The sequence below is a fragment of the Bradyrhizobium sp. PUT101 genome, from assembly GCF_052043945.1.
GTDB lineage: Bacteria > Pseudomonadota > Alphaproteobacteria > Rhizobiales > Xanthobacteraceae > Bradyrhizobium.
In genome coordinates this window covers 1284968-1341261 of sequence record NZ_CP197207.1, presented here as the reverse complement: position 1 = coordinate 1341261, position 56294 = coordinate 1284968, and the positions used below count along the sequence as shown (strand labels likewise).

Genomic DNA, 56294 nt, shown 5'->3' with positions numbered 1-56294 from the left:
GCTTCGAGCGCTTGCAGACGTCGATCTCGACGTGCATGACCAAGGCGTCCTGCATGGGATCATCGGCCCGAACGGAGCGGGCAAGTCCACCTTGCTCGACGCGGCCTGCGGCCGGCGGCGTCCCACCGCCGGCTTGGTTCGCTATCGGGGAGAGGACATCACAAAGCGGTCGGTGGCCTGGCGGCGACGCAATGGCATGTCGCGCTCGTTCCAGCGCACGAGCATCTTTCCCGACCTGACCGTCCGAGAGCAGCTCGAGCTGGTCGCCGCGCATCTCGGTGACGACCGCCTGGACGACATCATCCGCCTCATGGATCTAGGGTCCTATCTCGATCAGCAGGCCGGCCGGATCGCATACGGCGTGCAGCGCAGGGTCGACGTCGCCTTGGCGCTTCTCGGTCGACCCAACATCCTTCTCATGGACGAGCCGGGCGCGGGCTTGTCGGCGGTCGAAACCTTACGGCTGTTCGAGCATCTTCGCGAGCTCGTCAGCGAACAGAAGATTGTCGCCGTGGTCGTCGAGCATGATGTCGAAGCCGTGTTCGCCTGCTGTGGGATGGTCACGGTGCTCGACCTTGGACGGCATTTGGCCACCGGGACGCCAGCCGAGATCCGCAAGGATAGCCGAGTGATCGCTGCATATCTTGGGAGCGCGGCATGAGCCTGCTCCGGATCGAAGCGTTGTTCGCCGGCTACGGTGCATCGACGGTGCTGCACGGTGCCGACCTGACGATCGAAGCCGGGGAGTCGGTGGCGGTTGTGGGCCGCAACGGCGCCGGAAAATCCACTCTGTTGCTCTCCCTGTTTCGGGAAACGAACATCACCGGTGGTGCGATCTGGGTCGGCGACACCCGCATCGAGCGGATGTCAGGGTATGCGGCCGCCAAGCTGGGCATCTCGATCGCGCCCCAGGGACGCCGGCTCCTGCCGAATCTGACCGTCAGGGAAAATCTGCTTCTCGGCAAGGCGACCGGACGGGCCGGGCCATGGGATCTGCGCAGCATTTTCAAGCTGTTTCCGGTTCTGGAGGAACGGGCCGGCCAGATGGGAACGATGCTCAGCGGCGGTCAGCAGCAGATGCTGGCGATCGGCCGCGCACTGATGGCCAACCCGAACTTGCTTCTGCTCGACGAGCCCTCGGAGGGACTTTCACCGGTGCTGGTCGACGGCTTGGTCGATACCTTGATCGACATCCGCAGGGCCGGCACGGGCGTTCTAGTGGTCGAACAGCATTTGAGTCTCGTGAAACGGGCAGCCGAGCGCTTCGTGATCCTCTCCAAGGGAGAGGTTGTCGGGGCGGGGCCGATCGAACTGATCGGCGCCGCCGAAAACCAGGCGCTCATGGCCTTGTAAGGCGAGCAATCAATCATCAGAGGAGGAGGGAAACATATGAGAAGTTTCGGTCAATCTGTCCTGCGGTCGATCCAATTGGCGACGCTCGGTGCCACCTTGGGTCTGGTCGCCGGGGCGGCATCGGCGCAAGAGTCCGTGAAGGTCGGCGTCCTCTTGATCGACAGCGGTCCACTGGCTGGCCTTAAGGAAAGCCAGACCAACGCCGTCAACCTCGCGATCGAGCATGTCAACGCGGCGGGCGGCGTCATGGGAAAGAAGCTCGAGGCTGATTTCATCACCTATCCCGGCACGCCCGATACAGCGGTCGACGGCGCGACGAGAGCGATCCAGAAGAACGGAGCCGTCTTCATCACCGGCATGGACACCTCGGCCGTTTCGCCGGCGCTCGCTGCCAAGCTGCCGGCGCTGAGAGCATTGATGCTGGAGGTGTTCGCCCAGGCGGATGGCCTCACGGGGAAGGGCTGCTCGACGAACCTGTTCCGCGTCAATGTGAGCGACTCCATCATCATGGGAGCGGTCAAGGACTTCCTGAAGACGCAGGGCGTCAAGAAATGGGACATTCTTGCGCTTGACTACGCAGCCGGACGCGACGCCGCGGACAAGTTCAAGACGCTAGTCGCCGGCCTCGGCGGTTCGGTCGGAAAAGTCCTGTTCACGCCGTCCGGAACGGCCGACTTCGGCGCGAAGATCTCGGAGTTGGGCAACGATCCAGCGGAAGGGCTCTTCGTCACGATCTTCGGAAGCGATGCGATCAACCTTGCGAAGCAGCAGCAACAGTTCGGCCTGTTCAAGAAGTACAAGATGGTGCTCGGCAACTCGTTCGTGATTCCGCAGGTGCTTCCTGCGATGGGTGAAACCGTGCTGGGCGTCTATCAGCCGCTCGGCTTCGTGCCGGGTTTTCCGGGCGCGAAGGCAGAAGCGTTCGTCAAGGCGTGGAAGGAGAAGTACAACGGCCAATTGCCTCCCTATACCGCTGCCGACCAATACGCGGCGATCGAGCTGATGGCTGCTGCTCTCAACAAGGCGAAGTCAACCGATGTTAATGCCTTGCGATCCGCGCTCGAAGGCCTGAAGGCCACGACAGTTCTGGGTGATGTCGAAATCCGGGCAGGGGACCATCAAACCATACGTCCGATGGCCATCAATCAGATCGTCACCGGTTCTGACAGCAAGCCCACCTATGAGATCAAGAAGATCGAGGCCGGCTCCGATATCATCCCGGCGGTCGATCCCGCCTGCAAGATGTGACCGACGACAGAAAGCCCGCGGTGTGCAGCCGCGGGCTTTCACCAATGGTTTCAAGTCTGGAGCGAGATCTTTCCAAACTGAGACCCGGCCTCAAGGCGAGCACAGGCGGAGCGGATGTCAGCCATCTTGAAGGTCTCATCGGTGACAGGCTTGATCAGCCCGCGGTTGAAGACGTCGAGCAGCTGACGAAACTCGCCGACGCTGCCGCCCGTCGAGCCGTACACCTCAAGCTGCCGAATGAAGAGGCGCTGCAGATCCGCGGAGGGATTTGAGCCGCTCGTCGCTCCGCAGGTGACGATCCTGCCTCCCCGACGAAGCGACTTCAGAGACTCGCCCCAGCTCGACTGCCCGACGGAGTCGATCACCATGTCGACGCCGCCGCCGCTTAGTTCCAGTATTGAGCTGGAAACCGGGTCCCTGGTGTAGTTGACCCCGCCCGAGGCGCCCAGGGACATCGCACGTGCGATTTTCGCATCGCTCGAGGATGTAACGTAGACGCGAGCTCCCACGAGAAGGGCGAGTTGAAGGCAGGCGACAGCGACCCCTCCGCCGATGCCGACAATGAGAACGCTTTCGCCCGGCTGAAGTGCGCGCTTGCCGAAGATCATTCGCCACGCCGTCAGATGCCCGACCATCAGCGACCCGGCCGAGGCCAGGTCCGCTTCGTCCGGCAGCTCAAAAAAGCACCGATTGGGCATGGCAACATATTGGGCGAAGCCGCCATGGCGATGCTCTCCCATCAATCGCGCGCTGACGCAGAGCGGCTGGTCGCCGGCCTCGCAATAGCGGCACTTGCCGCAGAATGCGACGGAGTAGAGGATCGCCTTTGCGCCCTTGCGCAATCCGCTGCCGGGCTCGGTCTCGACGATTTCGCCTACGGCCTCCACGCCGAGGACCTGCGGGAGCGTATGCGTAATGCCAGTGCCGTTGTCGCGCATGTAGAGATCCACGCGATTGAGCGACGATGCGACAACCTTCAGGATCGACTCGCCCGGCTTCGGAGCGGGGTCAGGAAACTCGCGCCAGCTCAGGCCATCTGCTCCGCGTCGCTCTAGAACTGCTGCCTTCATTCGCGTCTTCCCTGTCCGGCTTTCGAGATCTTCTTCGCATTAGGATGCTAGTGTACCAGAAATGAAAGCACGAAAGTGACGTCGCCGTCATAATAACCGCTGTTGCGCGGAATATTCACACTTGCGCGCCGAAGAAAAAATAGTAAACTAGCACATCAAATAAACCCGTAGTCGCGGGGGCCTCGGTTTGGCTCAGGGAGGACAGCATGGGGTTCGATGCAGCGAAGCATGCGCAGTCGATGCGATCGCAGGGCTTCTGGATTGACAAGAATTTCGACGAGTTTCTCCAGGCCAGCGTGTCCTCGACGCCGGACAAGCTTGCGCTGCTGGCTTACCGGGCGGATCGTCCCAATGAGCCGGTCCGGCTCTCTTATCGTGAGTTGGCGGACCGGATCGCGCGCGCGGCGGCTTCGCTGAAGCGGCTGGGGATTGGGCGGGGCGACGTGGTCTCCGTGCAACTGCCAAACTGGTGGGAGTCCGCCGTCATCGCCCTGGCTGCGTTTCGGGTCGGCGCTGTCGTCAACCCCCTGATGCCGATCTTTCGCGAGCATGAACTCAACTACATGCTGGGATTTGCCGAGACCAAGCTGCTGGTCGTCCCCAAGTCGTTCCGGGGCTTCGATCATGAGGAAATGGCGCAGGCCCTGAAGGCGGCGCAGCCGAAGCTCGAGCATGTGATCGTCGTCGACGGAATGGGGACCAACAGCTTCCGTCAAGCGCTGCTCGCAACGGATGAGCGCCTCGAAGCGCCTCCTCCAGGTGAAATCGGCGCGCTTCCGCCCGATCAGATGGCGGTCCTGATGTTCACGTCGGGAACGACAGGATCTCCCAAAGGCGTTATGCACTGCTTGAATACCCTCCTGGCATGCAACATCGCCCTCGCGGGACGATTTGGTCTGGGCAGCGACGATACGATGCTCGTGTGCTCGCCTCTCGGGCACATGACCGGTTTTGCTGCGGGGATGTTGCTTGGTCTGAAGATCGGTGCGTCAGTGATCTTCCAGGATGTCTGGGAACCGTCACGCGGTGTGTCGATCATGTCGGAGAACGGCGTTACCTATTCGGCGGGTGCCGCCACGTTCCTGGCCGACATGTGTGAGGCGGTCGGGGCGGGGGCACCAAAACCGGAGAAGCTGCGAAAGTTCCTTTGTGCCGGCGCGCCCATTCCTCCTGCCTTGATTGATCGCGTCTATCGCGAGCTCAATCTGAAGGTCTGTTCGCTCTGGGGGATGACGGAATCACTGTCGAGTACGTTGACCGAACCCGAGCGGGCACTCGAGAAATCCTCCAAGACCGATGGTCGTCCCTTGGATGGCGTCGAAGTGAAAATCGTGCGGCCGGATGGCTCTTCCGCTCCTGTCGGAGAGACGGGGCCGCTCAAGGTTCGCGGTGCGCAGATGTGCCTTGGCTATTACAAGCGCGAGGACCTCGATCCCTTCGATGCGGAAGGCTGGTTCGACACCGGTGATCTGGCTTTCATGGACGACGAAGGCTATATCCGCATCAACGGGCGCTCCAAGGATATCATCATCCGTGGCGGCGAGAACGTGCCGGTCCTCGAAATCGAAAACCTCCTGTTCAAACATCCATCGGTGCTGTCGGCCTCGATCGTCGGATATCCGGACGAGCGGCTGGGTGAAAAGGCCTGTGCGTTCGTCGTCCTGCGGCCGGGGCAGACTCTCGATCTTCCCGGTCTTCAGGCCTACATGGCCGGAAACAAGGTCGCAAAACAGTACTGGCCCGAGCGCATCATTTTCATCGACGATCTGCCGCGCACGCCCGCCGGCAAAGTTCAGAAATTCCTGCTGAAGGAAAAAGCGAAGGAGTTCGTAGACGACGCTCAGAAGGCGAGTGCATGAGCGGGCGCTTCTCGGGCCGCGTCTGCGTCGTGACCGGGGCGGCACGGGGCATCGGGTTGGCCATTGCCGAGCGCCTTGGAAGCGAGGGAGCGCACCTCGCCTGCGTCGATGTCAGCGCGCACAGGTTGGGACCCGCGGTCGAGGAGCTGCAGTCCAAGGGCTTCCAAGCCCGGGCCTACGCGGCCGATGTCGGAAAGCGCGACGAGGTTCATGCCGCATTTGAGGCGATCCAGCGAGACTTTGCATCGCCGATTGCGTCGCTGATCAACAACGCTGTGTTCGCCAGGTTTCAGCCGCTCGATCAGATCGATGCCGAGACTGCCGAGAAGATGATCGGGGTCGGCCTGCTTGGCCTGATCTGGACCACACAGGCGGCTGTCCCGCAAATGTTGCAGCGGGGCGGAGGATCGATCGTCAATCTGAGCTCGATCGCAGCCGAGCACCCGACCAAGGATGCCATCGCCTATGCCGCGGTGAAAGCCGGGGTGGTCGGGCTGACGCGAGCGTCGGCCGTCGAGCTCTGCGCGCACAACATCCGCGTCAATGCGATCGCGCCGGGAATGATCGGAACCCCTGCCTCGATCGCCCAATACGACGACACGACGATCGCCAAGAGGCGTGGCGAGATGCCGATGGGCCGCTTCGGTGAGCCGGAGGAGATCGCGGCGCTGGCCGCTTTTCTTGCCAGCGACGAGGCGAGTTACGTCCAGGGAGCGTCGGTCACGGCCGACGGCGGATGGACTGTTCCCAGCAGATAGGAGCGCCACGATGAAGCGGCTGGAGGGCAAACGTGCGGTGGTCACCGGTGGCGGCAGCGGTATCGGGCGCGCCAGCGCCATTCGTTTCGCGCACGAGGGCGCCTCGGTACTGGTCGTCGGGCGGGCCGGCAATGCGGAAGAGACCGCGGCGTTCATCAATGCAGGTGGCGGAAAGGCAGCGGCGATGATCACGGACGCCTCCGTCGAGGCGAACGTCGAAGCCATCGTGTCGCGGTGCGTTTCCGATCTCGGCGGACTTGAGGTCTTCTTCGCCAATATCGGCGTGACCGGAACAAACACGCCGCTGCTCGAGCAGACAACGGAGGAATGGAGCGAAGTCTACCGGATCAACACCATCAGTTGTTTCCTGGCGATCAAGTACGCGGGCAGGCACATGGTGACGCAGGGCTATGGATCGATCATCCTGACGTCGTCGGCGGCATCTCTGCGCGCAAATGCCGGCGCAATCTCCTACAGCGCCAGCAAGGCGGCCGTGAACAATCTCGCGCAGACCGCCGCCAACGCCCTTGCCGGAACGGGCGTGCGCGTGAATGCCGTATTGCCGGGACTCGTGGAGACCAAACTGACCAGCAAGGTCTTCGAAGATGCGCGGTCGCGCGGCATCGAGGCCAAGCTCGGTCACGTCACGCCGCTGAAGCGCCCCGGGCGCGCGGAGGAGATCGCGGCCGCGGCCGCGTTCCTGGCGAGCGACGACTCATCCTATGTCGACGGCCAGTTGCTGTCGGTCGACGGGGGCGTCAGCAGCACGCATCCATACGGGCGGATCGCACTCCCGAACAAATAACAAAAAGGAAGGAAGCAGGCCGTGGATTTCGAATTGCCGCAGGAGATTACAGACAAGCTCGCGGAGCTTGATGCTTTCATCGAGGACGAGATCAAGCCCCTTGAACGCGACAACATGCAGTTCTTCGACCATCGCCGCGAGAATGCGCGGACCGATTGGGACGACGATGGCCGGCCCCGCGCCGAGTGGCGCGCGTTGATCAGCGAGATGGAACGCAGAGCGGACAAGGCAGGGCATCTGCGCTACGGGCTGCCCAAATCCTGCGGCGGGCAGGCCGCTTCCAACCTGGCGATCGCCGCCATTCGCGAGCACCTCGCGGCGCGCGGGCTCGGACTGCACAACGATCTGCAGGATGAATCCTCGATCGTAGGCAACTTTCCGATCATCCCCGCGCTCGCCGATTACGGCAGCGAGGAGCAGAAGACCTATGTCGAAGGGATCATCACCGGCAAGAAGCATCTGTCCTTCGGCCTGACCGAGCCCGGACACGGCAGCGACGCAACCTGGCTGGAAACCAACGCTGTGAAAGACGGTGCGCACTGGGTCATCAACGGGCGCAAGCGCTGGAACAGCCAGGTTGCGAGGGCCCATGCCAATCTGATCTTCGCGCGAACGTCGGGAAAGCCAGGCGATGCCAAGGGCATCACCGCGTTCATCGTCCCGACCGACGCGCCTGGCCACAATGTTCTTTACAACCATTGGACGTTCAATATGCCGAGCGATCACGCGGAGACGGAGCTGAAGGACGTACGCGTGCCCGACAGCGCAATCCTTCACAAGGAGGGTGAAGGGCTGGTCGTCGCTCAGCGCTTTGTGCACGAGAACAGGATTCGGCAGGCGGCCGCCAGCGCCGGCGCTGCGCGCTACTGCATCCAGGAAACGGTCAAATACGCCAACAAGAGAGAGGTCTTCGGCGAGCCCCTCGCCAAGAAGCAGGCGGTTCAATTCCCGCTCGTTGAGCTGTGGGCGGAATACCAGATGGTGCGGAACTTCATCTTCCGCACGGCCTGGCAGATGGACAGGCAGAATCCGCTGCAGATTAGCGACATGGTTTCGATCTGCAATTTCCGCGCAAATCGCCTCTGCTGCGAGGCGGCGGACCGTGCCATGCAAGTCCATGGCGGCATGGGATACAGCCGTGCCCTGCCGTTCGAGCACATCTATCGTCACCATCGTCGCTACCGGATCACGGAGGGGACCGAAGAGGTCCAGATGCGGCGCGTGGCCCAATACTTATTCGGCTTCAGCGGCAAGCGCGCGAGCTGACCGGCATGGGCGCGACAGCCGCAGATCGCAATGTCGATTTCGATATCGCTCGTCTGGACGACTACCTGAGGTCCTGGCTCGGCGGCGCCGCTCGCACCCAAGTCGAGCGGACCAGCGGCGGCATGTCCAATCCGACCTATTTCGTCACGCGGGGCGATTGGCGGGGGGTGCTGAGGAAGCAGCCGGGGAGTGTCCTCATGCCCTCGGCGCACGCCATCGACCGTGAATATCGGGTGCTGACCGCATTGCAGGGCAGTGACGTGAAGGCGCCCAAGCCCTACCGTTACTGCGAGGACCGCGAGGTCCTCGGCACGCCGTTCTATCTGATGGAGTGGTTGGATGGGCGCGTCTTTCAGGAATTTGCCCTGAACGGCCTGACTCCGGCCGAACGTACCGAATGTTATCGATCTATGTGCGCGACGCTGGCCGCGATCCATCGTCTCGACTACCAGAAGCTCGGGCTTGGCGATTTCGGACGGCCGGGAAACTACTTCGCTCGCCAGTTCACGCGTTGGTCGTCGCAATGGCAGCAGTTCCGGCGCGGTGACGACGATAATCCGGACCTGGACAAGATCGTCAGGTGGCTGGGAGAGCGCGTTCCGGAGAGCCAGACACTTGCGCTATGCCACGGCGACTTCCGCATCGCCAATGTGATGTTCGGCGCAAGGGAGCCGCGTGTCATCGGCGTCCTTGACTGGGAGCTGTCGACGCTGGGTCATCCCCTGGTCGATCTGGCATTCAACAGTCAGGCCTATCAGATGGCGCCCGACGAGAACGGTGGCCTGCTCGGCCTTCCACTGGAGGAACTGGGGATTCCTCCCGAGCAGGACTATCTCGAGCGCTACTATGAATTGGCGGGCGCACGGGAGCAGTTGGGGCGGTTTCACCAGGTGTTCGCGATGTTCCGCGGAGCCGTCGGGAGCGCGGGCGTCGCCGTACGCGGTGATCAGGGCAACAACGTCTTGCCTGACGCGGCGCGGATTGGACGCAAGCTTGCGCGTGCCTATGCCAAGAGAGGGCTCGACTTGATCGAGGAGGGCGGCGACCGTGAGTGAACAAGGCGCCATGAGCGTTGAGGAAGCGATCCGGACGAGGCGCTCGGTTCGGGGATTTCTCCAGCGCGAGATTCCCGACGATGTCCTCCACAAGATTTTTGAACTGGCGCAGTGGTCGCCGTCGAACTGCAATGTTCAGCCCTGGTCGCCCCACGTCGTCTCGGGGCAAACATTGAAGCGGCTGCGTGAGGCGCTGACGTCGGCAGGGATGCGCGACGAACCGATCAAGCCGGACTGGCCTGCCGACGGCGTGTTCACCGGCATCTATCGCGAGCGTCAGGTCGATGCCGCGAGGACGTTGTACGGAGCCATGGGTGTCGAGCGTCACGACGCGGTCGGCCGGAAGATGGCCTATATCCGAAACCACGCCTTCTTTGACGCGCCACATGCGGTGTTCATCTTCATGTCCGAGCCGTTCGATACGCGTGAGGCGACCGATATCGGCATGTATGCGCAGAGCGTGATGCTTCTGCTGACGGCGTATGGAATTGCGTCCTGCGCGCAAGGGGCTCTCGGCCTGTTTCCGGATGTGGTTCGCGAACATCTCGGGGTGCCCTCGAACTTGAAATTGCTATTTGGAATATCGTTCGGATACGAAGACCCAGACGTGAAAGCGAACACGGCTCGTGTCGGCCGCGCTGAGATCAATGATGTGGTCCAATTCCATGACTGATAGGGCGAACCCGGTTGGGATCGTCGGAGCGGGCCTCATGGGGTGCGGCATCGCTCAGGCCATCGCGGCTGCCGGGCGGCAGGTCGTCCTTTGCGCGAGGAGTGCGGACCGAGCCTCGGACACGACAGCGCGCATCCGAACGTCGGTCGAGCGTCAGGTCAGCCGGGGCCGGATGTCGGAGGACGAAAGCCGTCGGATTTTGCACCTGATCGCAATCAAGCCCTTCACGCCGCAAGAGTTGGTCCGATGCGGCCTTGTCATTGAGAGCGTGGCAGAAGATCGGTCCACGAAAGAGGGCGTGCTGCAGCAGATCGAGCAGGCGGTCACAACCGACTCGGTCGTGGCGACCAATACGTCGGGGCTCGCGGTGTCGGGTCTTGCTACGGCGCTGCGCTGTCCGGAGCGGTTCCTGGGATTGCACTTCTTCTCCCCCGCCGAACGCATGCCCCTGGTCGAGGTCGTCCGAGGGAAGCGAACCTTGGAGCCTGCCTTGCAGGACGGTCTTGCCTTCGTGAAGGCGATCGGCAGGGTGCCGATCGTCGTCCGCGATGGTCCGTCCTTTTTCGCGACACGCGTCTTCGCCGCTTATCTCGACGAGGCGGTCTGCATGCTGCAGGAGGGCGTCGAAGCCGAACGCATCGAAATGGCCTCGATCGCCGCCGGTCGCGCGATCGGCCCGTTGGCAACTCTGGACGAGACCGGGATCGCGCTGAATTTGCAGCAGGCAAGGCAAGCCCGCGCCGACGGCCAGCAAGCCCGCTTCTGTCGGCCTTTGGCCGAACCGGTGCTCAAAGTTCTGGTCGAGAGCGGTCGATGCGGTCGCGGTCGTGGCGGCGGTTTTTACGATTGGCCGGCAAGCGGCGAACGCAAGCTATGGGCCGGTCTCGTTTCGCTCTATCCGCGAGCAGACGGCCAGCCCGACGCGCGAACTGTGAAACTGCGTCTGCTCGCCGCCGAAGCGCGCGAGGCCATGCGCTGTCTCGAGGAGGGGACCATCTCCAGCGCGGATGACGCCGATACGGCCTCTGTTCTCGGTCTCGGATTTCCAAAATCTTCGGGAGGGATTGCGAGCTGGATCGAGACATTCGGCATCAACGAATTCGTCGAACTATGCGGTCGGTTCGCGGTTGCCCATGGCGAGCGGTTTGCGCCGAGCCCGTGGCTGCGCGAACTCGCGCGCGGTGGCGCTGGATTATCGAAATATCGAAAGACGGAGAGTGAATCGTGACGGGCCCGCTCGATGGTTTTCGTGTCGTTGAAATGGGAGGCATCGGCCCCGCGCCGTTCGCTTGCGCGCTGCTGGGAGATCTTGGAGCCGATGTGTTGCGGATCGATCGCATTCTCAAGCCGGGAAGCGAGCCGGAATTGCCGCCGCAGTTCGATTTCTACAATCGGAGCAAGCGCTCGATTGCGTTGGACGTGAAGAAGCCGGAGGCGGTCGCGACCATCCTCAAGTTGTTGGAGCAGGCGGACATCCTCGTAGAGGGCTTCCGGCCGGGCGTGATGGAACGACTGGGGCTGGGGCCAGCGGCATGCCATGCCGCCAATGCGTCGCTGATCTACGCACGCATGACGGGCTGGGGGCAGTCCGGACCGCTGGCGAAGGAGGCCGGTCACGACATCAATTACCTGGCGCTGACGGGCGCGCTGCACTGCCTCGGTGATGATGATCGGCCGCCGCCGCCGCCGCTCAACCTGGTGGCCGATCTGGGCGGAGGCGCTCTTTATCTCGTCGTCGGCGTGCTGGCGGCGGCATGGGAAGCGAAGCGATCGGGGCGAGGACAAACGATCGACGTCGCCATGATCGATGGGGTCACCCATCTCATGTCGGCATTCCAGGCGTTTCGCCAACAGGGCACATGGTCGGAGAAACGTGCGGACAACATCGTGGATGGCGGTGCGCCGTTCTACCGTACCTATGAGACCAAAGACGGGAAGTACGTCGCGGTCGGGGCTATCGAACCGCACTTCTACGCCAATCTCGTCGAGGTCATGGGCCTGGATCCGCCGCAGATGCCCGCACAGAACGATCGATCGGCATGGCCCATGATGCGCAGCGTGTTCGCGCGCGTTTTCGCGTCGCGGACGAGGGACGAATGGGTCGCGGCCGCCAGCGGACGTGACGCCTGCCTTTCTCCGGTACTGACCATGGACGAAGCGCCGTCGCACCCGCAGATGAAGACGCGCGACGTTTACGCCATGTTTGACGGTGTCCGCCATCCAAGTCCGGCGCCCCGGTTTTCGCGCACCGTATCCGAACTCGCGCGACCGGCGTCGCGCCACGGCGCGGATGGCCACGCAGCCTTGGCGGACTGGGGGATTTCCCCGGGGGACCGTCAGGCTTTGGTGGCCGCCGGCGCGATGGCTGATCCCTGAAACGATGCTGATTTTCGCAATGAAAGGTTCCGCTGGCAGGCCGGTATGCCTGCTCTCCTGTGACTTGGCCGCCGCTTGATTGCGGCGGCCGATTTTCGGAGCGAAACCTGCCGATGCGCTTCGAGCGGAGAACGAACATGGCTGAAACGCTTCTGGGTGCGACCCGCCTCATTCTCGTCAGGCACGGTGAGCCGGACGAGGGGAATCCGCTGGATCCCGGGGATCCTGCCTTGACCAGGGAGGGGGCTTTGCAGGCGCGCCGTGTGGCCGAATTGCTCGCCGGCGAGGGCATCGATCGGATCGTGTCGAGCCCGCAGCGGCGGGCGCGTCTGACGGCGCACCCATTGGCGTCCCTGACTGATCTGCCCATTGAAATTGTCGAGGGGCTTGCCGAGGTCGACTTGCACACCGACCGTTACCGCTCGCCCGAGACCATCAAGCGCGAGTATCCGGAGCGATGGACGGAGTTCCTGGCATCGCCCGCTGCTTTCTTCGGAAAGGATGAGGCCGAATTCAATGCCACGGTACTTCGCGCGTGCGAGCAACTGCTGGCTTCGCGAGCGCGCGTCATCGCGGTCTTCAGCCACGGTACGCCGGTCAAGGTTCTGGTGCAGCACGCCCTCAGGCTCGAGAGTCGGAGCAAGTTGCGGATCGGTCATTGTTCCCTAACGCGCATATCCGGTACGACGCTTGCCGATCTGGCGGTTGAATGCATCAACGACGAATATCGCTAGTGTGGCATCCGCTGGCCACGAGCCGTGCGGCGGAGCAATGTCGCCTGTGTTGAAGCTGTCCCCTCGGAGCCGTCTTTCATGACAATTCGCATGCTCGCAATTACCTGTCTTGCCTTAGCCGTGAGTTCCACGACGATTACTGCGCAAAGCGCCTCCGCGGAGACGTTTCCTTCGCGGCGCGTGACCTTGACGGTGCCGTTTCCGGCCGGCAGCGCGACCGACGGCGTAACCAGGCACCTCGCCGAGAGCATCCAGAACCAGGCCGGCGTGACGGTCCTGGTGGAGAACAAGCCCGGCGCCGACGGCAATCTCGCGGCGCTGTCGGTGCTGAAGGCGGACGCGGACGGCTACAGCGTGTTTGTCACCACGAACTCGACCCATGCCGCCAACGTCAATCTGTTCAATGCGATGCCGTTCGACCCCAAGGCGGATTTTGCGCCGGTTGCGGGCGTCATGAGCATTCCATTGCTGCTCACCGTCAAGAACGACTTCCCGGCGCGAACCGTCGCAGAATTCGTCGCACTCGCAAAGACGCGCGCGCAGCCCTTGTCCTTCGGCAGCGGAAACACATCGAGCAGGGGCGCCGCGGAACTGTTTCGCTATGACGCCGGCATCCAGATGCAGCACGTGCCCTATCGCGGCATGCCGCAAGCGCTGACGGATTTGCTGAGCGGTCAGATCGATTGTGTTTTCGCCGACCCAGCGAGTGCCCAAGGGTTGATTCAGGATCACCAGCTTCGGGTGCTCGCCGTCACCAGCGGAGAGAGGATTGCGAGCCTCCCGGATGCGCCTACGATGAGGGAGATTGGACTGCAGGGATCGGAGCTGACCGCCTGGGTCGGCGTGTTCGTGCGGTCGGGGACGCCGCCTGATGTCGTCGATCGACTCAACCGTCTTGTGGCCGCGTTTCTGGAGAGCGCGGAGACACGCGCCTATCTGGAATCGGTTGGCGCCAAGCCGTTCCTGACGACGCCGTCAGAACTCGGCGCGTTCGCCGACGCGGACACCAGGCGATGGGCGCAGATCGTGGAAATCGCGAAGATCGAAAAGAAGTAATTTGGCGAGCGGTCGCGCGTGGAGCGGCCTCACATCGTCAAGCGAGCCGTGCCGCGATCGAGCACGACGAGGTTGCGCTCAACCGCAATCGAGCGAAAGCGGATTTCGTCGCCGGAGGGGAAAAACTCGGTGCGGATTGTCTCGCCCGGGAATACGGGGCGGCTGAAGCGAGCTGAAAGCGATTGGAGCCGCTCCGGAGCGTTGCCGGCAAAAGCAGACAGGATGGCACGGGTCGCGACCCCGAATGTGCAGAGGCCGTGCAGGATGGGCCGTTCGAACCCCGCCTTGCGGGCAGCCTCCGGATCGGCGTGAATGGGGTTGTAGTCGCCACTGAGCCGGTAGATCAGCGCCGACTGCGGCAGCATCGGAATTTCCAGTGTGAGCGTCGGCGGACTGCCCGGCAGCGGCCCGGCGGACTGGCCCGGGTCGCCAAAGCCGCCGCAGCCGCCATCGCCGCGAAGGAATAGCACCGAGCGGACGGTTGCGAGGCGTGTTCCCGTCGCTGCGTCGCTCAGGGTTTTCACGAGGTGAAGAATGGCTCCTTTGTCCACGCCCTTGTCCTCGACCGCGGCAATTTGATAGTCGCCCTTGACGGAGCCTTCGGGCGGAATCGGGTGGTGAATCTCGAAAGTCTGCTCTCCGTGCAGCAGCCTGATCCAGTCGATGGCCAGTTCGGGCGCTGCGACCCAACGGCCAGGATGCGCAAGAACGCAGCAAATCGACGGGACGGCCAGGAGCCTGTCTTCGAGCAGGAAACGCAATTGATTGGGATCGAGCGCATCGGAGCCGAAGCCGAGACCGAGTGCGTACAGGATCGTGTCGCGGCGGCTGAAGTCTTGGGAGACGGAGTTGAAGCGGAAATTGCGGACGGCTTCCAAGTTCACGTGATGCTCCGGATTGCGCAGGTTGGCAGTTGCTTCCAAGAAAGGCTCCTTATAGTACGATAGTGTACTAAATAAAATGGCTGATGTAAGTGCGCTGCGGATGGGAGCAATGTCATGCGAGGCCTCGATCAACGGTCGGTGCCGGGCGCACCGTCATGGGACGCGACCGTCGGAACGAAAGCCCGAACCTTCGGACGAAATCTCCTACCTGCCGTCTGCATCGCGATGGCCACGATCGTTTCCTGCGGGTGGGTCTTGGCTGCTGACAAGAGATACGGACCCGGCGTCAGCGACACCGAGATCAAGATCGGAAACACGTCGCCCTACAGTGGACCGGCGTCTGCCTTCAGCATGGTCGCCAAGACGGAGGCGGCCTATTTCAGGAAAATCAATGAGGAAGGTGGTATCAACGGCCGCAAGATCACGTTTCTGTCGTATGACGACGGCTACTCGCCGCCCAAGACCGTCGAGCAGACGCGCCGGCTGGTCGAGAGCGACGAGGTGCTGTTGGTGTTCAACGCCATGGGAACGGCAACGAACTCCGCCGCTCAGAAGTACCTTAACGCGAAGAAAGTGCCGCAACTGTTCGTGTCGAGCGGAGCTGCGAAGTGGAACGATCCCAGGAATTTCCCGTGGACGATCGGATTCACGCCCAGCTACGAGACCGAGGCGGAATTCTACGCCAAGTATCTTCTGGAACATCGGCCCGAGGCAAGGATCGCGATCCTGTTTCAGAACGATGATCTCGGCAGGGACTACGTTCGGGGACTGAAGCGAGGGCTAGGCCTGAAAGCGCAATCGATGATCGTCACTGAAGAGCCATTCGACGTATCGGAGCCGACCATTGACTCTCATCTCGTCAAGCTGAAGGCGACTGGCGCCGACGTGCTGCTCGACGTCGCAACGCCGAAGTTCGCCGCCCAAGTCCTCAAGCGGATGGCGGAAATCGGCTGGCGGCCGTTGCACATTCTGAGCTACGTATCGGCCTCAATCGGGAGCGTGATCAAGCCAGCGGGCATCGAGACCGCTCAGGGCGCGATTTCCGCGGCTTATTTCAAGGATCCGAACGACCCAGCGTGGAAAGCCGACGCCGGGTTTGTCGCATTCAGTGAATTCGTGGACCAGTATCTTCCTGCCGCGGACCGCAGCGATACGTTGATCGTCAACGGCTACAATACGGCACAGGCACTGGTTCATGTGCTGAAGCAGTGCGGCGATGATCTCTCGCGAGAGGACGTCATGAGCGTTGCGGCAAATCTCAAGGATGTCGAGCTGGGGATGCTGTTGCCCGGAATTCGCCTGCATACGTCGCCCGACGACTTCGCTCCCATCAAGGACTGGCGGTTGATGCGGTTCGAAGGATCGACATGGCATCTTCTCGATGCTGACAGTAATAAGCCACGCTAGGCCGGCGCCGGGCTCGAGGGGAGACTAGGCGGCGCGCCGCCGCCGTCGCGGCTTCGGCTTGGTGACCGGCTCCTCCTTTGTTCCGTTGGACGCGTTGACGTCAGACAAGGCGAGCAGGTTGTGCTTCATGGCCAGCAGGGCGTGGGAGGCGGCTTCCAGTTCCTTGCGGTCGATGCCTTTGGCAATGCTGGCGTTGAACTTGTCGGTCTCCTTGCGGATTCGTTCGAGGAAGCCCTTGGCTTGCTTGGTCACGAAGACGCGCTTGACACGCCGGTCGACCGGATCGGGGTGACGGACCACAAATCCCGACGATTCCAAGCGGTCGATCAGGGCACCCACCGCAACCTTGCCGACATCGAGCTCGTTGGCCAACTGGACCTGGGGCAGGCCGTCCTTGCGGGAAATGAACGCCAGCACCCACCATTGCGAACGGGTAATTCCGAGCGGCGCAAGGGCGCGATCGAACATCATCCTCCTCAGTCGCGACACGTCATGAATGAGGTATCCGAGTCGCAGATCCCAGGCCGGCTGATCAACCATCCAGTGTCCCTTGGAGCAGGCCCGATGGGACCGTTGAGCTCATACCATACACTAGCGTATTTTAACGGGCGATCAAGAAACGGCCCTCAGCCCTCCAGGGCCAGGCCGGAGGGTATAGCGATGCGCGCGATGCTCTTTAGTTAAGCTCTTTGGGCGAATAGCCGAGGATATGGCGGGCGATGATTAGCCGCTGGATTTCCCCGGTCCCCTCGTAGATGTCGAAGATCCGCGCATCGCGGAACAGCTTTTCCAGGGGACCGGCGGCGGAGAGACCCGCGGCGCCGAGGACGTCGATGCAGGCCTGGGTGACGCGGCGTGCCAACATCCCGCCCATGGCTTTGGCCATGGACGAGTCGACTTTGCCCGGCCCCTCTTGCTGCTCGATCCACTTGGCACGGACCACGGTGAGCCAGGTCGCTTCCCATTCGGCTTCCAGAGACAGGAGGCGGGCGGCCGCCATCGGTTGCGTCGCCAGCCGCGCATTGTAGTCGGGCTTGACGCCGGCGTTGCCAAGCTGGATCCAGGTGTAGTCGAGCGCCGCCCGCGAGACGCCCAGAGCGTAAGCCGCGACGACCGGACGGGATTCGCTGAACGATTGGAGCGTCTTCTTCAGGTCGCCGTCGACATGATTGAAGGCCGGAACCGGGCAATCGACGAAGGAAAGCGCCGCGGTATCTTCCCAACGGATGCCCATCTTTCGGATCTGAGGGCCGACGTTGAATCCCGGTGTGCCTTTTTCGACGATGAAGGTGGACAGGCGCTGCGGCTGATCCGGATGCAGCACGCGCGCGAGGACGAGGACCGCGTCGCATCCTTCAGCGTAGGTAATGAAAATCTTCTCGCCGTTGATGATCCAGTTGCGGCTGACCGGATCGAACCGCGCCGTGGTCCTCACCGAAGCCGGATCGGAACCGCCAACCGGCTCGGTCAACCCGATCGCGATGGTGCGGTCGTGCCAACGGTCATATTGCTCGGCAGTTCCGGCGATCTTCAGCACGGTGTTACCGAGCGAATATCTGTGCTCGCGCAGTGGAACGCCACCATACCAATCTTCGAGGTACAGGAGCGCGGTGATGATCTTGTGCCCACTGGTTTCATGGACAAAGGCCTCGAGCAGAGCTCGCACGTCGGGGCATCCATCCGCCTCGGGATAGGCGTGCGGCAGAAGGCTGTCCTCGGCGTCCTCGAAATCGCGGGCATATTTGGCCGCCAACTTTGCCTGACGACGTGCCTCTTCGATCAATTGGCGGTCGCGCTCGGTGAACTCAAAGCTGATCATGAGGGGTCTCTCCGAATTCCGCCAGTCATGCGCCGACCAGGCCATCGAGAACCGACAGGGCGCGGGCGTTGCGGTACCACATCTCCAGCGGAAGGTCGCGGACGAAGCCGTGGCCGCCAAACACCTGCACGCCCTCATCGGCGATGCGCATGGTGGCATCGCTCGCATAGAGCTGCGCCAGGCGTGCGCTGCGCGGCGCCTCGGGGCTTCTATCCAGCTCGGCGGCCGCCTTCAGTCCCATCCAGCGCATCCCATCGATCGCGACATGCATGTCCGCCAGCTTGAATGCGATGGCCTGCTTGCGGGCGATGGCCTCGCCGTGGACGATGCGGGTCTTGGTGTAGGGAAGAGCGAAGTCGAACACAGCGCGTGACAGTCCTGAAAGCATCGCGCAGAGGGCGATCCGGGACGCGTCGCGGATACGCTGGACATTGGCGCCGGCAGAATCGCCGAGACGCATGGATGCGGGAACCGTGACGCCGTTGAATGCGACCGATGCCCAATCGAGGCCGCGCAGCCCAAGCGTGCCATCGATTTTCGAGACGCGCACGCCGTCCGTATCGAGCGGGACAATGAGCGCCTCGTCGCGGCCATCGCACTTGACCAGCGTTAGCAGGTGAGTGCTGGGCTTTGCGAGCAGCACCATCGTCGCACCGCCTCGCAGCCGAAATCCATCGGCTGTTCGCGTGACGCTGGCCCTCGCCGCCGTGTCGTCGGGCAAGGGGCCGTCGAGCTCGACCACCGCAGCGAATCGCGGAACGTCCGAGACGAACGACGGGAGCAATTCTTCGCGCTGCCGATCGGACCCTTGCTCGGCGACGGCCTTGGCGAAGCCGACGGACGCGGCGATGGCGGTCGCCACGGTTGCGTCTCCGGCCGCAAGCTCTTCGAGGACGAGCGCGTTCAGGACGGTCGGCTGCTCCATTGTCCGAAACGCGGGGTCGGCAACCGCCTGTACGATGCCCAGCGCCCAGGCCTCCTTGAGTGTGGAGGAAGGAATTTGCGTGGCTTCATCAGCGGCGCGGGCAGCTGGCGCGAGCGTGGCTCGCGCCAGGCTGGATGCTGCCGAGCGGGCGATCTCCTGTTCCTCGCTCAGTTCGAACGAAATCACCTGGAACTCCTCATGGGCCTGTTGATGCTATCGGCGTCGCGAGTGCGTGGTGACCGCTCTCGTTGATGCTGATGATGCCGATGTCTCCGTCGCTGCGCAGGCGAAGGCGGGTGACCGAGCCGTAACCTGGAAGGAAATGCACGAAGCCGTTCAATCCGAGTGCCTGCGAGAGCACGACGTTGATGGGCATGCCGTGAGTGAAGATCGCAACCTTCTGTGTTGCGTGGCCTTCGGCGGCGATGGTCTCGAGGGCACCGAGGATCTCGGCCTGGAAACGATCGGGATCTCCTCCGAGGTAGCGGATCGGGTCTGTCAGGAAGCGCTTCCATTCTTCCTGCCCCAGACTGCGCAGCGTTTCGGTGGAGCGATATCGCGTACCGAACCGGTCAGCCTCGGCCCAGCCGTCGACGACGTTGATTCGCTGGCCGATGCGTTGCGCCAGCGGCTCCGCCGTTTGCCGAGCGCGCCGCAACGGGCTCGCGACGATGCGGTCGATGGTTTCTAAACTAAGAAGATCGGCGATGGCGCCCGCCTGCCGCCGTCCGTCGTTGTTCAAGGGCGGATCGCCGGGGTTCGCGGAATCGTTCTCGTCCGGCCGGCCGTGGCGCACAAGAATGATTTTCATGGTCCGTCCCAGATGCGCTTCTCCGGCAGCAACCCGCGAGCGGCAGGTTGGACCGTCATTCTTTTGGAATATGGTACAGTGGTGAACTAATGTGTCAAGCGAGCAGAGCTACGCCACTGCTTCCGATGTCTCGCCAATTATCTTCATATTTTCGAGAGCCATTCACTGGCGCAGACCCCTGCGGCACACCTTTGCGGTCATCACATGCGACCGCTTCCTGATGTGAGATTTACAGATCAAGTACGCCAGCGTATCAATTGGACGGCGCGGATCATTGAGGACATGTCCATGTCGAAGCCTCTCGCAGGGATCAAGGTGTTGGATTTCTCCAAGGTGCTGGCGGGCCCACTATGCAGCCAGTATCTCGGCGACCTTGGGGCGGATGTCATCAAGGTCGAAATGAAGGGGCAGGGCGACGAAACCCGGGGATGGCCCCCATTTCCTGCGCCAGGCTTCGGAACGGTGTTTCTCAGCGCGAACCGCAACAAGCGCAGCATTGCCATCGATCTCAAGACCGACCGCGGTCGGAAAATCGCGCATGAACTGGCGAGGACGGCTGATGTGGCGATCGAGAGCTTCGGCTCGGGCGTTGCCGAGCGTCTCGGAATCGATGCTGCGACACTGCGTCCGCTGAATGAGCGACTGATCCATTGCAGCATCTCGGGCTTCGGCCGAAGTGGCCCTTTGAAGAATGCGCCTGGCTATGATGTGATCCTTCAGGCCTTTTGCGGCATCATGGCGATGACGGGCGACGAGGGCGGAGGGTATATCCGCAGCCCGATCTCGCCGATCGACCAGATGACCGGTGTGCATGCATTCAGCGGGATTCTCGGGCTGCTCTATGCACGGGAGAAGACCGGGCAAGGCGGAACGGTTCAGGTGTCGCTGTTCGAGACCGCGATGGGACTGCTTGGCTATAATCTGCAGACCTTTTGGGAGCGCGGGGTCCAGCCGGCAAAATGCGGTTCGAGCCACGAGTCGCTGTGCCCTTATCAAGCCTTCGAAACCGGCGACGGGCCGATCATGATCGGCGTAGCGAACGACAATCTGTGGCGGAAGTTCTGCGGCGTTGTGGGGCTCACGGAGATCGTGGACGATCCGCGTTTCCGGACCAATGCCGATCGGGTTCAAAACAGGGCAGAGACGCTCCGCCTTGTGCAGAAGGCGCTGATGTCGCGCTCTGCCGTGGCGTGGAACGAGGTGCTGGCGGCGGCCGGCGTGCCCTGTTCGCCCATCAACTCGCTCGCCCAAGTGCTGAGCCATCCGCATACCGATGCCAGTGGGATCATCGTCGAATATGATCATGCCGCGGCCGGGCATCTGAAGGGCGTGGCACACCCCGTCCGCATCAACGGCCAGGCGCGGACGGCGGGAAAGCCGCCGCCTGAGCTCGGCCAGCATACGGACGAAGTGCTGTCCGAACTCGGCATGTCGTCGGAGCGGATCGAGTCGTTGCGCGGCGCCGGCATCATCGGATGAGGTATAGAAGGACGAGAGAGGGAGGATATCGATGAGCGAGCCAACGGCGAACAATTTCACCACGATCATGATCGAGGAGCGGCCCGGGATCGACATTGTGTCGTTGAACCGGCCGGAGACGCTGAATGCGGTGACGCCGGCGATGGCCGCGGAGCTAACCGCCTACTTTTCTTCACTGCACGACAAGCTCAGGACACGTGTGGTGATCCTTCGTGCCAACGGCCGCGCATTTTGCGCCGGCGCGGAGCTTGGTTCAGAGGCTTTCGCCAAGCCTGGAGAGGGGCGGCCGCAGCGCCAGCTGCGAATGCAGCAGCAATACTCCGGTATCATTCGCCTGATGAGGAGCTGTCCTCAGCCCATCGTCGCACTGGTTCAAGGTGCGGCGTGCGGGGCCGGCTTTTCCCTGGCGCTCGCCGCCGACGTCCGCTTTGCCTCCCCGCATGCGCGGATGAATGCCGCCTATATTCGCGTGGGGGTCGGTGGCTGCGACATGGGATCGGGCTATCTGCTGCCGCGATTGATCGGATTGTCAGTGGCTTCGGAGCTGCTGCTGAGCGGCCGATTTATCGAGGCCGAAAGAGCAAAGGCGGTTGGATTGGTCAGCGACGTCGTGCCAGCCGATCAATTGCTGGCCACGGGCTTGGCCTATGCCGGCGACCTGCTGCGGACAGCGCCCATGGGCTTGCGCATGACAAAGCAGACGCTCAACTCGCTGATCGATGCGCCGGGCCTGGAGGCCGCGCTCGCGATGGAAGACCGTCAGCAGGTCATGCTGCTCGAAACGGCCGACCACCGCGAAGCCGTGGCGGCGTTCCGGGAAAAGCGGGAGCCGAGCTATAGCGATCTCTAGGATGGGACGCGAGCTTAGTGCTTCGCGCCGTGCTGACGACGCTCGAGGCGTTGGATCAGCGGTCCTTGAGCGATCGTCAGGGCGCGGACGACTCGCGTTGGCCGAAAGCAGCAGGGCCGCCCAGATAGGCGGGATAACCGAGCTCGCGTACGACGGCGTAGTCGGCCATGCGAAGCTGCTCAGCGGTCAAATCGAATGTCAGCGGGAGGACCGCCTGGCTCAGGCGCTGCATCAGTGCCAGCGCGGGCAGGCGCCGAGGATCCGGATCCGATTGGTCCAGCCAATAGCCCGCGCCTGCACTGCGCCGAAGCGCCGGCACGCTCGGCAAACCGGGACGCGTGAAACCGAGCGTTGCGAGGAGTTCGTCGCTGGGGCTTGCCTCCTCAAGCACCGATTTCATCGTGGTGACGAAATCTGCGATGAAGGCAGGTCGTTCGCCGGACTTTGCCATCCTATCATGATCGGTTCGACCGAGGAAAAGGGTCTGGATCATGTTGCGAGCTTCGGCTCGTTGGATCAGATGGGAGAAGATCGCCATTTCGCTGCGAATGGCGCCATCAAAACATTGCGGCAGGCCGAACTCGACGCAATCGAGGATCGCAAGGGGCGCTGGATAGTGCCCGAGCGTTTCCGCAAGCACGCGCTCGCGGACGGGGCCGAGAAGCTTGCTCACCTCGAGCGGCAACGGATCCTTCCAATCCGCGCGATCCCACGGTTGCTGAGCGGTCGGCGTCGAGAGCAGCCACGATTCCGCGGCCGCCACTTCCTCGCCAGGGGCGACGAGCGCGTCGACCAGCCCACCTTCCAGAGCTGCAGTGCCTGAGAGCCTTGCGCCCTCCAGAAGCACCGGGAGAGCGCGTTCGACGCCGATCAGCCGTGGCAGGCGCTGAGTACCGCCTCCGCCCGGCAACAGGCCGACCAGGGATTCAGGCAGGCCGAGCGCGGCCCGCGGATCGTTGGTCAGCACGCGGTAGTGCGTTCCGAGCGCGAGCTCGCAGCCACCGCCGAGGGCGAGCCCCGCGATTGCGGACGCGACGGGCTTGCCACAGCTTTCCAAGGCGCGGATGGCCAGGCTCAGGCGGAAGAAATGATCGTAAGCCGCATTGAACCGAGCGTGAGCAGGCTTCGCCATGATCATGTCGTAGGCGACGCCGAGTTCGGTGAGATCGGCGCCGGCGCAGAATGCGCTGCTCTTGCCGGATCGAACGACGACGCCTCGTACGTCGCTCTGCGCGAGCCAGCGGGCGAATGCGCCGAGCTCGACGATGGCGGCTTCCGAAAACACGTTCATCGTGCGGCCGGGCGCGTCGAATATGAAGTGAGCGAGGCCGCTGTCTTTCAATTCGAGCCGGAACTGTTCGAGCTCGGGCGGAGCCAGCGTCATGGAGTATTCCTTGTCCTTCTTGAGGGGAGCGAGGCGTACGGGGCGATCAAAATCCGACCCGGTCGCCACCCTTGAGCGAGAGGATCTCCCGAGCCTCGTCGGCGGTCGCCGCTTCCAGGCCAAGGCCTTCGATGATCTTGCGAACCTGACGCACCTGCGCCGCATTCGAGGTCGCGAGCTGACCGGCGCCGACCCACAAGCTGTCTTCGAGGCCGACACGGACGTGCCCGCCCATGGACGCAGCCATGGCCGCGACGGGCATCTGATTGCGACCTGCGCCAAGCACGGACCAGCGGTAGGAGTTTCCGAACAGACGGTCGGCCGTACGCTTCATGTGCATGACGTCGTCGGGATGCGCGCCGATGCCGCCGAGCAGGCCGAAGCAGGTCTGGATGAACAAGGGCGCCTGAACCAGACCCTCGGCGAAGAAGTAATGCAGATTGTAGAGATGGCTGGTGTCGTAACACTCGAACTCGTAGCGCGCTCCGGTCGCGTTCAACGTTTCAAGCGCATAGCGAATGTCCTTGAAGCTGTTTCGGAAGACCAGATCGTGGGAGCCTTCAAGCATGGCCGGCTCCCAGTCGTGCTTGAACTCCTTGTAGCGCTTCAGCATCGGGAAGAGCCCGAAATTCATCGAGCCCATATTCAAAGAAGCAACCTCAGGCCGCCACTTGGCCGCGGGACGAACGCGTTCCTCGACGGTCATGTACGGCGAGCCGCCCGTCGTGAGGTTCACGACCACGTTCGACGACTGCTTGATGACTCGCAGAAACGGCTCAAACGCTTCGGGGCTCTGATCTGGCCGGCCGTCCTCGGGATTGCGGGCATGCAGATGGACGATGGCGGCGCCGGCGTCGGCCGCCTCGAGGGCTGAGCTCGCGATCTGTTCTGCGGTCACCGGCAGATGCGGCGACATCGACGGCGTATGGATGGAGCCGGTGATGGCGCAACTGATGATGACTTTGTTCTTCGCCATGATGTGTATCCTCCCACTTAGAATCTGGACTCGAAGGCGGTCCAGCTGTTGGCCAAAGTCTGGCGGTGATGTCCGGCGGCAATCTTGATGAGGGCTTCGGCCCGGCCGCGATGAGAGAGTCCACGGAGGTCGGCCGCGCCGTTCTCGGTGACGATGATGTCGGTGTCCATGCGTCCGAGCGATACGGGGCCGGCACCGCCATTCGGTCCGACGATACGGCTGATGGTGCCACCAGCGGCAGTCGCCGGAAGTGCGATGATGCGTAGGCCACCGCCGCACCAGGCGCCGCGCGCGAAGTCCGAAGCGCCGCCCGGCCCCGAAGTGAGGCCTTGAGCCGTCATCTCGGCATAGACCTGGCCGAACAGGTCGACTTCGATCGCGGAATTGACCGCGACGAACCGATCAATGTCGGCGACGACCCTCGGACCATGGGTGTTGGAGACGGGCGTGAACGCGAAGGTGGGGCTTGAGACGGCGGAATAGAGCCGTTGCGAGCCGATGGCGACGCCGCCGGTCACAGCACAGCCGGAGACGAGGGCTCCTGCGTCGGCGAGATCGAGGACGGCATCTCCGATCAGTCCAGAATGGATTCTGATGTCGCGGTGGCGGGTCAAAGCGCGCAGGACAGCGGTCGGGATCTTTCCGAGTCCTGTCTGTACGGTCCCGCCGTTCGGAATAAATCCAGCGACATGGCTGGCGATGGTTTGGGCAACCGGGTCAGGCGTCCCCTCGCTGAAGCCGAGCAGCCGCTGTTCTGCCTCGATCACCGCGGTCAGCGCAGAGACAGGAATGCCGTGATGGCCATGCGTTCTCGGCATCAGCGGATTGATGTGCGCAATCCGAACGGGAATGCGAGGCCAGATGTCCGCAAGGAAATCCGCGATGGGACCGAAACTGCACATGCCGTTGTCATCGGGCGGAGCGACCATGAACAGCGCAGCGTCTATCTGCACGGTCCGCAAGCGCGCGAGGATGTCGCCATAGCAAAGAGGAAAGAATGACACCGCGCCGCCGGCAACCCTAAGCTCGGGCGTCATGAAGAATGTCTCGACCCGGCAGCGCGGATTGGCGAGATATGTCCGGGTGTTCAAACCGGGGACAAAGATGCCGGTGAACGTCATGGCCCCGAGGGCCTCGCCGGCGCGCATGACCGCGTCGGCGAGAAGAAGGGATTCTCCGGAACAGGCGACCACGAGGGTGCGCCCGTCCGGGGGCAGGACGGAGGCGAGCGAGGTGGGCTCAATGCGGCGAGGCGCCACGTTCGCTCTCCAGTCGATCACTTCGCGTATTTGTGGAAGTCGGGCTTGCGCTTCTCGTTGAACGCGCGGACGCCTTCCTTCGATTCCTCGGTCTCGTAGAACAGTTTCACGGAGTACAGCGAAGCCATGCTGATGCCGCGGATGTTCTCGCTGTCGGCATTGAACGACCGTTTGGCAAGAGCGAGCGCAGTGGGTGACCGCTCCGCAAGCGTGTCCGTCCAGACCTTGACGGCCGCGTCGAGTTCGACGGCCGGGACGACCTTGTTGACCAGGCCCATCTCGTAGGCTTGCTGCCCGCTATAGCGCTCGTTCAGATACCAGATCTCACGGGCGCGTTTGTCGCCGACGTGCCGGGCAAGCAGGGCGGTGCCCCAACCCGGATCGACCGATCCGACCTTCGGCCCGACCTGGCCAAAAATGGCAGTGTCCGCCGCGATGGTGAGATCGCACAGGGTTGCGAAAACGTTGCCGCCGCCGATGGCGAAGCCGTTCACGCGAGCGATCACCGGCTTCGGCACGTCGCGGATGATCGACTGGAACTCGTCGATGGGAAGACCGACGATGCCGCGGCCGTCATACTGCCCTTCATGCGCGCTTTGATCGCCACCCGTGCAGAAGGCCTTGTCGCCCGCGCCCGTCAGAACGATGCTCGATACGCCCTTGTCGTCGCCGGCAATCTGGAACGCGCGGATGAGCTCGTCGATCGTCTTGGCGCGGAAGGCGTTGTAGAGCTTGGGGCGATTGATGATGACCCAGGCGGCGCGGTCGCGCTTTTCGTAGATGATGTCTTCGAATGTCGGCAGATTGGTCATGGTTTCCTCTCTTGCGCGCACGAAGAGGCGCGCTGCTGGGTCGAAAGTCTTAATGGGAAGGACCGCGGTCGCGGTCAGATCATGTTCATGCCGCCGGCGACGGAGATGGTCTGTCCGGTCATGAAGCCAGCGTCATCGGAGGCGAGAAATGCGACGATACCCGCGTAATCCTCCGGCTCACCCATCCGCTTGAGCGGGATGCCGCGAACCATCGCGTCCTTCCACTTCACCGCCTGCTCGCCTTCGCCGAGAACGGCCGCCATCATCGGCGTATTGGTCGGGCCGGGGCAGACCGCGTTGAGGAGGACGCCCTTGCTGGCGAGCTCGCGCGCCACCGATTTGGTGAAGCTGATCAGGCCGCCTTTGCAGGCCGAGTAGACGGCCTCGTTGCTGGTGCCGACGCGGGCCGCATCCGACGCGATGTTGATGATGCGCCCGGCCCGACGTTCGACCATGAGCGGCGCAACGACGTGGTGGGTATTGAGCGGGCCAAGCATGTTGATGCGAATGATCTTGTCCCAGAGCGCCTGGTCAGTCGCGAGGAAGGGCATCGGCTTGTCCCAGCCGGCGTTGTTGACGAGGGCCCAGATCGGACCGAGTTCGGCTTCAACCTTGCCCACCGCATCCTTGACCGCCGCGTAATCGCCGACGTCGAGCTCGTAAGTCTTGACGGTGGTGCCAGCACCCGCCAGCTTGGCGGTCTCGGCGCCGGTTTCGGGCTTGAGGTCGAAAATGGCGACCTTACATCCTTCCTGCGCCAGGCGAAGGCTCAGCGCGCGGCCTATGCCTTGTCCGCCGCCCGTGACGATCGCTACCTTGTCCTTCAATCCACGCATCGTAAGTCTCCGTGTTTCATCCCATGAGGTCCAATTCGGCGCCTTCGGCCTCTTCGGCTTCACCGCCCAGCATCTCGAGCAGCGTATCCTTGAGCGTGCGCAGCGTATCCGCCGCCTGATTCAGTTGCTCCTCGGGTACGCGGCTAAGAATTTCAAGCTCGACCGCCTCGACGTGTTCGCGAATAGTGTTGACCATCTTTGCGCCGGCGCGGGTCAGATACACGCGTCGGGCGCGCCCATCATTTCGGTCGGCGCGACGTTCGATGAAGCCAGCAGCTTCCATGCGATCGAGCAGACCGCCGATCGCCACTTTTGTCAGATCAAGATCTGCTGCAAGGGCAGTTTGCGTCATGCCATCACGCCGCGAAAGGAAGGCGAGCACCCACCATTGAGAACGGGTGATGCCGAGTGGCTTCAGCGACCTGTCGACGACGACCCGTCGCAGACGCGAGACGTCGTGAATGAGGAAGCCGAAGCGGAGACTTGAATTGAGATCTCTAGCCATCGAAGGTCCTTACGGATGCGACCGCCCTTGGTCGAGTTCCGGGGCGGCGCGCGATTCCGTCGTCATTCGCGCCGTGCCCTCGATTTTGGGCGGTCCTTGAACATTTCCCTCGCGATGATGGTCTTCATCACCTCGATCGATCCGCCGGCGATCTTGACGACGCGTGCGTCGGCATAAGCCCGGCAAATCGGATATTCCCACATATAGCCCCATCCGCCGAAAAGCTGCAGGCATTTGTCGACCGTCTCGCAGTGCAGCTCCGACGTGACCATCTTGGCCATGGCGGCGTCCACGGCGTCCAGCTTTCCAGAGATGAACAGGTCGATGCATCGGTCGGTGAACACCCTGGCCATGGTGGCCCGGGCCTTCAGATCGGCGAGAACGAACTGGGTGTTTTGGAAATCGGCGATGGTCTGGCCGAATGCCTTGCGTTCGGTCGTGTAGTCGACCGTCCATCCGATCACGGTTTCGGTGACCGTTGCGGAGCGGATCGCCTGGGCGAGTCGTTCCTGCGCCAGCTTGGTCATCATGTGCTGAAAGCCGCGGCCTTCCGAGCCGAGCATGTTGGCCGGGGGAACCCGAACGTTGTCGAAGAATAGCTCGGACGTGTCCTGGGCTTTCATGCCGAGCTTTTCGAGATTGCGTCCGCGCTGGAAGCCCTCGCGATTCGATTCCACGAGGAACAGCGTAATCCCGTTCGCGCCGGCGGACGTATCGGTCTTGGTTGCCAGGACGATCACGTCGCAGAGTTGGCCGTTGGAAATGAAGACTTTCTGGCCGTTGATCACGTACTCGTTGCCGTCACGTACGGCCTGGGTACGGACCGCCTTAAGATCGCTGCCAGCGTGCGGCTCGGTCATGCCCAATGAACCGATGGCTTCGCCTCGGACCATCTTGGGCAGCCAGTGGCGCTTCTGTTCGTCGGTGCCGAACGAGAGGATGTAGGTCGCGACGAGATCGGTATGGATGAGGAAGCCGGGACCGCTCGCCCCGACGCGCCACAATTCCTCGAACACGACGACGTCGAATAGGTAGTCGAGGCCGGCGCCGCCGAACTCTTCAGGCACCGTGCAGCAGAGGAGGCCAGCCGCGCCAGCCTTCAGCCAGAGGTCCCGAGGTACGATGCCGTCTTCCTCCCACTTGGCGTGGAACGGCACGATCTCCTTCTCGACGAAACGACGAACCGTCGCGCGCCAGATCTCATGTTCTTCGCGAAAAATGGAGCGCTCGATCATTGGTGCTCTGCCCGCCTGCCTGTCTCTGTCTTAGGCCCGTTGTGACTTGTCGCGCTCGGTCGACTTGACGATCGCATCACGCGCGGCCTTCCACTGCTCGTCGGTGAGCACCGACAGGTCGGCGAACGTCCCAGGTCCGGCGAGATGTTGACCGCCATCGATCGCGATTGTTTGCCCGGTCAGGTATTCGCAGGCGTCCGACATCAGAAAGATGATGAGGCTTTGCAGTTCGCGCATCTGGCCGAACCGGCGCATCGGAACGGTATCGGCACTGGTCGCGCTGGATTTGGTGTCAGGTAACGGATTGAGCTTTTCCCAGGCGCTCTCGGTTGGAAACGGTCCCGGCGCGGTGGCGTTGAGCCGGATGCCGTAAGGGCCCCATTCCACCGCAAGGGACATCGTCATCGCGTGCAACGCGGTTTTCGCCATTGCGGAGGGAACGACGAAGGCCGATCCGGTCCAGACCCAGGTTACGAGATTGCTGACCACGGAGCCTTTGAGGCCGCCTGCGATCCATCGCTTGCCGGCCGCCAAGGTGACGTGGAAGCTGCCGTCCATGACGGTGGAGGTGACGGCGCGAAATCCGCGCGGGCTGAGTTCCTTGGTCGGTGCGATGAAATTGGCGGCAGCGTTGTTGAGGAGACCGGTGAGGGGGCCGACGCTCCAGATGGCCTCCATCGTCTGGTCGACCTGGTCGGCATCGCGGATGTCGCAAACGTGCGTGTAAACCTTTGCCTTGTCCGAAGACGCGATCTCGCGGGCCGCGGCTTCCAGCACCTGGGCGCGTCGCCCGCAGATGTGAACGGTGGCTCCCCGGTCCGCCAGCGCCTTGCTGATCTCCTTGCCGAGACCGCTGCCCCCGCCGGTAACCAGGATCGACTTCCCCGCCAACGCATCCGGCCGAAAGATATCTATGCTCATAATAGGGCAAAGCCTCCATTCATGGCCTTTTTTGACGTTGGCCCGAAAAATTCGTAAACCTATTTACAAGATTGGGCATTGCTGTCAAGTTGCGCGCCTACCAACGAGGGACGGAAATTGCCCACTACGCCAAGTCAATCTCGGACTGGGCGCTTCGTTGCCGCAGTTGGAGCTTATGCCCCGCTGCTGCGGCTGGAGCGCGCCGCTGCCGGTAAAGCTCTCAAATTTTCGGGATTGGGCGGCAGGCCGTCCGGTCGGCGTGCCGTTGCCGGGTGGGACGAAGACGCGTTGACGCTCGCCGTCGAGGCGGCGCGTGGATTGCCGCGGCCTCAGGCCGTGATTTTCGCATCGACCTCCGCGCCGTTTATCGAGCGATCGCAGGCGACTCTGCTCGTCGACGCTCTCGCGCTGGATCCAGCCGTACGCACGGGCGACGTGGCCGGCTCGCGCCGATGTGCGGTTTCGGCGCTTCGCGATGCCTTGCTGGGGAACGGCGATACGCTCATCGCAGCCGGGGAGAAGCGACCGGCGATGGCCGGGAGCGTGCAGCATTTGTCCGACGGCGATGGGGGAGCGGCCGCTTTCGTTTCCAACCGCGGCGCCGCGCAATTGCTCGGTCACGCGAGCCTGTCGTATGACCTCGTTGATATCTACGCGTCCCGCGAACGTCCGCAATCGTACGCGTATGAGGAGCGATTCGTCCGCGATACCGCAATTGGGAAAGTGATCGCGCCGACGATCGAGGCCGCCTGCGCTGCGGCGGGGGTCGCGCCCTCGGAGATCGCGCGCGCAGCGGTGCACGAGCCGCTCGCAGGATGCTGGCGCGAGATTTCGCGGTTGACGGGGGTGACTGCTCCGAATGCCGCGGCTGATCTGGCGCAAGCCGTGGGTGATCTCGGAGCGGCGCACGCGCTGTTCGCGTTTGCCGTGGCTTGCGCGGGCGCGCGCGAGGGAGATCTCGTCCTGCTGGCCGGGTTCGGCAGTGGTTGCGATGCGATGGTGTTCCAGCTCACGGGCGAGATGCCGGGCGCGCGCGAAGCGGCGGCGCTGCTGAGCGAAGGGGTGGCATTCGATGACTACATGCGCTTCCTGAGCTTGACGGGGGCCGTCCAGCTCGATTGGGGCGTACGATCCGAGTTCGAGCAGAAGGCCCAGGCGACGGTGCTGGAGCGTTACGGCCGCGACATGATCGGCTTCGTCGGCGGCCGCGACGCCGAGGGCAATGTCCAGTTTCCGAAGAGCCGCTTTCCGGTACGGCCGGACGCTGCGGCTCCCGAACAGTTCGAGGACGTTCGACTGGCGGACTGTACTGCCAGGATCGTCTCGGTGACCGCTGACCGGCTCAACTTCACGCCTGATCCACCATTCTGGTTCGGGCTCGTGCAGTTCGACAACGGTGCGCGCGTGATGATGGAGTTCACGGACGGGGACGGCCGCGGCTTTTCGGTCGGAGACACGGTGCGGCCGCTGTTGCGCATCAAGTCGCGCGACGCCCGGCGCGGGTTCAGGACGTATTTCTGGAAGGCGGCTCCCGCGGACCGTCCCAGCATCGAGGGATAGATATGGCCACGGGCATCAAGGACAAGGTCGCCGTCATCGGCATGGGCTGCACGTCGTTCGGGGAGCACTGGAACAAGGGCCCCGAGGACCTGATGGTCGACGCCTTTGTCGAGGCGATTGCCGACGCCGGCATCGAGAAGAGTCAGATCGAGGCTGCCTGGATGGGCAACGCTCTCGATGACATCAACGTCGGCAACAGCGCCTTGCCGCTCGCGCACGCGCTTCGCCTGCGCGGCATACCCGTGTCGCGGGTCGAGAACATGTGCGCCACGGGCTCGGAAGCGTTGCGTGCGGCGAGCTACGCCGTAGCCGCCGGCGCGGTCGACATCGCGCTTGCGGTCGGGGTCGAGAAGCTCAAGGACACGGGCTATGGCGGGCTGCCGCTCCGGACCAAGGGCCTCGCCAACGATCTGTGGATGCCCTACGGCTCGGCGCCGGGATCATTCGCGCAGTTGGCCGGTGCCTATGCGGCGCGTCACGGTATCGACAAATCCGATCTAAAGCGGGCGATGGCTCACGTGAGCTGGAAGAGCCACCAGAACGCGGCCCTGAACCCGAAGGCGCATCTGCGCAAGGCGGTCGACGTGGAGACCATCCTCAAGGCGCCGATGATCGCCGATCCGCTGGGGCTGTTCGATTGCTGCGGCGTGTCGGACGGCGCAGCCTGCGCCATCGTGACGACGCCTGACATCGCGAAGGGGCTGGGCATCGCCAATCCCGTCACCGTCAAGGCAATCCAATTGTGCGCCAGCCATGGTTGGGAGCTCCAGTATGGCGAATGGGACGGAAGCTACGTCGCAAACACGCGGCAGGCTGCGAAGCGCGCTTATACCGAAGCGGGCGTCGAAGCGCCGCGGCGCGATCTATCGGTCACCGAGGTGCATGACTGCTTCTCGATCACCGAGCTCGTCACGATGGAGGATCTGAATCTCTCCGACGAGGGGCGGGCGCCATTCGACATTCTGGATGGTCGATTCGATCGCGAGGGTGTGCAGCCCTGTCAGATTGACGGCGGACTCAAGTGTTTCGGTCACCCCGTCGGCGCCTCCGGCCTCCGGATGGCTTACGAGGTCTACACCCAATTGCTTGGGCGCGCCGGAGATCGGCAGCGCGGCACGGTCGATCTCGGATTGGTGCACAATCTCGGAGGGGCTCCCTTCAACAGCATCGCGGCGGTCTCGATTCTCGGGCGCCTGCATTAGGAGGAACCGCAAGTGGCGGGGAAATATTTCGAGCAGTTCGAAATCGGCCAGAAGTTCGTTCATGAGGTGCGGCGTACGGTTACCGATATGGACAACATCCTGTTCTCGACGTTGACGCACAATCCTGCGGCGATCCACATCGACCACGAATACGCGAAAACCACCGAATTCGGACGTCCACTGATCAATTCGATCTTCACCCTGGGCCTGGTCGTCGGCCTGTCGGTGCAGGAGACTACGCTGGGAACGACCGTCGGCAATCTTGGCTGGGAGGAAGTCGCCTTTCCGAAACCTGTCTTTGCCGGCGACACCATCCGCGCGGAGACGACGGTGGTCGCCCTGCGCGACAGCAAGTCGAGGCCTCAGCAGGGCATCGTGACCTTCGAGCATCGCGGCTATAACCAGCGGAACGAACTCATTGCGACCTGCAAGCGGGCCGCGCTCATGTTGCGAGTGCCCCGACAATGAGGCTGCGTTCACTATTGTTCGTACCCGGCGATTCCGAACGTAAATTTGCCCGCGGGCGGGAGTCAGGCGCTGACGCCCTGATCCTCGATCTCGAGGACTCCGTGGCGCCTCCCCAGAAGGCAGCGGCTCGAGGTCATGTGGGCCAGCTTCTCGAAGGCCAGGCGTCCCGTGACTGGGCGTTCTTCGTACGCGTCAACGCGCTCGATACCGGCTTGACGCTCGACGACATGGCCGCGGTGGTCAAACCCGGGCTGGACGGGCTGCTGATCCCAAAGGCCAACGGTGCCGCGGACATCGAGCGCATCGCTTATTACCTCGATGCCCTCGAAGTGCGGTCCGGCATGGAGCGCGGTTCGGTGCGGATTGCCGTGGTTTGTACCGAGACCCCGCGGGCAATGTTTGCGCTGGGCTCCTACGCGCCAGCACACCCGCGGCTCGCGGCGCTGACTTGGGGCGCAGAAGATCTGTCTGCGGTGATCGGTGGGACCGACAACAAGGAAAGCGACGGGAGCTGGACCTGGCCGTATCAGGTGGCAAGGACGCAATGCCTGTTCGCCGCGGCCGCAGCGGAGGTCGCGCCGATCGATACGCTGTTTGCGGACTTCAGGGATTCGGAAGGGCTCGAGCGCGATTGCCGTCGCTCGCGACGAGACGGCTTCGTCGGGCGCGTGGCGATTCACCCCGACCAGGTTCCTGTGATCAACCGGTGTTTTGCGCCGTCCGAGGCCGAGATTGCGCAGGCGCGCAAGATTATCGCGGCGTTCGAAGCCAATCCCGGTGCCGGAACGCTCGGGATCGACGGCAAGATGTACGACATTCCCCACCTGAAGGCCGCGCGAAAGACGCTGGCTTCTCTCTAGGTTCAGCTGGTTTGCGAAGAGCATATGCCCATGACGGAAGTGAGACCCTTACCGACGGACGACGAACGAAATGCGATCCGCGAGGGCGTGCGCGCGGTCGTCACCCGGTTCGATGACGAGTACTGGCTCGCACGCGACGAGGACGGCAAGTTCCCGCATGAATTCCATCGCGCCATGGCCGAGGCCGGTTGGCTGGGCATTACGATGCCCGAGGCGTACGGCGGATCCGGGCTTGGTGTCACTGAAGCCGCCATCATGATGCATGAGGTGGCGAGCCATGGCGGCGGGATGGCGGCGGCATCGACCGTTCACATCAATCTCTTCGGACCACACCCGATCGTGGTGAAAGGCACGCCCGAGCAAAAGGCCCGTTGGGTACCGCAGCTGATCGCCGGCAGGGACCAGTGCTGCTTCGGCTTCACCGAGCCGGACGCTGGGTTGAACACGACGCGGATCAAGACTTTCGCCGAGAAGGTCAAGGGCGGCTACATCGTGCGTGGCCAGAAGGTGTGGACGTCGACGGCACAGGTCGCCAACAAGATCATGCTGCTGACGCGCACCACGAAATACGAGGATTGTGCGCGGCCGACCGACGGCATCACGATCTTCTACACGGATCTGGATCGCAGCAAGATCGATGTCCAGCGCATTCCCAAGATGGCGCGCAAAGCCGTGGATTCGAATGCGATCTTCATCGACGGGTTGTTCATTCCCGAAGAGGACAGGATCGGCGAGGAAGGCAAGGGCTTCTCGTATATCCTTCATAGCCTCAACCCGGAACGCGTGCTGATCGCCTCGGAGGCTATCGGGATCGGACAGGATGCATTGCGCAGGGCGACCCGCTATGCCCAGGAGCGCGTCGTGTTCGACCGGCCGATCGGGCAGAACCAGAGCATCCAGCATCCGCTGGCCGAGAATTGGATGTATCTCGAATCCGCGTGGCTGATGGCGGTCAAGGCGGCTGAGCTTTACGACCAGGGACTGCCGTGCGGAGCCGAAGCGAATTCGGCGAAGTTCCTCGGCGCCCGCGCCGGGCACGACGCCGCCTGGCAGGCGGTCATGACCCATGGCGGCTTCGGCTATGCCAAGGAATATCACGTCGAGCGGCTCTATCGCGAGGTCTCGCTCACGCGGCTCGCGCCGATCACCGAACAGCTCATCCTCTCGTTCGTGGCCGAGAAGGTTCTTGGCCTGCCAAAAAGCTATTGAGGTGCACACTATGGGAATTATGGACGGAAAGGTCGCACTGGTCACGGGCGCGGGCCGTGGGGTCGGACGAGGCATCGCGTTGGCGTTCGCCAAAGCGGGGGCGGCCGTGGTGGTCAACGATCTCGGGGTCAATCTTGCAGGCGAGGCCGGCGAGAGCACGCCGGCCAAGGAGGTGGCTGACGAGATCAATGCGGCCGGGGGCCGGGCCGTCGCCAACACGGACAGCGTCACAAGTGCGAAGGGCGCTCAATCCATGGTGCAGATGGCGATCGACACGTTCGGCCGGATCGATGCTGTCGTGAACAATGCCGGGAATCTGCGCGATGGACTGTTTCACAAGATGACGGAGGAGGAGTTCGAATCCGTCATCAGCGTTCATCTGCGGGGCAGCTTCCACGTCAGCCGCGCCGCGGCGCCGTTCTTCAAGACCCAGGCTTCAGGTGCTTACGTTCACATGACGTCGACATCCGGGCTGGTCGGCAATTTCGGGCAAGCCAACTACGCGGCGGCCAAGCTGGGCATCGTCGGCCTGTCGAAATCAATTGCTCTCGACATGCAGCGCTTCAACGTCCGTTCGAATGCCGTCGCGCCATTCGCATGGACCCGCATGATCGATTCCATTCCAACCAATACGCCGGAGCAGCAACGGCGCGTCGACGGCCTGAAGAAGCTGGTGCCGGAGAAGATCGCGCCGTTCGTGGTCGCGCTCGCAAGCGATGCGGCGGCACATGTCACCGGACAGATCTTCGGGGTCAGGAACAACGAGATCTACCTGTTCTCGCAGCCGCGTCCCGTCCGCACCGCGCACACGGCAGAGGGGTGGACGCCGGAGACGGTGATCGACCGAGTGTTTCCGATGTTTGCGAACGATCTCTATCCGCTGCATCGCTCGGCCGACATCTTCACTTGGGATCCCGTCTGATGAACGTGGAAGCCCGCGCGCGGGAGAAAAGCAGCGTGAAGTCCAATCGGGATGTCGCAAAGCGGTTGCGCAGCGGCCTGAAGATCCCTGTCATGGCTGCACCGATGTTCATCGCGTCAACCCCCGATCTTGTGATCGCGCAATGTCGTTCTGGCATCATCGGCTCCATCCCGGCGCTGAATGCGCGCACCAGCGCAGAGCTTGACAATGACCTGACACGGATCGAGCAGGGGCTGGAAGGATGTCAGATTCCCTATGCGGTCAATCTGGTGGCGCACAAGTCGAATGACAGGCTCGACGCCGATCTGGAACTGACGATCAAGCATCGGGTGCCGATCGTGGTTCTGGCGCTGGCGGCAAGTGCGAAGATCGTGGATGCCATTCACGGCTACGGCGGCATCGTGCTCAACGATGTGATCAATGATCGCCAGGCGCGCAAATGTGCAGATATCGGGGTTGATGGCATCATCGCCGTCGCGACCGGCGCCGGTGGTCACACCGGCAATGTGTCTCCATTTGCGCTGATGGCGGAGATCCGCGAATGGTGGCACGGGCTCTTGATCCTCTCGGGCTGTATCGCCACGGGAAGCGCCATATTGGCAGCTGAGGCGCTCGGGGCGGATCTGGCCTATGTCGGTTCGCCCTTCCTGGCCTCGACCGAGGCCAACACGGAGCCGGCTTTCAAGCAGATGATCGTGGATTGCGCGGCCAAAGATGTCGTGATCGCCAATTGCTTCACGGGGGCCAATGCGTCCTTCTTGCTGCCCTCCGTGACAGCCAACGGACTGGACCCCGCATCGTTGTGGCGCCCGGATCGCGGGGCAGTTGACATCTCGGGCGGTGGATCCGATCGGAAAGCCTGGCGCGATATCTGGAGCGCGGGGCAGGGCATTGGCGCGGTCAAACGGGTCGAACCTGCTGCCGACTTCATTGCATGGCTGGCCGACGATTACGCTCGGGCGCGGCGCGCGATTGCCGCAGTGTAGCGCTCTGCGCTGCCCCTGGGAGCCCCGGAATGGAAGACGGCAGAGCGGGGAGCCGCTTTGCCTGATCCTTTGATTGCGGCTGGCTGGTTCGCGCCGTCAGATCGGCGGATGCTGCTGCACCTCGGCGTACTTCTCGTAGCCCTTGCCGACGCCGTACTCGATGATGCCGTATCCGACCTCGTCGCCATCGACGACTTCGATCACGTGGTCGGAAAGTGTGCGCACCAGCCGCCGCGTGTCCGGGTCAGCTAGGGTCCAGACATCGTGCTCCGAGTAGAATTTGCCCTTGTCGTCGCCGTGGAACCAGCCGCGCAGGCCGCCGTACAAGCCCCCCTTGAGGAAGTAGCGTGCCGGCAACGTGCGGACCTCCACCTTCCGGTGGGTTCCATCCGAGAACACGGCGTCGAACACGGCGCGCTCGACCGTTTGGCCGTGAGGATCGTTGGCCCAGACGACGTCGTGAGCGATTCCAGCCAATTTCCGCGTCGTCCTCGACCGCTCGCCGATGGTCGTCACCTCCTCGCCGGAGATGTAGATGAGGTCGCCGGGGGCGCGCTCCTTAAAGAACAGGTGCAGGCCGCGGTTGGCGAATTGCGCCGTCGTCCAGCAGTAGAAGAAAGGCGGATAGAACGTGACGGGCGGGCTCGTCTCGTCGGTGCGCATCTCGCCGCGAATTCCCCAGGAATGATCACGTTGACCGAGCCAGCGCGCGGCCTCGATGTCACGGCGCTTGCCGTCGACCGCGATCCAGCCGCGGTAGGCGCCGAGCTGTTGGGCGCGCGCCATGTGCTCCGTAACCCGGCCATTACGACGACGGAAATGCTCTTCTTCCTCGTGAGGGTTCATTGTGGCGACGAATTCGATGTCGAACGCGAGGCTGGACTCGTTCGGCTCGAGCAGAAGGCGATGGCGTCGCAGCCCTTCGAGGATCTGGATGTGGAGGGGGCCGATCGAGGTGGTGAGCGGATTCGGCCGCATCCTGCGGGAGACCCTGAAGTTGTGCTGCCGGCCGTCGACGGTAACGCCAGCGAAGCCGTCCATCACGTTGCGGTTCGGGTGCCAGCCGAGCCCGACATCGAAGATGAAATCGCCGTCCGGCTTCGGGTGACCGGTGTACCAGTAGCGCTCCATCCAGCTCGGATCGCTGTTCATGACGTGGTCGAACGTCGTGGGAAGCTGGTGCCCGATAAAGTCGTCTTGAGCTGATAGCATGCGGGTATTCCTCTTCAGTCTTCGCGGCCCCGCGAAATCTCGGTGAACATCGGTTTGGCGCTGGTTTCGATGTCCCACTTGAGCTGGCGGTGGAGATAGTCGTCCAGGATGGTCTCCACTTGAGCCACGACGCCGGCGGGCAGGCTGTCGCGGCGTTCGGCCAGCCAGTCGATCATGTGGCAGAGCTGCTCATCACCGGCGTTGCGCCTGGCCTCCAGCGCGCCTTCATCCGGCAGATCGGGGATGTTCGTGACACCCGGCAAAGGCGCGCCGGGTAATTCGCCCGCCATGGCCTGAAGTTCCTTGCTGGCCTTGCTGAAAGCGATCAGCTGCTCCTGGAAGAAGCGGTTCGACCAGCTGGCGCGGCGCTGGATGCTGTTGAGCATGTAGATGATGCCGATAGCCTGGCCGCGCGCGAACTCCCCTTCGAGGTTGGGAAGGACTTCACGCCGCAAGGTGGCGATCATCCCGTCGATCAGCCTGGGAAGCGAGTTGTTCACGAGCTGCGCTCCATGATCTTGGCGATCTGGCGAAATACCGGGCCGATTTGCGTCGCCATCGCGGGCATCCGCATGTCGTTGAACAGGCCATCCTCGAAGCACCGCGCCGCCGCCATGTGGGTGAGGGCGAGCTTGAGCAGCGAGAACACGATATAGAAGTGAAGCGCCGCGCGGTCGATCTTGTAGCCCACTTTGTCCTGGTAGCGCGTCAGGAAGGCGTCCTCGTCGGCGAGGGCGCAGACCATGCGGGTGCCGCCGCGATATTGCGGCAAAAACGCCCAGCCAAGGTCCTCGGTCGGGTCCCCGAGATGGACCAGTTCCCAATCGAGAATGGCGGAAATCCGCTGATCCTGTTCCAGGAAGTTTCCCAGCCGATAGTCGCCATGGACAAGGGTGACGCGGGGAGCCCGCGGCTTGTTGCGGCGCAGCCAAGCGAAGGTTCGATGTGCCATCGGGTGCGCGCGCAGGGCCCAGCGCTGGAACCGCTCCCACCAGAAGTCCAGTTGACGATCGGCGGCGTTGTCCACGGTAATGCTAGGGTCCCACTGCTCCAGCTCGGTGCGCCTCCAATCGAAATTGTGGAGCGCGGCGAGGGAATCGATGAAGTCCGCTGCGAGGCTCTCGCGACGGGCATCATTCATGGCGCCATCGCCACCGCCCCAGGGGAGCGGCGTATCGCCGGCGACGCGCTCACAGAAGAAGAACGGAGCGCCGAGGATGGAATGATCATCGCTGGCCGCGAACGCCCGGGGCACGGGCACGCCGCTGCCCTCCAGCGCGGATAACGATTGGAATTCCGGCATCGCGCTGTAAGGCGCGAAAAGGCCGTAGGGAGGACCGATGCGCAGGATCATGTCGTCGGCGCGCGGATGCCCGCGCAGCTTGACGCCGTAGGTGATCCACGAAAAGCCGGCGGGAAATTTCTGAAGCCGCTCGATGACGATGGGACGCCCCGCGTCCTTGCTAAGAAAATCGCCGATCGCAGTCTGCAGGGCCAATGGATCCTCGAACGGCGCGAGACCACGTTGTGCTGTCTGCGCCGAGCGTCCCGCCGGACGTTGAATATCTTCCTGCTGCCGCGTCACGGCCTGGTCCATGCTCCCTCAAGGGTCCGGGATGAAAGACGACCGATGCGCCGTCTGCCGAGACTTATGATAAACTAGCACACCAAATTGTCCAGCCTGACATCGGGTCGCAATGTTCGCCGGTTGCGGCTGCATTTTGCACAGTCGCCCCAATGGCTTTGCGCGGCGAAAAAAGAGCTTGGCACGATGCGCGAGAAAAAGGTAATGTAGTTTACCAAACAAGCAAGATGTCGGGTATGGGGAGGCAGCGATGAAGCTCACCGCATTTGAGTTCGCAATCAAGGACGGCGTTGCGCATATTACCTTGAATCAAGCCGAGCGCGGCAACCTGCTGGACGGACAGTTCGCCGAGGATTTGAACAGGCTTGCGACGGAATGCACGGTCAATCCGGACGTCAGGTCCGTGCTCATCGATGCCAAGGGCCGCTTTTTCAGCGTGGGGGGAGATCTCAACTCGCTGGCGCGCGACCGGCATCATCTGGCGAATTTCGTGTCGACTGCAACGGCCGACCTGCACATGGCGATTTCGCGCTTTGCGCGGATGAACGCACCTGTCGTCATGGCGGTCCATGCCCTCGCCGCGGGCGGAGCTGTGGCGCTGGTCGCAGGCGCGGATTTCGTGCTGGCATCGCCAGCGGCGAAGTTCTACGCAGCCTTCGCTGGGATCGGCATCGTAAGCGACAGCGGCGGCTCATACTATCTGCCGCGGCGCATGGGCAGCCGGCGGGCGTCGCAATTCCTGATGCTGAACGAGACGCTCTCGGCCGACGAAGCCGCCGCGGCGGGATTGATCAACCGGGTCGTTGCCGCTGAGTCGCTCAACGACGAGGCGTGGGCGCTGGCCAGGCTATTGGCGGCCGGCCCGACGCTGGCCTATGGCGAGATCAAGAACCTTCTGATCAGCAGCGAGACCGAGGGCTTGGAAGGACAGCTCGAGAACGAGGCGAGGGCCATGGCGCGCATCACTCGGACCGAGGATGCGTGGAATGCCATGCAGGCGGTTCTCGGCAAGAGGAAGCCGACTTTCGAGGCGCGTTAGGGCAATCGGCTCTTCTATCGAAGTCTGTTGAGTTGACCGGAAGGACCAGATCGAATGCTGCTCAATGAGGATCAACTGGCAATTCGCGACCTGGCACGCCGTTTCGCGCGGCAGCGGCTTGCTCCGAGCTATCAGGCCCGCGAACGAGCGGCAGTCATGGATCGCGATCTCGTCAGGGAGCTGGGTGACCTCGGCCTGCTAGGAGTTGATTTGCCCGAGGAGTTCGGCGGTCTGGCGGCACCGGGCGTTACCGCGGGCGTGATCGCCGAGGAGCTGGCCTACGGCGATTTCAACATCAGCACCGTGCAGGTCAACGTCTCGCTGCTGGGTGCCATCCTCGCCAACAGCGGTTCCCCGGATCTCGTGCAGGAATGGCTGCCACGCATGATCAGCGGCGAGAAGCTGCTCGGCATTTGCGTCACCGAGCCGGGCGGCGGGTCGGACGCGGGCAATATGAAATTGCGCTGCCGCCGCGAAGGCAATCACTACGTCCTGAACGGTGAAAAGACCTCGATCACCTTCGCCGATTGCGCCGACGCCTTCATCGTCTTCGCGCGCACCGGCACGGCCGAAAGCGGCGCCGGCGGCATCACGGCGATGGTCGTTTCGGCGGACAGCCCGGGTCTGTCGCGTACGCGGTTCAACGACGTCGGAAGCCGGATCATCGGCCGGGGGTCGGTGTTCTTCGACAATGTCCGTGTCCCCGTGGCCGACCGTCTCGGCGCGGAGAACCAGGGCTTTACTCATGTGATGCGCGGGTTCGACTATAGTCGCGCGCTGATCGCGCTGGAATGCATCGGCTGCGCGCAGGCATCCCTTGACGAAGCCTGGGAGTACACGAAGACGCGCAACGCCTTCAACGCGCCGATCGCCCAGTACCAGGGCGTGACGTTTCCGCTCGTCGAATATGAAAGCCAGTTGGCCGCGATCCGGCAATTGTCCTATCACGCGATCGCGCTGCGCGATGCCGGGCAGCCTCACACCGCGGAGGCGGCGATGGTGAAATGGATGGGTCCGAAGACCGCTTTCGACACCATCCATCAGTGCCTGCTGACCTTCGGCCACTACGGCTGGACACTGGAATCACCGCATCAGCAACGCATGCGCGACGTGATGGGGCTGGAGATCGGGGACGGCACCGCGGGCATCATGAAGCTGATTGTCGCCCGCGAACGCATCGGACGCGCCGCCGTGCAATACGCCAAGCGATAACACCGATAAAACGGGTCTTGGAGGCAGAGCCTTCCCGGGCCCGATATCCGGGAGGTAGGCGAGATGACGCGGACCGTGAACCTGCAGATGCGGCTCGTTACCCGTCCGAGGGGAGTGCCGCAGCTGGCGGATTTCGCGCTGGTGCGCGAGCCGGTCAGGCGCCCGGCGGACGGCGAGATCCTCGTGCGCAACCATTATCTGTCGGTTGATCCGGCGCAACGCGGATGGGCCAATGATGAAGGCAACTACAGCGCACCTGTGCCGCTCGATACGCCGATGCGCGCGCTCGCGGTCGGCGAGGTCGTCGAGAGCCGCAGTCCCGGCATCGGAGAGGGCGACTTCCTGTACGGATGGTTCGGGTGGCAGTCACATTGCACGACGACGCCCGATGCGATCCTGCGGCGGGTGACGCCGTCGGCGCTGCCGCTCAGCGCAAATCTCAGCCTGCTCGGCATAAACGGCCTGACGGCCTATCTCGCGTTCAACGGTCTCGGCAGGCCGCAGCCGGGCGAACATGTGCTGGTGTCGACGGCGGCCGGCAGCGTCGGCAGTTTCGTCGGGCAACTGGCCCGACTTGCCGGGTGCAGGGCAGTCGGTCTGACCAGCTCGGCGGAGAAGGCGGCGCTTGCGCGGGAGCGGTACGGCTATGCCGACATGATCGACTACCGCAGCGAGAACGATCTGACGGCGGCCATTCGCCGCGCGTGCCCTGACGGCAACGACATCTTCTTCGACAACACCGGTGGCGCAATCGCCGATGCGGCCATTCGATCGATGCGCAGGAGCGGGCGGATGATTCAGTGCGGCACGGCATCGATCGCGTCCTGGTCGCCGCCGCCGACGGGTTTGCGTCCCGAACGCGAGGTGCTGACACGTCGCCTGCATTGGGCGGGATTCATAATCTTCGATCATGTCGCGGCCTTTCCAGAGGCCGCCGACGAACTGACGCGCCTCGCCTTGAGCGGCGCCCTCGTCTACGACGAGGATGTTCTTCTTGGGCTGGAACAGGCGCCGGCAGCATTGGCGGGCCTGTATGAAGGCAGAAACCGCGGCAAGCCGATCATTCGGCTCGAAGCCGCGACGTAGCGTCGGAGAGGATCGATGAAGGTCTTAGTGCCGGTTAAGCGGGTGGTCGATTACAACGTCAAGGTCCGCGTTAAGGGCGATGGATCGGGCGTTGAACTCGCCAACGTCAAAATGTCCATGAATCCGTTCGATGAAATCGCAGTCGAGGAAGCGCTGCGCCTGAAGGAAGACGGCAAGGCGACCGAGGTCGTGGTGGTCTCGATTGGACCTGCGCAGGCGTCGGAGACGATCCGCACGGGTCTTGCCATGGGCGCCGACCGCGGCATCCTGGTGAAGGCCGAGGGCAGTGTGGAGCCGCTCGCAGTTGCCAAGATCCTGAAGAAGGTTGCTGAAGAAGAGCAGCCGGGCCTGATCATCCTCGGCAAGCAGGCGATCGACGACGACAGCAACCAGACCGGCCAGATGCTGGCCGCGCTGCTCGGCTGGTCGCAGGCGACCTTTGCCTCGAAGCTCGAGGTCGACGGTTCTGATTTCAAGGTCACCCGCGAAGTCGACGGCGGCCTCCAGACCGTCAAGCTGAAGGGACCGGCGATCGTCACAACCGACCTCCGCCTCAACGAGCCGCGCTATGCCTCGCTGCCCAACATCATGAAGGCCAAGAAGAAGCCGATCGCGGAGAAGACCGTCGCCGATTACGGCGTCGACGTCGCCGCGCGCCTCGAGGTTCTGAAGACGGCTGAGCCCGCAGGGCGCAAGGCCGGCGTCAAGGTCAAGGACGTCGCCGAGCTGGTGTCGAAACTCAAGAACGAAGCCGGGGTGCTCTGATGACGACGCTTCTGATTGCCGAACACGACAATGCGTCGCTCAAGGACGCCACCAACAAGGCCCTGACCGCAGCTAGCGCGCTCGGCGCGGATGTCGAGGTGCTGGTCGCCGGCCAGAACGCCAAGGGCGCGGCGGATGCCGCCGCCAAGCTCGCCGGCGTCAAGAAGGTGCTGCTCGCCGATGGCGACCTCTACGCGCACGATCTTGCCGAGCCGCTGGCCGCGCTGGTCGTCTCGCTGGCCTCGGGCTATGACGCGATCGTTGCACCGGCGACCTCGCGCTTCAAGAACGTGATGCCGCGCGTCGCCGCTCTGCTCGACGTCATGCAGGTCTCCGAGATCATCAAGGTGGTCGCGCCCGATACGTTCGAGCGCCCGATCTATGCCGGCAACGCCATCCAGACGGTGAAGTCGAAGGACGCCAAGAAGGTCATCACGGTGCGGACCTCGACCTTCGCTGCCGCGGGTGAAGGCGGCAGCGCGCCGGTCGAGGCCGTTCAGGCAGCAGCCGATCCGGGCCTGTCGAGCTTCGTCGGCGAGGAAGTCGCCAAGAGCGACCGTACCGAGCTGACCTCGGCCAAGATCATCGTCTCCGGTGGCCGCGCCATGCAGAGCCGCGAGAACTTTGCCAAGTACATCGAGCCGCTCGCCGACAAGCTGGGGGCTGGTGTCGGTGCCTCGCGCGCGGCGGTCGATGCCGGCTACGCCCCCAACGACTGGCAGGTCGGGCAGACCGGCAAGGTCGTGGCGCCCGAGCTCTATGTGGCGGTCGGCATTTCCGGCGCTATCCAGCATCTGGCCGGCATGAAGGATTCCAAGGTGATCGTCGCGATCAACAAGGACGAGGACGCGCCGATCTTCCAGGTCGCCGATTACGGCCTGGTCGCCGACCTCTACCAGGCGGTTCCGGAGCTGACGGAAGAGCTCGACTAACGGTCGTTCAGCGCACCCGCTTGGCCGTGGACGCCGAAGATCCGCGGAAGGTATGAGCGCATAGTCAGGGGCTTGGCTCGATTCCAGATGAAGCGCACTGAGTACTTGTTCGAGGAGTTCGTTGATGCGCTGCAGACGGCAGAGGACGGTCACGCGTTTGAACGGGTCGCGTCGCGCGTAGCGCATGGGCTTGGCTTCCGCTGGTTCGCCTATTTGCGCGTGGGCGACGGCCAGCCAAGCCTCATCTCATCGTATCCAAAGTCCTGGACCAGCCGGTATTTTCGCCTGAACTACCAGAGCTTGGATCCGGTTGTGCAGCGCGCCCGGGCCGAGCGCGGTGTCTTCAGTTGGGATGCGCAGGGTGCGATGCCGCGGTCGAACAGGGCGCAATTGAGGTTCTTCGAAGAAGCGACAACGTACGGGATCAGGTCAGGCATCACCGTGCCGATCAGAGGCGGGTTCGGCCAGATGGCAGCCTTCACCTTGGCAACGGACGATCCGCTGATGCGGCCGGACCACGTGCTCGCCGGCTCGGGCGACATCGTGCAATTTGTCGGAATCTACTTTCACGCACATCTGTCCGAGCGGACAATCGCGACCTCGGTCGCAGACAAAGAAGCGGCGCCCCTCAGTCAGCGTGAGCGGCAATGCCTCGCCTGGGCGGCTCGTGGCAAGACATTGGCGGAGGCGGCGGTGCTGATGGGCATCACGCCGCGAACTGTCGAGTTTCATCTCGAGAATGCCCGCCGAAAGCTCGGCGCAGTGACCATTGCGCACGCGGTGGCGCAGGCGGTTCGCCGGGGCTTCCTACCCTAGAACGGAATTCGCAGAGCGGATGCGACCATCCCAAAAGCTGGAGAAGCTTTTGTCTGGAAGCGGTGCCGTTCGCCTGCTAACACTTGCTCAAACTTCCTGATCCTTCCCACTGACCTGTCAAAAGCCACAGGTGTCGGCCGTTTGGGTTTCTGTTCAGTTGAGCTCCCTCTCTTCATGGAGCTCCTCATGCACGTCCTGTCCCTCGACTACCGTCACGCCGGGCCGCACCTTGCGTTGCTCGCAGAGATGTTTCGCCTGCGCCGGCGGGTCTTCAAGGACCGCCTCGACTGGACCGTCTCCGTCTCCGGCGATTTCGAGATCGACATCTATGATGCGCTCAATCCCACGCATCTCCTGGCGATTTCGGATGCCAACGACGTGCTGGGATGCGTCCGTCTCCTTCCGTCGACGGGCCCAAACATGTTGGCCGATACATTCCCGTTTCTCCTCGGTGATGGCCAGGCGCCGCGTAGCGATGACATCCTGGAAAGTTCGCGCTTCTGCGTCGACACCGCGCGCGCCGGCGAGGTTGGTCGAGGCAATCTCAATCGCGTGACGTTCGTCCTGTTCGCCGCAATGATCGAGGCGATGCGCGCCAGAGGCGCGCGGGCGATTGCTACGGTCACGGATATAAGAATGGAACGTATCCTCAGGCGAGCAGGATGGCCGATTGAACGATTGGCGGAGCCGCAGCCGCTTGGACAGACCACGGCGCTTGCGGGACTTCTCTACAATTCCGACCACGCGCTTGCGGCCATGTACTGCCAGGCCGGAATCGAGGGGCCGGTGCTCGTCGTCCCCGGCGCCGAGCGCAGGGCCGCGTAATCGACAGAGCCGCCTGTGGCTCGGGATGCCCCCATGTTGGCCGATCCACACCATAGCTGCATCATCCTGTTGAACGTCACGCGGCGGGCAGCAACGAGCGCCATCGACGCGTGCGCAGGACGCCGCCGCGCGAATTTGTCTTTGCTCTCGGCATGCCGCGCGTTCTTCGCGATTCCTCAATTTGCGATCGGCGAATACGAACAGACTCTCGTACCGGACGAGATCTCCTCGTCCCTTGAGCATGTCGATATCGACGCGCTGTCCATCTGGCGCGACAGACGGCTTGCCGAGCGGCTGGCGCATTTGGATGTTGGTTCGATTTTTCTAGGGGGAGCTTTTCTGGAGGAAGAGGTGTTGATCTCGGCTTTGCAAGGCGCGAGACTTGGCTATGACGTCCGGCTGCTCTCGGATCTGTCGATTGCCCGCCATGAGTCTGACCGGGCGCTTGTACTCGACCGGCTTGCTCATCATGGAATCCTCGCAACCACTCTGCGTCAGGCGTTGCTGGAATGGGCAGCATCGAAAGATGATCGAATCGTGAGCAGGAAAATTCAGGATCTGCTGTCATAGGCCGCCCCCTCAAGCTGTGCTTGCGGGCCGGGCTCTCGTGAACCGAGCCCGCTCCGCGGTCTCGGCCTTCGGCTTCGATCCCTGGCGGAAACACTCCGTTCGTGAATGAGCAGTTGCTTATGTGTCGATGCGGACATGGGGTTCAAACAACGGCGCGGCAGATCTGACGGGACGCTACAGCAGCCCTTTATTGAGCCGGCCGCAGGCGGCCGGCGCATTTCGTTGACCCCGGCAGGCGGGGTGGGCGGCGCTCCCGTTTAGCCCCGAACCGGCGCGCCGCAACCGCGCGTTCTTACAGTTCGAAATGACGACTTCTTTCGTTGCGCGGTCCTCCGCTGTCGCTCCGGCCGTTCCGGTGCGTTCCGCCTCAACTGTTCGGGGCTGTCCGGTCGCTCTTCGCCGCCCACCCCGCCTTCCGGGGGCAGGGCGCGGAAGGGAAGCGAGCGGAGATCGTCATGTCCAAACGTCCAACGAACAGCAAAGCGACTAAGCAGAAAGCGAGCCTCTATGAGGAGATTACAGCGCACATCGTCGCGGATCTTGAGGCTGGCGTCTTTCCATGGGCCCGGCCATGGGGGAGCGGGGGCGGGAATCAGGCATTCGCGTTGCCGCGCAATGCCGCAGCGGGCAAGGCCTATTCCGGGATCAACGTCCTGATCCTCTGGGGTCGGCTGTTTGAATGCGGCTTCTCTTCGCAGCGGTGGTTGACTTTCCGTCAGGCCTCAAGCCTCGGCGGCACCGTGCGCAAGGGCGAACGCGGTGTCACCGTCTGTTATGCCGATCGCTTCGTTCCCAAGCGCGAGCAGGGCGGCACGAGCACCACAGGTCAGGAACAGCCCGCAAAGGAAGAGGCGTCCGTTCCATTCCTTCGCCGATATACCGTGTTCAATGTCGATCAATGCGATAACCTGCCGGATCACTGCATCGCTGAGCGGCCGCCGCTTCCCGAGCGCGAGATCGTGCCACAGGCCGAGGCGCTGGCCGCCGCGACGCTCGCCGACGTTCGCATCGGTGGCGCCAAGGCCTTCTACCAACCGTCGGATGATACCGTCCATATTCCTCCGCAACCTGCATTCTTCGAGCAGATCAATTATTACCGGACGCTGTTTCATGAACTCGGGCACTGGACCGGCCATCCGCGCCGCTTGAACCGCGATCTCTCGGGCGCCTTTGGCTCGAAGCCCTACGCCAATGAAGAGCTGGTCGCCGAGCTGACCGCAGCCTTCGTTTGCGCCGCCCTGTGCATCAGACCCTCCGTCCGACATGCCGACTATCTGGGCTCATGGCTGAAGGTGCTTCGCGAGGATAACCGCGCGATCTTCCGAGCGGCTAGCAAGGCGAGCAAGGCCGCCGATTTCCTGCTCGCCTTCGGAGGCGATATCTCCTCCGGCGAGCACGAGGCCGCGCCCGAAGGGCTGGATAACCGGCAGGCGGCAATGCCAGCCGCCGAGATGAGCGCCGCAGGTTAGCTGCGGCCGACGCCGTCCGCGCCGCCAACGGTGTCGGCCGACCGCCGCAGCTCTTGGCCAACACACCCCATCGCCTCGCGACATCGGGCCTCCGACGAGGCCTCACCCCCAACCAGCCGAGCCCATCTTTGCAAACGAGAGGAAACGAACATGGAACTGCGCAACATCGCTCTCAGCGATCTCAAGATCGCAAGCGTCAACGTCCGCCACAGCCGGAAAGCCCCCGACATCTCCGATATCCTGCCGTCGATCCGCGCGCGCGGCGTCCTGCAGCCCCTGCTGGTCCGGCCTGACGGCGAGACGTTTGAGATCGTCGCGGGCAGGCGGCGTTACTTCGCGGCAAACAAGGTCGCCGAAGAACAGGGGATGGCAATCAGCGAGGTCTTGCTACCTTGCGCGATCGCCGTCGGGGGCAACGACGCCGACGCCCTGGAAGCATCCCTGATCGAGAATGTGGCGCGCGCCGGCATGGACGAGCTTGAGGAATACGAGGCCTTCGCCAAGCTCCTGAAACAGGGGCGCAGCGTCGCCGACATCGCGCGGACGTTCGGCCAGAGCGAGCGCTACGTCAAACAGCGTCTTGCGCTCGCTTCGCTCCAAAGCGCCATCAAGGACGCCTACCGCAACGGCGACATCGAAGCCGAGGAGCTGCAACTGCTCGCCTCCGCCACCCGGCGACAGCAAAAGGAATGGGTTGCGGCATTTGCGGCCGATAAGGACCCGGCCATTGACGAGGGCGCGCCACGAGGGCGGGAGCTCAGGCAATGGCTGTTCGGCAGCAGCCAGATCGCGATCAGCGTGGCGCGATTTCCGCTCGATACCTACAAGGGCGATGTAAACACCGACCTCTTTGGCGATTTCAGCTACTTCGCCGATGTCGATGCCTTCTGGGTTTTGCAGAATGCAGCCATAGCCGGGCTGAGGGACGAACTGGCGGGGCAGGGCTGGACGGTCACCGTGCTCGACAAGGGAATACGCTTTCCGGCATGGCAATATGACGAAGCCGAGCTGGAGGAGGGCGGCGAAGCCTTCATTGAGGTCCGGACCAACGGCGAGGTCGAGGTTCACCGAGGCTACCGGGCTTATGACAGCCCGCACGCCGCCGGTGAGGACAGCTGGGATGGCGACGGCAAGCGCAAGACGCCCGCCGCGAAGCCCGAACTCACCAAGGCTGCCGAGAACTATCTGGCGCTGCACCGGCATGCCATCGTTCGCGCCGAGTTGCTGGCCCGTCCCGCCATTGCGCTGCGCCTTGCGGCCGTGCATATGATCGCCGGCTCTCCGCTCTGGAGCGTCAAGCCTGATCCGCAGCGCGCCGAGAAAGAAACAATCGCGGAAAGCTTAGCTGGCAGCCCCGCGCAGGCCGCGCTGACAACTGAACGAGACGCAGTGCTCGACCTGCTCCAGATCGAGAAGAGCTACTACGGCACGCTCACCCGAGGCAACGGCGATGCCCATACGGGGGCAGTCCTGTTCGCCCGGCTGCTTGCGCTTTCGGACGAGGAGGTGCTCAGGGTGATCGCACTCGCGATGGCCGAGACGCTTTCCGCGGGATCGGCGCTGACCGAGGCGGCAGGCCTCGTGATCCAGCCCGACGTCAAACGATGGTGGAAACTCGACGACGCCTTCCTCGACCTTCTAAAGGACCGCACCGCGATCAATGCGCTGGTTGCCGAGGTCGCAGGCCAGGCGACGGCCGACGGCAACGTGACCGAGACCGGTAAGGTGCAGAAGACCATCATTCGCGACTGCCTAAAAGGCGAGGGACGGGAGCGCGTGGAGGGATTCGTGCCGCGCTACATGGCGTTTCCGCCAAGCCACTACGATCCCAACAAGGCTTTTGAAATCGCCCGGGCGTCGGAGAATATTAACGCTCTGTTTACCTCAATTTAGGCCTGACGATTCGGGCGCGGAACGCCCTTCCGCGCCCGATTTTGCGGCGTCCGAGTCGCATCTGAGTCAATCCGGTGAACAGCAAATTCCGGGAATCGAGAATGGGACGACTCATCCTATAGCTCGGTCCGTTGAGTTAAGCGCACTGCATCATGGAGCCGACGATGGCGAACCCATACAAGCTGTTTCCTGAACCGCAGACGGTGAGGCTTAGCCGCATCTGCCTCGCGCAAACCGTCGTCTGCCTCTCCGCGCTCGCCTCCAATGTCGTCCTGTTGTCGAAGGTTCTGCCGACCATGATCAGCGGGTTCAACTGATCGTGCTGTATCCGGCATGAAGGCCAAACCCGAGGAAAGCAGGCCTTAGAAAGAGAACCGGACCGTTCCACGCATATCGCGCTTAGCGAACCGGCCTCACAGTTGGTTCAGACCCCTCTCGGCCAGGACGCCTCATCGGCTTCACGCAAGCACGTTGCGTCGGCCACGGCGTCACTTGAGACTGAAAGCGGGTTAAGCAAAGAGCTACTTCTTTTTCTTCGCGGCTTTTTTCGCGGTGGTCTTCTTCGCCTTCTTCGGCGCGGTCTTCTTCGCCTTCTTCGCTTTCTTGGCCATGTGCCCTCCGTCAATGCATCAAGCTAAAGGTGCAGACCGGGAATCGGCATGCATGACATGATCGTAACATCGAACATGCGAGATTGACATCACGGCACGCCGACACGCGTGTTACGCCTTCGAGTCGCGCCCTTCTTCCTCTCAAGTTTGCTGCAAGGAGGAGCGGCACGGCCCTCGCGAGCAGCCCCGTTGCGCCGATGAGTGTTGGTCCGCCGGCGTTACAGGTCAGTGTAAACACACTGTCGTCGTCCTGGCCGGAAGCACCGCCGAGACGGGGAGGGAGCCTGCCTCGGCGCCAAGTCAGCCGCTGCCGTCGATGGGCTCACATAATCCTTACGGCTGTTCTCTGCGGGGGCTCCAGCCCGACCGATCTTGGCGCCTTGAGTGAAGACGCGGAAATCGGGCTGGGTCTCGGCGCTCTTCCCGCGGGTTTGGATGGTGGAGATGTGGGCCGGCAGCAAGGCCTGTCACGTCTTCCCAACGTAGCTGCTCAATCGTCTTGTTCCGATCGGGCGGGCCTTGTCCTCGTCTGTTGTCGGCAGGGCCGATCCCCTCATGCGTGGCGAACAGACCTATGGGAAGCGCTCCGCCTGTCAAAACCTTCCCCGCCAGCTTTTTTCCCCGCCGGACAAAAGGTCCGGCTCCTCGCGGCCGCTTCGCTTCCAAAAAAGCCGTCGGCTCAGGTGCTCCGCATGCGCTGCGCCCCGAAGATGGGTTCGAAGGCGTTTCGCCTCCCATCACGGTCTCGCCATCGCGAGGGGATCGGCCCCTCGCGGGAACAACAGAAGAGGACAAGACCATGACCGCGATCGGATACGTCACCAAGAACGACAACGGCAGCTACAAGGGTCAGCTCAAGACCGTTTCTATCCGGGCCGACATCGACATCATCCCGAACCGCGACAAGAGCGCCGAGACCCAGCCCGACTTCCGCGTCTTCACCCAGGGCGTCGAGATCGGGGCAGGCTGGATCCGCCGCGGAGAGAACAGCCGCAAGGACTATGTGAGCCTGTCGCTGGCAGCACCCGAGTTCGGCCCGCGCAAGCTCTACGCCAATCTCGGTCGCGCCGCCGGCCAGGACGACGACAGCGTGTTTGCCCTGATCTGGAATCCGGCGGACTGACCTGCCGGCCCCCGCGAGAGCTGCTCGCGGGGGCCGTGCTCTTGCCCCATTTGGACAGAACCATCCAAAGTTGTATAAGTAATTTGGTGGGGAGTAGTATTGAACCGTTCGGTCAATTCAAAGGCAGGTCGAGACGACGATGACGCCGCTTCCTGCCTCTCCGCCGCGTATGATGCCGGAGACTGGGCGTGGGAGTTCCTGCGGCGGAATGACGATTATGTCGCCGACTGGCGAAGAAGCGTTCCTCAGCACTTGCCCTGCATCATGCTGAAGGATGGCACCAAGCTGTTGCGGCTCAGGCGACGGTTTCCGCAAGCAGAGAAGTGGGGGCTTTATGCCTTCGCCGATCCAAGACTCTGCGCTCACAAGACAACCGCGTTTTGGCATGTCAGCGCTCTGAAGCGGGTGGTTCGCCTCAGTGCCAGGGACCCGAGCGAGGGCGAGGCAAGCGTCCGGCGGCTTGCCGATTTCAACGCCGAGCGGCATGCGGTGATCGGCGTGGACGGTGTCCCGCTGGTGGTCATGAAGCGCAATGGCGTCCGCGTCCCTCTCGAAATCCGCGGTCTTTCTGTGCTGACCGCGGCCTTTACGCCTGTGTATGAGCTGCACGATCTCGACGATCTCACAGCCCAGGCCGAGCTTCTAAAGTGTCTGCAGCGCTTCACTGACGCGGACTTCAGAGCGGTTCGAAAGCCTTCCTTTGCAGCCGACGAGCGCCTCCATCAGGCTCTCATCGCGCTCGACGAGAGCCTGAAAGGCAAGACCTATCGACAGATCGCAATAGCGATCTTTGGAGAGAAGAAAGTCGCTGAAGAATGGCACAGTCATAGTCAATTCTTGCGCGATCGTACGAGACGCCTCGTGGCAAAGGGCACCGACTTGATGAAGGGCGGTTACCGCCACCTTTTGGCCTGATGGATTTTTTCCTTCTCCTTTGATGAACTTTGCCCGCGCGGGATGGCGAAACAGAAGCTCTTATCTTCGCCACTCCACAAAGCCTTCCCGTTCGGACGACGCTTCTTCTCGCAGCTCTTGGTTGCACGAGCTGCGGGAAGGACATTGGAATGACTACGAACAACGACGGTAAGGAACCAGACAAGCCGTTCCTCAACACCGTGGAGGCGGCCGCCTGGCTCAGGCTCACCAAGAACACGTTGGAGAAGATGCGGGTTCAGGGCAGGGGACCGGCCTACCGCAAGCACGGACGCTATGTCCGCTATCACATCGAAGACCTCGTCGAATGGTCGCACGCGAGCAAGAGGAGGTCGACCTCCGATGCCGATTGATCGCACGAGAATTTGGCCCCAGGCCTCGACGCTCTCGGCCATGTGTGCCGGCATCATTACGCTTCTGATGTCATCTGCTCCCGCGGTGCCGGTGCTGATCTACAACGCCACCGGCAGCGCGCCGCTCGGCTTTTACTATGTGGAGCCGCGGCTGCCGGCGCGCGGCGAGCTCGCCGTCTTCAAGCCCCCTCCCGGGATCGAGATCCTGATCATCGCGCACGAGATCCTCCCGATACCCGTGCCTCTCCTGAAGCGGGTCGAGGCGACAGGCGGAGACGAAATCTGCCGCGCCAAGGATCCGACCGGTACGATCTCCATCAACGGAAAAGTCGTTGCCGAAGTGCTCGACAAAGACCGGCAGGGGCGGCCTTTGCCGGCCTGGGAAGGCTGCATGCGGCTCGTGGAAGGGGAATTTTTCCTGCTGCAGCCCCACCCGAATTCCTTTGACTCGCGGTACTTCGGGCCGGTGCTTCGCTGCGATATCCTGGGCGTCGCACGTCCGCTCTGGACATGGAATCCGGATATGTGAGCAATTGGTTTTATGGGCGCGCGTCTGCAACAAGGCGCGCGCTCCCGGCGTATTCCTCGCTCGGCTCGAGCCCATTCGGCAGCATCCGCGTCGCGCCTGGAGGGTAAGGTCTCCCAGCACAGGGCCTATCAAAGCTCCACGACGAGCGACCGGATCGAGACGTTGATAGTCACGTCCTCGATCTCGCTAGCTCGCGCGCGGGTTGGCACGCGTAAGCCGCTTTTCTCTTGAATGGGGGACTTGAGGGGCGCTGCCCCGTCACCCCCGCAAGACCTTCTTTCGTCCTTTAGGTGCAGCAAGTCGGTCGCACGTCGCAGCTCACGCTGCTCAGTGCAACCGCGTTGCGCACCATCGGATGCGCGCCGGCAAAAGCCGGCGCCGAAACAAGCTCTTGCCCCCCGAAACCCCGGTCTCGCCGACGGGCAGGCGGCATGGCGAAGGCCATGCGCGCCGCGCCAATCAAATGCCCAGCAAAGGCAGAAAGCGAGACATCACGATGGCAAAACTGACGAAGGCGGAGGCCAAGGCACATGCCGAGGCTGTCGAACTGCTCAAGAAAGACGTCCTTACCTACGATGAGCGTGTGTTCGTGCTCGACAATTGGCACGAGGGCGCAAGCCACATCAACGGATCGGCGGGCGCGTTCTTTACCCCTACGGGCCTTGCTGGAGACTTCGCAATCGATGCTTACGGCGGCCGAACCATTGACCTTTGCGCTGGCATTGGCGCGCTTGCATTCCATGTCTATTGGCGAGCCCACTACGCGCGCGGCCAGGACGAACCACAGAAAGAGATCGTCTGTATCGAGCGTAATCCTGCCTATGTCGAGGTCGGGCGCAAGGTGTTGCCGGAAGCCAAATGGATCTGCGCGGATGTGTTCGATCTGGACTTCGCAAGCCTAGGCCAATTCGGTTGCGCGATCGCAAATCCCCCATTCGGAGCCACGCCGCGGATCGGAAGCGGACCGCGGTACACCGGGCGGTCTTTCGAGTTTCATGCGATCGACATCGCCTCCGATATTGCGGATTATGGCGCGTTCATCATCCCGCAGACGTCTGCGCCGTTCCAGTATAGCGGCGTGCAGTGCTACCGCGAACGCAAGAGCGCGGATTATCTCAAGTTCAATGAACAGACCGGAATTCATCTTGAAGCGGGCTGCGGCGTAGACTGCTCTTTCTATCGTGACACATGGAAGGGCGTCGCGCCCAATGTCGAAATCGTCTGCGCCAGCTTCGGGGACATCCCTCGCAACAAGGCGCGATCTTCGGCCGACCGGGAGGCCGAGCTGCGTGCTCTGTGGAGCAAAAACGGCATTCCGGAGGACCAGCAGGACGCGATAATTCGCGAGGTCGAGGCCAAAGCCAGGGGCGGAATTCGGTTTGAAGAACGCCCCGTTCAGCCGGACTTGTTCACTGATCTTGGGCCTTCTGCGCCCGAGCGCTGACGGTCGCTGCGGCGAATTTCGTCTCGCGAACTGCCCGAGCGAGCCAGGCTGCCAAGCCTGGTTCACTCAGTCGGCCTCCGTGCGACTGATGACTTCGGCGCTCGTCGGTGCGGCCCAACGGGCCGTAAATGGCTTCAGCCGTTTCATTCAGTCGCGGACCACCTTTGGCCTGGTGGTCAGGGAACGCCAAGTAAGCGTCCGGCGGCTGCACGTCGGGCAGCTCGTGACATCAGCCGTCAGTTTCCAAGTTCGCTGGCACCCCGTGGCGGACATTCGGTGTGCATTTGAGGTGCTGCAACACGATCACGACGCTAAGACTTTCGAGTTTGCTACG

General features: G+C 62.9%; 56 protein-coding genes (1 of these 56 cut by a window edge). 39 read left to right on the top strand and 17 right to left on the bottom strand.

Translation table 11 applies throughout. From position 1 onward, the window contains the following. The 3 genes in view from ACSHT2_RS06520 to ACSHT2_RS06510 are tightly spaced (at most 36 nt apart) and all read left to right on the top strand, a layout consistent with a single transcriptional unit that may run on beyond the window. Positions 1–661, top strand: the 3' portion of a protein-coding gene (locus ACSHT2_RS06520; protein WP_197968787.1) for an ABC transporter ATP-binding protein. It extends 38 nt beyond the left edge of the window; only the last 661 of its 699 coding nucleotides appear in the window; the start codon falls outside the window, past its left edge; it ends in the stop codon at positions 659–661. Continuing rightward, complete coding sequence (locus ACSHT2_RS06515; RefSeq protein ID WP_440640860.1) at positions 658–1353, top strand: ABC transporter ATP-binding protein; 696 nt, start codon at positions 658–660, stop codon at positions 1351–1353. Before ACSHT2_RS06520 ends, ACSHT2_RS06515 begins: the two co-directional genes overlap by 4 nt. 36 nt (positions 1354–1389) lie before the next feature. Further along, positions 1390–2601, top strand: coding sequence for an ABC transporter substrate-binding protein (locus ACSHT2_RS06510; protein ID WP_440640859.1), 1212 nt, complete (start codon positions 1390–1392; stop codon positions 2599–2601). A gap of 50 nt (positions 2602–2651) precedes the next feature. Here ACSHT2_RS06510 and ACSHT2_RS06505 read toward each other — a convergent pair whose 3' ends face one another. Further along, positions 2652–3671 (bottom strand): zinc-binding dehydrogenase, encoded by a 1020-nt coding sequence (locus ACSHT2_RS06505; RefSeq protein WP_440640858.1) that lies wholly within the window; start codon positions 3669–3671, stop codon positions 2652–2654. Between the two features lie 206 nt (positions 3672–3877). Here ACSHT2_RS06505 and ACSHT2_RS06500 point away from each other — a divergent pair, with 206 nt between their 5' ends. From ACSHT2_RS06500 to ACSHT2_RS06455, 10 genes are all read left to right on the top strand, one after another. After that, positions 3878–5530, top strand: a complete 1653-nt coding sequence (locus ACSHT2_RS06500; RefSeq protein WP_440640857.1) for an AMP-binding protein — start codon at positions 3878–3880, stop codon at positions 5528–5530. Then, positions 5527–6288: an SDR family NAD(P)-dependent oxidoreductase gene (locus ACSHT2_RS06495; protein ID WP_440640856.1), complete on the top strand. Its 762-nt coding sequence runs from the start codon at positions 5527–5529 to the stop codon at positions 6286–6288. Before ACSHT2_RS06500 ends, ACSHT2_RS06495 begins: the two co-directional genes overlap by 4 nt. A 10-nt stretch (positions 6289–6298) precedes the next feature. Beyond that, entirely contained in the window at positions 6299–7093 is a 795-nt protein-coding gene (locus tag ACSHT2_RS06490; protein WP_440640855.1) for an SDR family NAD(P)-dependent oxidoreductase, read from the top strand. A 21-nt stretch (positions 7094–7114) separates the two neighbouring features. Next, positions 7115–8359, top strand: a complete 1245-nt coding sequence (locus ACSHT2_RS06485; RefSeq protein ID WP_440640854.1) for an acyl-CoA dehydrogenase family protein — start codon at positions 7115–7117, stop codon at positions 8357–8359. Between the two features lie 5 nt (positions 8360–8364). Beyond that, positions 8365–9414: a phosphotransferase family protein gene (locus ACSHT2_RS06480; RefSeq protein WP_440640853.1), complete on the top strand. Its 1050-nt coding sequence runs from the start codon at positions 8365–8367 to the stop codon at positions 9412–9414. Continuing rightward, positions 9407–10087, top strand: coding sequence for a nitroreductase (locus ACSHT2_RS06475; protein ID WP_440640852.1), 681 nt, complete (start codon positions 9407–9409; stop codon positions 10085–10087). Before ACSHT2_RS06480 ends, ACSHT2_RS06475 begins: the two co-directional genes overlap by 8 nt. Further along, on the top strand, positions 10062–11315 hold the full coding sequence (locus ACSHT2_RS06470; RefSeq protein ID WP_440642786.1) for a 3-hydroxyacyl-CoA dehydrogenase NAD-binding domain-containing protein: 1254 nt from the start codon (positions 10062–10064) through the stop codon (positions 11313–11315). The genes ACSHT2_RS06475 and ACSHT2_RS06470 overlap by 26 nt, the downstream gene beginning before the upstream one ends. Further along, a complete protein-coding gene (locus ACSHT2_RS06465) occupies positions 11312–12463 on the top strand; it encodes a CaiB/BaiF CoA transferase family protein (RefSeq protein WP_440640851.1) in 1152 nt (383 codons plus the stop codon). Before ACSHT2_RS06470 ends, ACSHT2_RS06465 begins: the two co-directional genes overlap by 4 nt. A gap of 137 nt (positions 12464–12600) precedes the next feature. Next, positions 12601–13197 (top strand): histidine phosphatase family protein, encoded by a 597-nt coding sequence (locus ACSHT2_RS06460; protein ID WP_440640850.1) that lies wholly within the window; start codon positions 12601–12603, stop codon positions 13195–13197. A 78-nt stretch (positions 13198–13275) separates the two neighbouring features. Then, entirely contained in the window at positions 13276–14253 is a 978-nt protein-coding gene (locus ACSHT2_RS06455) for a Bug family tripartite tricarboxylate transporter substrate binding protein (protein WP_440640849.1), read from the top strand. 29 nt (positions 14254–14282) lie between these two features. Here ACSHT2_RS06455 and ACSHT2_RS06450 read toward each other — a convergent pair whose 3' ends face one another. Beyond that, positions 14283–15176, bottom strand: coding sequence for a MaoC/PaaZ C-terminal domain-containing protein (locus ACSHT2_RS06450; protein WP_440640848.1), 894 nt, complete (start codon positions 15174–15176; stop codon positions 14283–14285). A gap of 186 nt (positions 15177–15362) precedes the next feature. Here ACSHT2_RS06450 and ACSHT2_RS06445 point away from each other — a divergent pair, with 186 nt between their 5' ends. After that, positions 15363–16544 (top strand): ABC transporter substrate-binding protein, encoded by a 1182-nt coding sequence (locus ACSHT2_RS06445; RefSeq protein ID WP_440642785.1) that lies wholly within the window; start codon positions 15363–15365, stop codon positions 16542–16544. 24 nt (positions 16545–16568) lie between these two features. Here ACSHT2_RS06445 and ACSHT2_RS06440 read toward each other — a convergent pair whose 3' ends face one another. The 4 genes from ACSHT2_RS06440 to ACSHT2_RS06425 all read right to left on the bottom strand — a co-directional run bounded on the left by ACSHT2_RS06440 (position 16569) and on the right by ACSHT2_RS06425 (position 20099). Next, on the bottom strand, positions 16569–17084 hold the full coding sequence (locus ACSHT2_RS06440) for a MarR family winged helix-turn-helix transcriptional regulator (RefSeq protein ID WP_440640847.1): 516 nt from the start codon (positions 17082–17084) through the stop codon (positions 16569–16571). Positions 17085–17220: 136 nt separating this feature from the next. Then, positions 17221–18363, bottom strand: coding sequence for an acyl-CoA dehydrogenase family protein (locus tag ACSHT2_RS06435; protein ID WP_440640846.1), 1143 nt, complete (start codon positions 18361–18363; stop codon positions 17221–17223). A gap of 25 nt (positions 18364–18388) precedes the next feature. Beyond that, the gene (locus ACSHT2_RS06430) at positions 18389–19474 is read right to left on the bottom strand and encodes an acyl-CoA dehydrogenase family protein (protein ID WP_440640845.1); all 1086 of its coding nucleotides are present in this window, start codon (positions 19472–19474) and stop codon (positions 18389–18391) included. A 10-nt stretch (positions 19475–19484) separates the two neighbouring features. Then, positions 19485–20099, bottom strand: coding sequence for a histidine phosphatase family protein (locus ACSHT2_RS06425; RefSeq protein WP_440640844.1), 615 nt, complete (start codon positions 20097–20099; stop codon positions 19485–19487). 204 nt (positions 20100–20303) lie between these two features. Between ACSHT2_RS06425 and ACSHT2_RS06420 the strand changes: the two genes are divergently transcribed. Both ACSHT2_RS06420 and ACSHT2_RS06415 read left to right on the top strand, forming a co-directional pair. Continuing rightward, complete coding sequence (locus ACSHT2_RS06420; protein ID WP_440640843.1) at positions 20304–21578, top strand: CaiB/BaiF CoA transferase family protein; 1275 nt, start codon at positions 20304–20306, stop codon at positions 21576–21578. Positions 21579–21645: 67 nt separating this feature from the next. Continuing rightward, on the top strand, positions 21646–22428 hold the full coding sequence (locus ACSHT2_RS06415; RefSeq protein ID WP_440640842.1) for an enoyl-CoA hydratase/isomerase family protein: 783 nt from the start codon (positions 21646–21648) through the stop codon (positions 22426–22428). A 76-nt stretch (positions 22429–22504) separates the two neighbouring features. On the opposite strand, the gene ACSHT2_RS06410 is transcribed toward ACSHT2_RS06415, so the two are convergent. The 8 genes from ACSHT2_RS06410 to ACSHT2_RS06375 form a co-directional block, all read right to left on the bottom strand. Further along, positions 22505–23719 carry an enoyl-CoA hydratase-related protein gene (locus ACSHT2_RS06410; protein ID WP_440642784.1) on the bottom strand — a complete coding sequence of 405 codons (1215 nt, stop codon included), beginning with the start codon at positions 23717–23719 and terminating at the stop codon, positions 22505–22507. 139 nt (positions 23720–23858) lie between these two features. Then, positions 23859–24788 (bottom strand): 3-keto-5-aminohexanoate cleavage protein, encoded by a 930-nt coding sequence (locus ACSHT2_RS06405; RefSeq protein WP_440640841.1) that lies wholly within the window; start codon positions 24786–24788, stop codon positions 23859–23861. 17 nt (positions 24789–24805) lie between these two features. Continuing rightward, complete coding sequence (locus ACSHT2_RS06400) at positions 24806–26047, bottom strand: acetyl-CoA hydrolase/transferase family protein (protein WP_440640840.1); 1242 nt, start codon at positions 26045–26047, stop codon at positions 24806–24808. Positions 26048–26064: 17 nt separating this feature from the next. Continuing rightward, positions 26065–26859: an enoyl-CoA hydratase-related protein gene (locus ACSHT2_RS06395; RefSeq protein WP_440640839.1), complete on the bottom strand. Its 795-nt coding sequence runs from the start codon at positions 26857–26859 to the stop codon at positions 26065–26067. Positions 26860–26933: 74 nt separating this feature from the next. Continuing rightward, positions 26934–27695: an SDR family oxidoreductase gene (locus tag ACSHT2_RS06390; RefSeq protein ID WP_440640838.1), complete on the bottom strand. Its 762-nt coding sequence runs from the start codon at positions 27693–27695 to the stop codon at positions 26934–26936. A gap of 16 nt (positions 27696–27711) precedes the next feature. After that, positions 27712–28200, bottom strand: a complete 489-nt coding sequence (locus ACSHT2_RS06385; protein WP_440640837.1) for a MarR family winged helix-turn-helix transcriptional regulator — start codon at positions 28198–28200, stop codon at positions 27712–27714. A gap of 62 nt (positions 28201–28262) precedes the next feature. Continuing rightward, positions 28263–29435 carry an acyl-CoA dehydrogenase family protein gene (locus ACSHT2_RS06380; protein WP_061879097.1) on the bottom strand — a complete coding sequence of 391 codons (1173 nt, stop codon included), beginning with the start codon at positions 29433–29435 and terminating at the stop codon, positions 28263–28265. A gap of 30 nt (positions 29436–29465) precedes the next feature. Further along, positions 29466–30356: an SDR family oxidoreductase gene (locus tag ACSHT2_RS06375; RefSeq protein ID WP_440640836.1), complete on the bottom strand. Its 891-nt coding sequence runs from the start codon at positions 30354–30356 to the stop codon at positions 29466–29468. A gap of 288 nt (positions 30357–30644) precedes the next feature. Here ACSHT2_RS06375 and ACSHT2_RS06370 point away from each other — a divergent pair, with 288 nt between their 5' ends. From ACSHT2_RS06370 to ACSHT2_RS06340, 7 genes are read left to right on the top strand one after another with little or no spacing between them, the layout of a single operon-like run. Then, positions 30645–31916 (top strand): hypothetical protein, encoded by a 1272-nt coding sequence (locus ACSHT2_RS06370; RefSeq protein WP_440640835.1) that lies wholly within the window; start codon positions 30645–30647, stop codon positions 31914–31916. 2 nt (positions 31917–31918) lie between these two features. Beyond that, entirely contained in the window at positions 31919–33118 is a 1200-nt protein-coding gene (locus ACSHT2_RS06365) for an acetyl-CoA acetyltransferase (protein WP_440640834.1), read from the top strand. Between the two features lie 12 nt (positions 33119–33130). Further along, complete coding sequence (locus ACSHT2_RS06360; protein ID WP_440640833.1) at positions 33131–33586, top strand: MaoC family dehydratase; 456 nt, start codon at positions 33131–33133, stop codon at positions 33584–33586. A gap of 2 nt (positions 33587–33588) precedes the next feature. Further along, the gene (locus ACSHT2_RS06355) at positions 33589–34446 is read left to right on the top strand and encodes an HpcH/HpaI aldolase/citrate lyase family protein (RefSeq protein ID WP_440642783.1); all 858 of its coding nucleotides are present in this window, start codon (positions 33589–33591) and stop codon (positions 34444–34446) included. Between the two features lie 30 nt (positions 34447–34476). Beyond that, positions 34477–35655 (top strand): acyl-CoA dehydrogenase family protein, encoded by a 1179-nt coding sequence (locus tag ACSHT2_RS06350; RefSeq protein ID WP_440640832.1) that lies wholly within the window; start codon positions 34477–34479, stop codon positions 35653–35655. A 10-nt stretch (positions 35656–35665) separates the two neighbouring features. Beyond that, positions 35666–36577 carry an SDR family oxidoreductase gene (locus ACSHT2_RS06345; RefSeq protein ID WP_197968779.1) on the top strand — a complete coding sequence of 304 codons (912 nt, stop codon included), beginning with the start codon at positions 35666–35668 and terminating at the stop codon, positions 36575–36577. Continuing rightward, positions 36577–37563: an NAD(P)H-dependent flavin oxidoreductase gene (locus ACSHT2_RS06340; RefSeq protein WP_082822012.1), complete on the top strand. Its 987-nt coding sequence runs from the start codon at positions 36577–36579 to the stop codon at positions 37561–37563. The genes ACSHT2_RS06345 and ACSHT2_RS06340 overlap by 1 nt, the downstream gene beginning before the upstream one ends. A gap of 96 nt (positions 37564–37659) precedes the next feature. Here the strand turns inward: ACSHT2_RS06340 and ACSHT2_RS06335 are convergent, their stop codons facing one another. Genes ACSHT2_RS06335 through ACSHT2_RS06325 form a run of 3 tightly spaced genes read right to left on the bottom strand, consistent with a single transcriptional unit; the run spans position 37660 to position 40372 of the window. After that, the gene (locus ACSHT2_RS06335) at positions 37660–38775 is read right to left on the bottom strand and encodes a hypothetical protein (protein ID WP_440640831.1); all 1116 of its coding nucleotides are present in this window, start codon (positions 38773–38775) and stop codon (positions 37660–37662) included. A 14-nt stretch (positions 38776–38789) separates the two neighbouring features. Further along, positions 38790–39275, bottom strand: coding sequence for a hypothetical protein (locus ACSHT2_RS06330; protein ID WP_440640830.1), 486 nt, complete (start codon positions 39273–39275; stop codon positions 38790–38792). Further along, positions 39272–40372 carry a phosphotransferase family protein gene (locus tag ACSHT2_RS06325; protein WP_440640829.1) on the bottom strand — a complete coding sequence of 367 codons (1101 nt, stop codon included), beginning with the start codon at positions 40370–40372 and terminating at the stop codon, positions 39272–39274. The genes ACSHT2_RS06330 and ACSHT2_RS06325 overlap by 4 nt, the downstream gene beginning before the upstream one ends. A gap of 238 nt (positions 40373–40610) precedes the next feature. Here ACSHT2_RS06325 and ACSHT2_RS06320 point away from each other — a divergent pair, with 238 nt between their 5' ends. The 16 genes from ACSHT2_RS06320 to ACSHT2_RS06245 all read left to right on the top strand — a co-directional run bounded on the left by ACSHT2_RS06320 (position 40611) and on the right by ACSHT2_RS06245 (position 55960). Next, positions 40611–41399 carry an enoyl-CoA hydratase/isomerase family protein gene (locus tag ACSHT2_RS06320; RefSeq protein ID WP_440640828.1) on the top strand — a complete coding sequence of 263 codons (789 nt, stop codon included), beginning with the start codon at positions 40611–40613 and terminating at the stop codon, positions 41397–41399. Positions 41400–41453: 54 nt separating this feature from the next. Beyond that, positions 41454–42611: an acyl-CoA dehydrogenase family protein gene (locus tag ACSHT2_RS06315; RefSeq protein WP_440640827.1), complete on the top strand. Its 1158-nt coding sequence runs from the start codon at positions 41454–41456 to the stop codon at positions 42609–42611. A gap of 63 nt (positions 42612–42674) precedes the next feature. After that, positions 42675–43697 carry an NADP-dependent oxidoreductase gene (locus ACSHT2_RS06310; protein ID WP_440640826.1) on the top strand — a complete coding sequence of 341 codons (1023 nt, stop codon included), beginning with the start codon at positions 42675–42677 and terminating at the stop codon, positions 43695–43697. Positions 43698–43712: 15 nt separating this feature from the next. Next, positions 43713–44462 carry an electron transfer flavoprotein subunit beta/FixA family protein gene (locus tag ACSHT2_RS06305; RefSeq protein WP_440640825.1) on the top strand — a complete coding sequence of 250 codons (750 nt, stop codon included), beginning with the start codon at positions 43713–43715 and terminating at the stop codon, positions 44460–44462. After that, on the top strand, positions 44462–45394 hold the full coding sequence (locus tag ACSHT2_RS06300; protein ID WP_440640824.1) for an electron transfer flavoprotein subunit alpha/FixB family protein: 933 nt from the start codon (positions 44462–44464) through the stop codon (positions 45392–45394). Before ACSHT2_RS06305 ends, ACSHT2_RS06300 begins: the two co-directional genes overlap by 1 nt. 87 nt (positions 45395–45481) lie before the next feature. Next, positions 45482–46210, top strand: a complete 729-nt coding sequence (locus tag ACSHT2_RS06295) for an autoinducer binding domain-containing protein (RefSeq protein ID WP_440640823.1) — start codon at positions 45482–45484, stop codon at positions 46208–46210. A 186-nt stretch (positions 46211–46396) separates the two neighbouring features. Beyond that, a complete protein-coding gene (locus ACSHT2_RS06290) occupies positions 46397–47035 on the top strand; it encodes an acyl-homoserine-lactone synthase (protein WP_440640822.1) in 639 nt (212 codons plus the stop codon). A gap of 33 nt (positions 47036–47068) precedes the next feature. Continuing rightward, positions 47069–47605, top strand: coding sequence for a hypothetical protein (locus ACSHT2_RS06285; RefSeq protein WP_440640821.1), 537 nt, complete (start codon positions 47069–47071; stop codon positions 47603–47605). A 455-nt stretch (positions 47606–48060) separates the two neighbouring features. Beyond that, the gene (locus ACSHT2_RS06280) at positions 48061–49074 is read left to right on the top strand and encodes an ArdC family protein (protein WP_440642782.1); all 1014 of its coding nucleotides are present in this window, start codon (positions 48061–48063) and stop codon (positions 49072–49074) included. A gap of 150 nt (positions 49075–49224) precedes the next feature. Continuing rightward, complete coding sequence (locus tag ACSHT2_RS06275; RefSeq protein ID WP_440640820.1) at positions 49225–50967, top strand: ParB/RepB/Spo0J family partition protein; 1743 nt, start codon at positions 49225–49227, stop codon at positions 50965–50967. A 164-nt stretch (positions 50968–51131) separates the two neighbouring features. Beyond that, positions 51132–51284 (top strand): hypothetical protein, encoded by a 153-nt coding sequence (locus ACSHT2_RS06270; protein ID WP_440640819.1) that lies wholly within the window; start codon positions 51132–51134, stop codon positions 51282–51284. Positions 51285–52377: 1093 nt separating this feature from the next. After that, positions 52378–52701, top strand: coding sequence for a DUF736 domain-containing protein (locus ACSHT2_RS06265; protein ID WP_440640818.1), 324 nt, complete (start codon positions 52378–52380; stop codon positions 52699–52701). Between the two features lie 99 nt (positions 52702–52800). Further along, a complete protein-coding gene (locus tag ACSHT2_RS06260; protein WP_440640817.1) occupies positions 52801–53616 on the top strand; it encodes a DNA -binding domain-containing protein in 816 nt (271 codons plus the stop codon). 149 nt (positions 53617–53765) lie between these two features. Continuing rightward, positions 53766–53987 carry a helix-turn-helix domain-containing protein gene (locus tag ACSHT2_RS06255; protein ID WP_440640816.1) on the top strand — a complete coding sequence of 74 codons (222 nt, stop codon included), beginning with the start codon at positions 53766–53768 and terminating at the stop codon, positions 53985–53987. Beyond that, entirely contained in the window at positions 53977–54516 is a 540-nt protein-coding gene (locus ACSHT2_RS06250; protein ID WP_440640815.1) for a S26 family signal peptidase, read from the top strand. The genes ACSHT2_RS06255 and ACSHT2_RS06250 overlap by 11 nt, the downstream gene beginning before the upstream one ends. Positions 54517–55012: 496 nt before the next feature. Next, entirely contained in the window at positions 55013–55960 is a 948-nt protein-coding gene (locus ACSHT2_RS06245; protein ID WP_440640814.1) for a methyltransferase, read from the top strand. Positions 55961–56294 lie beyond the last annotated feature (334 nt).

Coding starts and splice junctions, on each gene's coding strand:
- ACSHT2_RS06460 (WP_440640850.1), top strand. CDS start 12,601: ATGGCTGAAACGCTTCTGGGTGCGACCCGCCTCATTCTCGTCAGGCAC.
- ACSHT2_RS06435 (WP_440640846.1), bottom strand. CDS start 18,363: ATGATCAGCTTTGAGTTCACCGAGCGCGACCGCCAATTGATCGAAGAG.
- ACSHT2_RS06335 (WP_440640831.1), bottom strand. CDS start 38,775: ATGCTATCAGCTCAAGACGACTTTATCGGGCACCAGCTTCCCACGACG.
- ACSHT2_RS06365 (WP_440640834.1), top strand. CDS start 31,919: ATGGCCACGGGCATCAAGGACAAGGTCGCCGTCATCGGCATGGGCTGC.
- ACSHT2_RS06510 (WP_440640859.1), top strand. CDS start 1,390: ATGAGAAGTTTCGGTCAATCTGTCCTGCGGTCGATCCAATTGGCGACG.
- ACSHT2_RS06345 (WP_197968779.1), top strand. CDS start 35,666: ATGGGAATTATGGACGGAAAGGTCGCACTGGTCACGGGCGCGGGCCGT.
- ACSHT2_RS06285 (WP_440640821.1), top strand. CDS start 47,069: ATGTTGGCCGATCCACACCATAGCTGCATCATCCTGTTGAACGTCACG.
- ACSHT2_RS06350 (WP_440640832.1), top strand. CDS start 34,477: ATGACGGAAGTGAGACCCTTACCGACGGACGACGAACGAAATGCGATC.
- ACSHT2_RS06395 (WP_440640839.1), bottom strand. CDS start 26,859: ATGACCAATCTGCCGACATTCGAAGACATCATCTACGAAAAGCGCGAC.
- ACSHT2_RS06295 (WP_440640823.1), top strand. CDS start 45,482: ATGAAGCGCACTGAGTACTTGTTCGAGGAGTTCGTTGATGCGCTGCAG.
- ACSHT2_RS06315 (WP_440640827.1), top strand. CDS start 41,454: ATGCTGCTCAATGAGGATCAACTGGCAATTCGCGACCTGGCACGCCGT.
- ACSHT2_RS06470 (WP_440642786.1), top strand. CDS start 10,062: ATGATGTGGTCCAATTCCATGACTGATAGGGCGAACCCGGTTGGGATC.
- ACSHT2_RS06270 (WP_440640819.1), top strand. CDS start 51,132: ATGGCGAACCCATACAAGCTGTTTCCTGAACCGCAGACGGTGAGGCTT.
- ACSHT2_RS06515 (WP_440640860.1), top strand. CDS start 658: ATGAGCCTGCTCCGGATCGAAGCGTTGTTCGCCGGCTACGGTGCATCG.
- ACSHT2_RS06505 (WP_440640858.1), bottom strand. CDS start 3,671: ATGAAGGCAGCAGTTCTAGAGCGACGCGGAGCAGATGGCCTGAGCTGG.
- ACSHT2_RS06245 (WP_440640814.1), top strand. CDS start 55,013: ATGGCAAAACTGACGAAGGCGGAGGCCAAGGCACATGCCGAGGCTGTC.
- ACSHT2_RS06425 (WP_440640844.1), bottom strand. CDS start 20,099: ATGAAAATCATTCTTGTGCGCCACGGCCGGCCGGACGAGAACGATTCC.
- ACSHT2_RS06445 (WP_440642785.1), top strand. CDS start 15,363: ATGGCCACGATCGTTTCCTGCGGGTGGGTCTTGGCTGCTGACAAGAGA.
- ACSHT2_RS06255 (WP_440640816.1), top strand. CDS start 53,766: ATGACTACGAACAACGACGGTAAGGAACCAGACAAGCCGTTCCTCAAC.
- ACSHT2_RS06280 (WP_440642782.1), top strand. CDS start 48,061: ATGTCCAAACGTCCAACGAACAGCAAAGCGACTAAGCAGAAAGCGAGC.
- ACSHT2_RS06275 (WP_440640820.1), top strand. CDS start 49,225: ATGGAACTGCGCAACATCGCTCTCAGCGATCTCAAGATCGCAAGCGTC.
- ACSHT2_RS06310 (WP_440640826.1), top strand. CDS start 42,675: ATGACGCGGACCGTGAACCTGCAGATGCGGCTCGTTACCCGTCCGAGG.
- ACSHT2_RS06405 (WP_440640841.1), bottom strand. CDS start 24,788: ATGGCGAAGAACAAAGTCATCATCAGTTGCGCCATCACCGGCTCCATC.
- ACSHT2_RS06385 (WP_440640837.1), bottom strand. CDS start 28,200: ATGGCTAGAGATCTCAATTCAAGTCTCCGCTTCGGCTTCCTCATTCAC.
- ACSHT2_RS06495 (WP_440640856.1), top strand. CDS start 5,527: ATGAGCGGGCGCTTCTCGGGCCGCGTCTGCGTCGTGACCGGGGCGGCA.
- ACSHT2_RS06325 (WP_440640829.1), bottom strand. CDS start 40,372: ATGGACCAGGCCGTGACGCGGCAGCAGGAAGATATTCAACGTCCGGCG.
- ACSHT2_RS06490 (WP_440640855.1), top strand. CDS start 6,299: ATGAAGCGGCTGGAGGGCAAACGTGCGGTGGTCACCGGTGGCGGCAGC.
- ACSHT2_RS06420 (WP_440640843.1), top strand. CDS start 20,304: ATGCGACCGCTTCCTGATGTGAGATTTACAGATCAAGTACGCCAGCGT.
- ACSHT2_RS06390 (WP_440640838.1), bottom strand. CDS start 27,695: ATGCGTGGATTGAAGGACAAGGTAGCGATCGTCACGGGCGGCGGACAA.
- ACSHT2_RS06300 (WP_440640824.1), top strand. CDS start 44,462: ATGACGACGCTTCTGATTGCCGAACACGACAATGCGTCGCTCAAGGAC.
- ACSHT2_RS06380 (WP_061879097.1), bottom strand. CDS start 29,435: ATGATCGAGCGCTCCATTTTTCGCGAAGAACATGAGATCTGGCGCGCG.
- ACSHT2_RS06265 (WP_440640818.1), top strand. CDS start 52,378: ATGACCGCGATCGGATACGTCACCAAGAACGACAACGGCAGCTACAAG.
- ACSHT2_RS06305 (WP_440640825.1), top strand. CDS start 43,713: ATGAAGGTCTTAGTGCCGGTTAAGCGGGTGGTCGATTACAACGTCAAG.
- ACSHT2_RS06480 (WP_440640853.1), top strand. CDS start 8,365: ATGGGCGCGACAGCCGCAGATCGCAATGTCGATTTCGATATCGCTCGT.
- ACSHT2_RS06440 (WP_440640847.1), bottom strand. CDS start 17,084: ATGGTTGATCAGCCGGCCTGGGATCTGCGACTCGGATACCTCATTCAT.
- ACSHT2_RS06375 (WP_440640836.1), bottom strand. CDS start 30,356: ATGAGCATAGATATCTTTCGGCCGGATGCGTTGGCGGGGAAGTCGATC.
- ACSHT2_RS06500 (WP_440640857.1), top strand. CDS start 3,878: ATGGGGTTCGATGCAGCGAAGCATGCGCAGTCGATGCGATCGCAGGGC.
- ACSHT2_RS06415 (WP_440640842.1), top strand. CDS start 21,646: ATGATCGAGGAGCGGCCCGGGATCGACATTGTGTCGTTGAACCGGCCG.
- ACSHT2_RS06455 (WP_440640849.1), top strand. CDS start 13,276: ATGACAATTCGCATGCTCGCAATTACCTGTCTTGCCTTAGCCGTGAGT.
- ACSHT2_RS06290 (WP_440640822.1), top strand. CDS start 46,397: ATGCACGTCCTGTCCCTCGACTACCGTCACGCCGGGCCGCACCTTGCG.
- ACSHT2_RS06410 (WP_440642784.1), bottom strand. CDS start 23,719: ATGAACGTGTTTTCGGAAGCCGCCATCGTCGAGCTCGGCGCATTCGCC.
- ACSHT2_RS06340 (WP_082822012.1), top strand. CDS start 36,577: ATGAACGTGGAAGCCCGCGCGCGGGAGAAAAGCAGCGTGAAGTCCAAT.
- ACSHT2_RS06250 (WP_440640815.1), top strand. CDS start 53,977: ATGCCGATTGATCGCACGAGAATTTGGCCCCAGGCCTCGACGCTCTCG.
- ACSHT2_RS06320 (WP_440640828.1), top strand. CDS start 40,611: ATGAAGCTCACCGCATTTGAGTTCGCAATCAAGGACGGCGTTGCGCAT.